Raw genomic sequence first — 57,671 nt, 5'->3', positions numbered from 1 at the left:
CTAAATGAAATAATTTGTCCGAGTCTTGATTTCCATGATTGCCCTGACCAAGGAACTGTAGAAATTGAATAGTCACGTTCGTAATAATTTTGATCAATGATTAAGGCTTTGACAAAACTTATTATAAAAAGAAGCATAATAATAGCAAAGGGTAAGGCTGTTATTAAGGTCATGGATTGCAATGCTTCTAACCCACCGGCACGTAACAACATGAGTGCAAGAGATGCGAGTAAAACTCCCCACGTTACAATTTGCCACTTTGGAGATTTAGGTGCATTTCTTGTTGCGATCCCATTCATTACAAATATTCCAGAATCGGCAGAAGTCACAAAGAAAATAATGATAATGGCTAAAGTTAAAAAGCTCGTGATTTCTGTAAATGGTAAATATTCTAAAAAACTAAACATCAACGCATCTGGATTATCCGCGAGCAAACTCAATGCTCCATCTGCTATGTTTTGGTCAAACCAAACCGCACTATTCCCAAAAACAGACATCCAAATAAAATTGAACAAAGTAGGGATTATCAGTACTGCTGAAACAAATTCTCTAATCGTACGTCCTTTTGATATCCTTGCTATAAATATTCCTACATAAGGAGACCATGAAATCCACCATGCCCAATATAAAATTGTCCAATCAAAGAACCAAGGTTGCTTTGCTTCTTCATTTGCATACGTTGAAAACGTTAAGTCGAAAAAACTAGAAACATAGCTGCCCAGTCCTTCCGTGAAAGTTCCAATTAAATACACTGTTGGGCCCAAAAAAAGTACAAATAGCAAGAGTACAACCACACTCAATATGTTGATCCTACTTAAAACTTTAACTCCTTTATCAACTCCACTAACCGCCGAGAATACTGAAATTGACACCAAAACAATAACAATTAAAGCTTGATACAAGAAACTGGTATCTGGAACAATATTAAATTTTTCTAATCCTGAATTTAATTGTAGTACCCCAAAACCAAGTGTGGTTGTAATTCCGAAGAATGTACTACACAGTGCAAATATGTCAATTATATTTCCCCATTTCCCTTTAATTCTATCTTTTAAAAGTGGATAAAAACAACTACGTAAGGATAAAGGTAAACGGTAACGATATGCAAAATAAGAAAGTGATAAGCCCACAACTCCATATATAGCCCAAGCATGAACACCCCAATGAAAGAAAGTGAATAGCTGTGCGTCATTTGCCCTTTGAACGGGTGAATTTTCAGAAAATGCTGTATGTGTGTAATGCTGCATAGGTTCGGCAACACTAAAATACATCAAGCCAATTCCCATACCTGCCGCAAAAAGCATTGAAATCCAAGAGAAAAAAGAATATTCTGGTTTGCTATTGTTCTTTCCTAACCGAATGTTTCCATGCTTAGTGAAAAGCAAAATAATTAAAAACAGAACGAACACCGTCACTGACCAAACAAAAATGAAGTACAAGTTGGTAAAAATGTAATTCTTCACAAAGTCAAGGATTGAATTGGTTGCTTCTGGGAAAATGGCAGATAAAACACAAATCCCAATGATAAATATCATACTTGGAATAAAAATACCTTTACTTAAAGTGGATTTTAATTTCATTTTTTTACAATTGATTTAAAAAAAATTGATCAAATTTCAGTTGACTTGCTCAAGTTTTTTGCTCTTTATCTTAAAGTCCAAATGTAAAAAAGATAAATTTAATCTAGAGCAAACACTGTCAAGAGATTCTGGGGAAGTTTGATACAAAAACGAAAAGAATCCTGAAAGATAACGTAACAAAATTGGAACAGAATTGAACGAAAATAATTGAATATAAAATTTAACTTTTTATAAGCACTGCACACAACACCGTATAAAATTAATTGCTTAGTACACTCCTACTTAGTAAAACCTGCGAATTTTCCTCTGGTTCGTTTCTTTTTAATTAAAAAGCAGCAAATAAATAATAGTAATTAGCCTATAATCTTAACTAACAACTCCTTAAGCAAGTCTCCTTGAGGTACTGCATTAGCACTTACACCTTTACTTTTTACATCAGTTTCACGAAGCAAACCGATAACAGCACTTACTTTTTTCATCGGATAATGTCTGGCCGCATCAATATACTCGTTTACAAAATATGGATTTACTTTAAGTGCAGATGCTACACTACGTGGGTTTTTATCAGACATGCCATGAAGGTGCAATAAATCTGAAAAGAATTTAAACAACAAAGCAACCGAAACAACAATTGGATTATCCTTTGGGTTCTCTGCAAAATACTTTGCAATTTGGTGCGCTTTTAAAGCATTGCGTTGTCCAACCGCCTTTCGTAATTCAAAATTATTAAAATCCTTACTGATCCCTATGTTTTCTTCAATATGTTCTGGTGTAATCTGAGTCCCTTCTGGTAAAACGATTTTAAGCTTGTTAAGTTCGTTGTCTATCTTACTAAGATTGGTGCCTAAAAACTCAACTAACATCTGAGCCGCTTTAGGTGAAATATTATAATTCTGACCAGCTAAGACACGTCTAATCCAATCGGCAACTTGGTTGTCGTACATTTTCTTACTTTCAAAAACAACACCGCCATTTTTACTAATTGCTTTATAAAGTGCTTTTCGCTTGTCTAATTTTTTGTATTTATAATTAAGAACTAAAACCGTTGATGGTTGCGGATTATTAGCATATTTCACTAACTGCTCAATAGTTCTGCTTAAGTCTTGCGCTTCTTTAACAATGACTACTTGGCGTTCTGCCATCATCGGAAAACGCTTGGCATTACTCACAATATCATCTATAGTGATATCTCTTCCGTAAAGAACCATTTGGTTAAACCCTTTTTCGGTGTCGTCCAAAACATGGTCTTCAATATAGTCCGAAATCTTATCGATATAATAAGCTTCCTCACCCATTAAAAAATATATAGGTTTAAGGTCACCTTTTTTTATTGCCGCTACAAGTTGTTTTACGTCGTCCAAAATTGATATAAATTCCAAAAATGAGATTCCAAATTCCAAGACTAATATTCAACATGATATTAAATAATATGGATTTTGGTAATCGAAAATTGTGATTTGTAGTATTCTGCTTTAACTTTGAAAAAATTAACGATTCTAAGTGTTACAAGAACTCAACTTTCCAAAGTTTGAATACCGTTTCAAAAGTACAGAAAATAAAGTATCTATTTTTGATGTCATTCGGAAAAAATTCATCATTCTCCAGCCCGAAGAATGGGTAAGGCAACATTGTGTTCATTATTTAATGACAATTAAACAATACCCAAAATCATTGATTAACGTCGAAAAAGAGCTAATTATAAACGGTTTAAAAAAACGCTACGATATTGTTATTTTTAATTCTGATGGTAGTATTCATTTAATTGTTGAATGCAAATCGCACACCATACAAATTGATCAAACAACTTTCGACCAAATTGCACGGTATAATCTGGCCTTAAATGCATCGTTTTTAATGGTAACTAATGGTTTAAATCATTATTATTGTGAAATGGATATGGATGCTGAACGGTTTTCGTTTTTAAAAGACATACCTAACTATATTAAGAAGTAAATGCTACAAACCAAAGACTTAGCAATTGTTATTTTAAACTGGAATGGAAAAGACTTATTAGAACAGTTTTTGCCATCTGTTATAAAATATTCCGACGAGGCTGTAATTTATGTCGCTGATAATGCTTCAACTGACGCGTCTGTTGCTTTTGTAACGAAAAAATTTCCTTCGGTAAAGCTTATAAAAAATACAGAAAATGGTGGTTATGCAAAAGGGTATAATGATGCTTTAAAACATGTTGAAGAACCACTCCTCTGCTTATTAAATAGTGATATTGAAGTGACCAAAAATTGGCTTCAACCTATAATGTCTGAATTTAATAGTAATCCTACGACAGCTATTATTCAACCCAAAATTTTAGACTATAAAGACAAATCTCATTTTGAGTATGCAGGTGCTGCTGGTGGATTTATAGACAAATATGCATTTCCCTATTGTAGAGGTCGAATTTTTGATACTATTGAAAAAGACAACGGACAATACAACGATACTAAAACTATTTTCTGGGCTTCAGGTGCTTGCTTTTTTATTAAAAATGAGGTGTTTAAAACCTTAAATGGATTTGACGAGTCTTTTTTTGCTCATATGGAAGAAATTGATTTATGTTGGAGGGCTTTTAATTCTAATTATGTAACCAAATATATTGGAGCTTCAACCGTATATCATGTCGGTGGCGCAACGTTAACAAATACCAACCCTAAGAAAACCTATCTTAATTTTAGAAATAGTTTGTTTACACTAGTAAAACATACGGATTCCCATGTGGTATTTAGAGTGTTACTAAAAATGAGTTTAGACGGCATAGCTGGTCTAAGGTTCTTGTTTCAACTAAAACCGTCATTTTTTATGGCAATTTTAAAAGCACATATGTCATTTTATTACCACTTACCTAGACTTATAAAACAGCGTAAACAACTACCTAAACGTTCTGGATATTACGAAACACCGTCTATTGTTTGGTCTTATTTTATAAAAAATCGAACACAATTTTAATTGTTTATAAAACTGTTAAAATTTATGTTAATCCATATCGTACGCGCATTAGTTTTCCATAATTTTGTGTTGTTAAAATTAACAACTTAAACTGTATCGTTCAATTATGAAAAAATTAATGTTATTAAGTGTATGCTCAATGGTGTTTTTAGCATCATGTGTGTCTAAAAAAGATTACTTAGCCCTTGAAGCACAACAAAAAGAGACCCAAGATTTATTAAATACTGCAACCGTTAAACTAAATAGTTGTTTATCTGATGTTGCTGCAGCTAATGCTAGAGTGGAAACTATGAAAGATCAATTAGCAGATTTGCGTAAAGCTAATCAGGATTTAATTGATACAAAAGGTGATTTAACTATCTTAACTAAAAAAGGATCTGAAAATCTTGAAAAGTCTTTAGAAAGTTTAAAGGAACGTGACTTAAAAATCACAAGATTACAAGATGCTTTAACAAAAAAGGATAGTGTAACCCTTGCTGTTGTTACGAGTCTTAAAAAAGCTGTTGGAATCAATGATCCTGATATTGAAATTAATGTAGAAAAAGGTGTTGTATTTATTTCTATTGCAGATAAGTTATTATTCAAGAGTGGTAGTTATAATGTAACTAGTAGAGCTAAAGAAGTTTTAGCTAAAGTTGCTAAGGTAATTAACAGTAAGCCTGATTTTGAAGCTATGGTTGAGTCTCATACAGATAATGTACCTTATAATAAGCCACCATTAGTTGATAACTGGGATTTAAGTGTAAAACGTGCTACTTCAGTAGTTAGAGTTTTAGAAAACTTAGAAGTTAACCCACAACAGTTAATTGCTGCTGGTCGTAGTCACTACGTGCCTTTAGTAGAAAATGATACTGCTCAAAACAAAGCAAAAAACAGACGTACTCGTATTGTTGTAATGCCTAAAATTGATCAGTTCTACGAAATGGTAGAAAATGAAATGAAAAATTTGTCTGAAGGAACTGAAGACTAATTTTATAATATTTTGATATAAAAAAACCCAATGCGTTTGCATTGGGTTTTTTGGTTTTTATAACCTCTCTACTTCAGAGTATCGTAAGATTGCACCAATCTAATGAACTCCGCTCTATAACCATCTTTGTCCACTCCTCTTCCACTTTCTGCCAACTCAATGACTTTTGATGTTGATGCATTATTAAAGTATTTAGAAGTTCTCAGTTGCATACCGAATAATACCACAGCTGATGCAAAATTCATATCATCAGAAGCTTCCACGATTTTAGTATCTTGCACATGCACCATTTCAATACTCTTGTCTTCATTTGGCTTTTTATACCTAAATTTTACCGTAAATAATTCATCTTCGTAATTAGAAGTAACTTCAGACTTTGTGTATTTTAATTTTGCCACTTTTTTTAAGTAATCACTTTTAATACCGACAGGAATTATCTCATACAAGGCTGTAACTGTATGACCACTTCCTAATTCTCCAGCATCTTTGGTATCATCTACAAAGTCTTCATCGGCTAATAATCTATTTTCGTAGCCTATTAACCTATAAGCTTGAACTTTCTTAGGATTAAACTCTACTTGAATTTTTACATCCTTTGCAATCGTAAAAAGTGTTCCTCCAAATTCTTTACCAAACACCTTTTGTGCTTCTTGCATATTATCTATATAAGCATGATTACCATTGCCTTTGTCTGCTAAAACTTCTAACTTTGAATCTTTATAATTGCCGTAACCAAATCCTAAAACGGATAAGAATACTCCAGATTTTCGTTTTTCTTCAATTAGGGTTTTCATATCATTATCACTTGAAGCTCCCACATTAAAATCTCCATCTGTAGCTAAGATGACACGATTATTTCCATTCTTTTTGAAATTCTTTTCGGCTAATTTATAAGCTAATTCAATACCTGCACCACCAGCCGTTGAACCTCCTGAACTCAAATTATTTAACGCCGTTAAAATGGCTTCTTTGTTATTGCCAGACGTAGGTTCTAAGACCACACCTGCAGCACCTGCATAAACCACAATAGATACCTTATCTTTTTCACGAAGTTGATTAACCAACAATTTAAATGCACTTTTTAATAATGGTAATTTGTTCTGTGAACGCATTGAACCAGACACATCTATTAAGAAGGTTAAGTTAGATGCTGGTAGTTCGGCATTGTCATAAGTTTTACCTTGTAACCCAATTCTAACCAATTGTGTGTCTTTGTGCCAAGGTGTTGTTACAACTTCAGTATTAATGGAAAAAGGATGTTCATCGGTTGGTTGTGGATAATTATAATTGAAGTAATTCACCATCTCTTCGAGCTTTACAGCATTTGCAGGAATGGTTTCTCCATTGTTTATCATACGTCTTACATTACTATAACCAGCTTTATCTACGTCTATTGAAAACGTTGAAAGTGCAGAAAGGTTAGTACGCTTAAAAGCATTCTCTTCAATTTGAGTGTATGATTCATTCAAAAAATTATCTATGTCTTCAAAATTAACCTTGTTTTTATGGCCTTTGGTTCTTAAGATGATTACACCTTTGGTTCCTTTATAACCGAAAACAACTTTGCCTTGACTCGCATTAATGATTTCGATATGCTTAATTTTATCTGCATTAATATTTCTAAACTCACTTTCGGAAATTGGTGCTCCGTTTAAAATATAAAGCGGTTCTTTTGAATTGATTGAAGTCACACCTCTGATAACTACATTTGGTGAAGACCTTTGTGTTCCGTTTGAATGTGTGACTGCAACTCCTGTTGCCTTTCCAGAAAGTTTAGAGGCTATTGTTGGTCTTGGTTTTACAGCGTGTGTATAATTATGTCTGTTAGACGTTCCGTAACCCATGATAACAACTTCTTCTAATCTGTTATCTGACTTGAGTGCGATATCATAAACTAAAGCAGAACCAATAGTGACGCTTTGAGACTTTAAACCAATATATGATGCCACGATTACATCACCAACGTTAACTTTAAGTTTATAATTACCATCAAAATCAGTTTGAGCACCAACAGTGCTTCCTTTAACAATGACACTTGCTCCAGGTAATGGCAAACCATCAGCTGCAGTTGTTATAGTTCCTGAAATTGTTTTTTCTTGAGCTATTATGTATCCTGAGGATAACATAAAGCATAACATAAGTACTAGATTTTTCATAATAGTTGATTTATAAGTTTATGTAAACCTATAAACAAACACTACTATGTAAAACCAATAATGAGTAAACGACCTATTTGAATGAGTTAAGCCCCTAAAATAGCTTTTATCGTTTTTTTACGTTGAATTTTACCATTAACGGTTTCCGAAAACTTATCTACAGTATAAATAGTTTTAGGTATTTCAAATTTCTCAACAGTTTTAAGCTCTTTAATAACCTTTAAAATAGCGTCTTTAGATTCTGTTGGATTTTCAACAATTAGTATTAGCTTTTCACCGAGAGTAACATCATCTTCTCCTGCGATTATGAAACGCTGTTTAATAACAGGCTGTAGTTTGTCTTCAATTTGCTCTGGAAATAATTTTACTCCACCAGAATTTATAACATTATCATAACGACCAAGCAATTTAAAGCTAGTTTCTGAATTTAATTCAACAATATCGTTAGTAATTAAAGCCTCTTCTACTAGTTTTGGTGCATGAATAATTAAACAATTTCTATCGTCTTGTTCAAATTTCACATTCTGTAAAGCGTTAAAATACTGCTCCTTTTCTGCAGATTTAGATTGTAATCTCCTAACAGCAACATGGGTTACAGTTTCTGTCATACCATAGGTTTCAAAAAACTTAGGTTCGCAATGCGCAATGCGTTCTAAAAGTGGCTTAGTCACTTTAGAGCCACCAACAATAATTGTTTTTATGTTGTAAATATAATTAAGTGTATGTTTTAACTGTAACGGAACCATAGCACAGAAATCATACGATTTTTCATAGTCAAAAATGGGTTGTGCAGATGGCTCAACAAAATCAATTTCTAAACCCAAAACTAAAGCACGTACAAACATCATTTTACCTGCTATAAAATGACTTGGTAAGCAATGTAAAGCTTTATCGCCTGGCTCTAAACCGAAAAAATTACCTGTAGCAATGGCCGAATTAACCATAGCTTGTTTCATGAGTTTAATTTCCTTAGGAACACCTGTAGAACCCGAAGTGGTTACATATAAAAAATCTTTGTTGTTTAACCAATCGATTAAAAAATTTCCAGTGACTTTTTCATAAGGTTCTCCTTCTTTTATAAGACTATAAGCAACTTCCTTTAATTCTTCATGACTAAAGTGAAGTCCATTAAACTTAAAACGGTTGTGTACTTTGTTGTATTCTGGTGTCATAATTAATCAATTATTTTATAATTCTCTTTTGGTGGCTCTTCAACGTTTCCGAATAATTTATCCTTCCAATTAGTCCAGCCGTATTTTTTTGAAAGAATTAATAACATTATAGGATATACAATTAAAACTGGTAATATAATTTCAGAAATTGACCCTAATTCTGGGCTAGATGTGTCTTTAAAAAGCGCATCTGTTTGAAGTGCTGTCCAATCTGCCGTTACTAATAATGAAGCAATTAAATTGTTCCCTAAGTGAAACCCTAAAGCCAACTCTAAACCTTCATCCATCAAGGTCATTATTCCTAAAAGCAATCCTGTTCCAATATAAAAAATCATCATTTTCCAAAATCCAATTGCTCCTACCTCTGGATTTGCACTATGCGCAACTCCAAACAAAATAGATGTAAAAATTAAAGGAAACCACTTATTTTTAACTAGAACACCAATATGCTGCATTAAATAACCTCTAAAAAGATATTCCTCTAAACCTATTTGAAATGGAAATAATAATATACTGATGATAAACAGCACTGCAAATTTTCCTGGATTAAATTGAAATACTATTTCAGACGAATCTATATAGTACATTAGAAAAAACGTTCCAACCGTATAAATAGTAATCATTAAAAACGAAAACAATATGCGTTTAAAATCAACTTTTAATCGTGTTGTTGTTAATGATAAAAGACTTCGTTGATGTACAAATTTCACTAACACAAATAAGAGTCCTAGCAAAAATGTAAACGGTAACAAGTTGATAGCTAAAACTACATTTGCTGGCAAATTCCAGTGATCCATAGCTTTCATTGCAGCATCTAAATCTGCTGGATCAGCAAACACGTAAAACACAAAATTACTGATAAAAATACCTGCTACTAAAACCGTTGTTAAGATAAACATCCAAAGTTCACGCTGACCTTTATAAGCTTGTTGAATATAATTCATATACTAAAATTCCAATTCTCTTTTAAATCGTAATACAAAGTTCCGTTATTTACACGTAATGGAGAAGAAAAATTGTTAGTAAATAAACTGCCAGTTCCTAAACCTTGAGGCATTGTATTTTTTAATGTATAGGTCCATTGCGAAATAGCATTTAAACCAATATTACTTTCTAAAGCACTGGTTATCCACCAATTAATATTTAAACTTTCTGCAATGTTAATCCATTGTTGACTTCCTGTAAAACCACCAACTAAACTTGGTTTCAAAATAATGTACTGCGGTTTTATAGTTTGAAGTAATTCTTGTTTATTCTCTTCTAAAAAAACACCAATTAATTCTTCATCTAAAGCAATAGGCAACGGAGTGTCTTCACAAAGTTTTGCCATTGCATCAAATTGTTTTGGTTTAATGGGTTGCTCTATGGAATGTAATTGGTATTCCGACAGTTGATGTAATTTTTCTAGAGCATCCTTAGGTGAAAATGCACCATTGGCATCTACTCTAAGTTCAATGTCAGACACTGAAAACTCATTTCGGATAGATTTTAAAATATCTAACTCCGTTTGAAAATCAATAGCTCCAATTTTTAATTTAATACAATCAAATCCGGTTTCAATTTTTTCTTTGATTTGAGTGCGCATAAAATCGTCATCTCCCATCCAAACTAAACCATTTATAGGAATGCCTTGGGTCCCTTTTGTAAAATCTGAAGGAAACAATTCAAATTGATTTTTACTTTCTAATGACTTAAAAGCCGTTTCCAATCCAAATTGAATACTAGGAAATTCAATTAATTCAGTTAAAAGGTTTTCTAAACCAAAATGAATGTTATGACATGTCCATTTCAATTTATCTTCAAAATCGGGTCTATCATCAATAGATAAGCCTCGTAAAATACCACATTCCCCTACTCCAGTTTTACCGTCGTTTTCTAACACAATAAACCATGTTTCTTTTGTGGTCATTACGCCTCTCGAGGTGCCACTTGGACGTTTAAAGTTTAGAATATATTTATGGTAGCTTGCTTTCATCATAGAAATCAAAAATACTTAAATATTTTCGTAAATTAGAGCTCAAATAACAACTCTAATGCCCGATTTTCCTAATATCATTCTTTATGCCATTCCATTTTTTATATTGGCTATGATATTAGAATTATATGTCACTACAAAACAACACATTAACACCTACGAAACTAAAGATGCCTTCTCATCTATAGCCATGGGATTAGGTAATGTGGTAGTGGGTTTTGCCAGTAAAGCTGTAGTAATATTAGTATTCTTTTGGGTCTATGACAACTTTAGGTTGTTTACAATTCCTGTAGCTTGGTGGTCGTTTTTACTGATATTTTTCGCAGACGACTTTGCCTATTATTGGTTTCATCGTGTGTCGCACGAATGTCGTTTATTTTGGGCATCACATGTGGTTCATCACTCTTCAGAACATTATAATTTAAGTACAGCGTTGCGACAAACCTGGTCTGGTGGCTTTTATACGTTTATATTTTGGCTTTGGTTACCGTTGTTAGGATTTCATCCTGCTATGATATTGCTACAGATGTCTATTAGTTTACTGTATCAATTCTGGATTCATACCGAAGCGATAAACAAAATGCCAAAATGGTTTGAAGCGGTTTTTAATACACCTTCACACCATAGAGTGCATCATGGTAGTAATCCAATTTATTTAGATCGCAATCATGCCGGAATATTGATTATTTGGGATCGATTATTTGGAACATTTCAACCAGAACTAGCTGACGAAAAAGTAACCTATGGTTTAGTTACAAATATTAAAAGCTACAACCCTATTAAAATTGCCTTTATGGAATGGTGGCAACTCTTAAAAGATGCCTTTACTGGAAAAATGTCTTTAAAAGACCGCCTACTCTACCTTTTTAAACCACCAGGTTGGAAACATGATGGAAGTGGTAAAGTTAGCGATGATTTGCGCGATGAATGGTTACGCTCAATGAAAAAGTAAGACCTAGAAAAACAGTAGTTATATGACATTTGAAAATAAAGTTATTTGGATTACAGGTGCTTCAAGCGGCATTGGTAAAGCCTTAGCGCTACAATTAGCAGAACAGAATTGTAAGTTAATTTTATCTGCAAGACGTGAAGCCGTATTGTTAGAGGTTAAAGCCAAATGTTCGAATGCTAAATCTATTGAAATTCTTCCTTTTGATTTGGCGGACTATTTAAATATGACAGAAATCGCGGAAAAAGCACTATCATTTTTTGGTCAGGTAGATATCCTTATAAACAATGGTGGTATAAGTCAACGATCATTAATCATTGATACAGACATTTTAGTAGATAAGAAGCTTATGGAGATTGATTACCTCGGTACGATTGCCTTATCTAAAGCCCTATTACCTCATTTTATAGAAAAGCAATCTGGTCATTTTGTTACCGTTACAAGCCTTATGGGTAAATTTAGTTCCCCTTATCGTTCAGCATATTGTGGTGCTAAACATGCCTTGCATGGATTTTTTGATGCTTTGCGATTAGAACATGATAAAAACGCTATAAAAGTCACGATGATTTGCCCGGGTTTTGTAAACACCAATGTGGCTAAAAATGCTTTAACTGGTGATGGTTCTACCCAAAGCACACAAGATAAAGCCACGGAAAACGGATTAGAAGTTTCAGAATTTGCGAAACGAATGCTTAAGGCAATTAAAAAAGAAAAGTTTGAAGCTTATATTGGAAAAAGTGAAACGATGGGAGTTTATCTAAAACGTTTTTTTCCACGATTACTTCACAAGGTTATATTGAAGAGCAACGTGACTTAATTTTACATAGAATTAAATTTCCAATACTTGTTATTTGGTAAAGGTGCTTCAAAAGTGTTTATTTTATTCGTATTTGAATCTTTGTATGAAATTTTCCACGCATGAAGACAAACAGCTAAAGGAAAATAGCATTCACCAGATCCATATTTATCATCACCAATAATAGGCAATCCAATATGTGCCAATTGTGCTCTTATCTGATGAAATCGTCCTGTTTTCGGCCTTACTTCTAAAAGATAACCATGTTCATTTTGATCAATTACTTTATAAGACAACATACAGTCTAAAGTGTCTTTTGATTTTGATGACACTATATCTGCTCGTTTTTCCTTATTATTTTTCACAAGGAAGTTAACTAAGTTGCCCTTGTTCTTTTCAGGTTTATTCTTAACAATGGCTAAGTACGTTTTTCTTACTTTTCTACTACTAAACAACGTATTGAAGGTAACCAGAATACTCTTCTTCTTAGCAAATATAAGCACACCACTTGTGACTCGATCTAAGCGATGAATAACACCAACATAGGGCTTTCGTTTGGTTTTTAAGACGTGGTCGAACACCTGATTTTCAACAGTATGCTTTTCGTACGGACTTTTTTCAGTAATGAGTCCTGCTGATTTATTAACTACGATATAATCGTTAGTTTCCTCAATAACGTCAAGGTTTGGCATTAATATAGACTTTATTAACGTCGTTTACGTTTCGATTTATATTTCTTTTTTCGACGAGAACCTTTGGAAGCATTAGATTCATAAGACGGAATGGCATCATCAAAAGTGTTTTTCACCGCTTTAAGATTTACACTCTTCCATCCTTTTTCTTTCGTTTCAGGTAACAAAACGTTCAATAAATCTTGTCTACCCACTTTATTCAAGGTCTTTCTAATCCAATCTTTGTTTTCTTTTTTATACCAAAAGAAGAAGCGATGTTGTTCCTCTTTTTCCTTTCTCGATTTTGGTGTTTTCGTCGGTTTCAACGTATAAGGATGATAACCACTATAATAAATAACAGTTGCAACTGTCATTGGTGTTGGTGTAAATCCCTGAACTTGTTCTAACTGAAACCCCATATCTTTTGTTTCGGCAGCCAAATTTGCCATATCTTCCACTTCACAAGCTGGATGATTTGAAATAAAATAAGGTATTAATTGAAGCTTTAGGTTCTTCTTAATATTAATCTTATCAAAACGCTCTTTAAACTTATGGAAATATTTAAACGACGGTTTACGCATTAACTTTAAAACAGGGTCAGACGTATGTTCTGGTGCTACTTTTAAGCGACCAGAAATGTGTTTCGTCATTACCTCTTCTGTATAGTCATCTAATTCTTTAGGATCAGCATTTTTATTGAATTCTGGCACTAACATATCATGACGAATTCCACTACCAATAAAGGATTTTTTAATCTTAGGATGACTATCAACAGCCTGATATAATTCCGTTAATGGCTTATGAGAGGTGTCTAAGTTGCTACAAATTACAGGTGAAATACACGAAGGTGCCACGCACTTATCGCAAATGGACTGTACTTTTCCTTGCATCTTATACATATTAGCAGAAGGACCACCAATATCTGATAAATAGCCTTTAAAATCTGGCATATTAGCCACTTTATCTACTTCTCTTAAAACAGACTCTTTACTTCTACTCGCAATAAATTTTCCTTGATGGGCAGAAATGGTACAAAAACTACAGCCTCCAAAACAACCACGATGAATATTAATGGAAAATTTAATCATTTCAAACGCAGGAATAGGCCCACGTTTATTATACTTTGGATGTGGTAAACGTGTGTAAGGTAACTCGAAAGACGCATCAATCTCTTCTTCTAACATTGTTGGAAATGGTGGATTTATGACCAGTTTCCGTGTGTTAACATCTTGAAAAATTCGTTTTGCTCTTAATTTATTAGATTCTTGTTCAATCGTTTTAAAGTTCGAAGCGAATTTTTTCTTGTCTTTTAAACAAACTTCATGCGACTGAATTTCGATATCTTCCCAGTTTTTATTCTTAGGAATAGCTTCACCTTTATTTAAAAGAAAGGCCGTTTGCTTTACCGTGGTTAAGCTAGAAAATGGTACTCCCTTTTGTAACAATTCTACAATTTCACGTAAAGGTTGTTCGCCCATTCCGTAAACCAACATATCTGCTTTAGACGTTTCTAAAATGGTTGGCATGAGTGTATCGCTCCAATAATCGTAATGCGTAACACGACGTAAAGACGCTTCAATACCACCAATTAAAACAGGAACATCTGGGAATTTTTCTTTTAAAATTTTTGAATACACAGAAGTTGCATAATCAGGTCTAAACCCTTTATCTCCATTTGGTGTGTAAGCATCCTTATCGCGTCGCCTTTTGCTTGCCGTATAATTACTTACCATAGGATCCATACAACCACCAGTAACCGCAAAAAATAATCTTGGGATGCCTAATTTTGTAAAATCTTGTAAGTTATCATTAACACTTGGTTGCGGAACAATGGCAACTTTTAAGCCATAGCTTTCTAAAATTCGGCCAATTACTGCTGGCCCAAATGAAGGATGATCTACATATGCATCTCCACTAAACAGTATAACATCTAGTTCTTTCCAACCACGGATTTTCACTTCCTTGTTTGTTGTTGGTAACCAATCTGTAAGTTTATTCATTTTCATAGTGCTGCAAAGATACAGTTAAATTTGGTTCGTTACTCCACTGTAAAATATTACGACGGTAGATCAAATAAGAGCACGGTAATTTTGAAATTTTATAACGTCTTTATTGAGTAACTCAGTGGTTTGAAGTCTTGCACGTCAGTTTATAAACGTCGAGTAGTTTATCAACCATCATGTTTTCAGAAAAATTAAGATTAGCATGTTGGTATGCTTTTTCACCCATAACCTTCAATACGTCTGGGTTTAATGTTATTCTTTCAATAATTTTAGCTAATTGAATAGGATTCTCAGGTTCAAATAAGTATCCATTTTCACCTTCAATAATTTGATCGTAAGCCCCTTGAATATTTGACCGAATAACAGGTTTTCTCATCATCATGGCTTCTAATGGTACTAAAGGAAAACCTTCTACTCTAGAAGGCAGAATTAGCACATCAATCATATTATAAATATCATTTGGATCTCTAAAAGGAATTAAGGTAACCAGCTCATTCACCTCAGAATCATTAATTAAATTAGTTAACCGGTCTACATTTCCATCTCCAAGAATGATTAGATGAATTTTTAAGTGTTTACAACGTTCAATGCCTTTGATTAAAATATCAATGCCTTTTCGGTAACTTATACTACCAACAAATCCCAAAATTAGCCGGTCTTTTGGTATTTTGTTGATTTCCTTTAATCCTCTAACAGCTTGCTCATCTACTACGTTATCCTGCTCTTTTACACCATTAAAAATAAGTTTTACTTCATCTTTTTTATAGTTATAATTAGACACTAAGTCCCTTTCTAATTCCCTACTGATAGCTATTACATAATCTGCTTTTCTATTAAATATATGTTGAGGAATTTTCATGTTATGATACGTAACAATAAATTTCTTGCCAGTTAAAAACCTATAAATCGCAGCCAAATATGTAGTTACAGGATAATGTGCATGTATAACATCGGGTTTAATTTTATGTAGTTGATATAATGCGAACGGAATGGCATATAGATATGTAGCTAATTGTCGAAACCGCGTCAGTAATCTAATCTTGCCGTGAAGTGGAAAAGGCAGCTTTACAAATTTAATTCCTTTTAATTTCGCTTTTTCAAATAACCTAATTGCACTATCGTCTTCACCTGGTCCTTTTGATAAGATATAGACCGTATGACCTCTAGCAATAAGATTTTCAGCAACCGCATACATATGCGTTGTAGAACCTTCAGCTGGTAAATATCTTGCAAAGAAAACAATTTTCATAACGTCTAATTGTTTTTACCATTTTCAGTTTTTGACATGGAGCCGAAAAATAACCAATGCGCAGACCACTCAATGATTAGGTCCTCCTATATTTGTCATAATAGCGTTACAACTATAACTCTATATGCTCTCCAATCTCTAACAACATTAAATCCTTATCTTTTTCGAAAAATTTTCGTTTAGCGTCTTCATGATTAATTTCAATATAACCAAAAGTGTCGTAGTGGTAACCCAGAATTTTATCACATTCAATAAAATCACTTGCCAGGATAGCATCTTCAACTCCCATTGTAAAATTATCACCAATTGGCAAAATGGCTAAATCGAGTTTAATTTGCAACGGAATTAACTTCATATCCATAGTTAAGGCAGTATCACCAGCGATATAAATGGTTTTGTGTTCTCCTTCAATAATAAATCCGCCAGGTTGACCGCCATAAGATCCATCAGGAAAAGAAGATGAGTGAATGGCATTGACATATTTAAGATTTCCAAATTCAAATTCCCAAGATCCACCATGATTCATTGGGTGACCTTCTAAATCTTTGTTTTGGTAATACGTTGCAATTTCAAAATTAGATACGATTACAGCGCCTGTTCGTTTCGCTATGGCTTCAACATCTAAAATATGATCTTGATGTGCATGCGTAACTAGAATATAATCTGCTTTTAATGAATCTATATCTATCTTAGAAGCTTTTTCATTTCCTGTAATAAAAGGATCGACTAAAATGTGAATATCCTTTATTTGTATGCCTAATGCGGCATGACCATAGAATGTAATTTTCATATCATTATAATTTTAAGGCTAAAATCTCCTTAAAATTAATATAAAATATAACCAACTCCTAAAAGTATTGCCATTAGAAATGTAGATAATGCCAATACCTTTAATTGACTATCAAAATCTTGTGGCAATTTTGCTCGTTTTATTCTTATAACATGAATTAATAAAGGGATAAAAGCAATTAAATATAAAAAATTATAAGGTTCTACATAATACAATAATGAAAACAAAACAGTAACGAACATAGCGCCAATGATAAGCGCAAAATGATACCGTTTAGCACGTTTTTTTCCTAACTTGATTGCTAATGTAATTTTCCCTGCATTCGTATCCGACTCAATGTCTCGCATATTGTTTAAATTCAATACACCAACACTTAATAAACCTACTGAAATCGCTGGTAATATAACGACATGATCTATACTGTGCACAAACAGTAAATAACTACCTAAGGTGCTAACGAGTCCAAAAAAAACAAATACAAAAACATCTCCTAAAGCACGATACCCATAAGGTGAATTACCCATGGTATAATTTAACGCAGCGTAAATTGAAAGTCCAGCAAGCATTATAAACAACAGAATATAAAGAATATTTCCAGGATTAAAAGCATTCCATATAAGCGCCACTGTACATATAATAACCACTATGATATTAAGCTTAATGCCGTCCATCATTTTACCAGGCGAAATAATTCCACTTTGAATTGCACGCATTGGACCTACACGTTCATCATTATCTGTACCTCGCACTCCATCACCATAGTCGTTTGCTAGGTTTGACAGTATTTGTAAACTAATAGTCGTTAAAATAGCAAAGGAGAAAACCCATATGTTAAAACGACCGTTATAATAGGCAAAACATCCACCTAGAATAATTCCTGAAACAGAAAGCGGTAGTGTTCTTAATCGCATAGCACTAAGCCATGGTTTAATTTTATTCATGTAATTAGGTTTAGATTAAGGAATCCATTTTTTAGGAAAGTTCGGCTTCCTCTTTTCTAAAAAGGCATCTCTACCTTCTTTTGCTTCATCTGTCATGTATGCTAATCGTGTAGCTTCACCAGCAAATACTTGTTGGCCTACCATACCATCATCTGTAAGATTCATAGCAAATTTCAACATTTTTATAGATGTTGGCGATTTCGCTAATATTTCTTGTGCCCATTCGTAGGCTGTATCTTCTAATGCTTCGTGAGGAATTACAGCATTTACCATTCCCATGTCATAAGCTTCTTGTGCGGAATAATTTCTACCTAAGAAAAAGATTTCTCTAGCTTTTTTCTGACCTACCATTTTTGCTAAATAAGCAGAACCATAACCTCCATCAAAACTTGTTACGTCGGCATCCGTTTGTTTAAAAATAGCATGTTCTTTACTCGCTAGAGTTAAATCGCAAACCACATGTAAACTATGTCCTCCTCCAACAGCCCAACCTGGTACAACCGCTATTACCGCCTTTGGCATAAAACGAATTAAACGTTGAACTTCTAATATATTTAATCGATGGTAACCATCGTCACCGACATACCCTTGGTGTCCTCTCGCCTTTTGGTCTCCACCAGAACAAAAACTCCAAATACCATCTTTAGAAGATGGTCCTTCAGCACTTAAAAGAACAACCCCAATATTTACATCTTCTCCTGCATCATAAAATGCATCATAAAGTTCTGATGTTGTTTTTGGTCTAAAAGCATTTCTTATATCTGGTCTATTAAAGGCAATTCTGGCAACACCATTACATTTATGATACGTTATATCTTCATAAGACTTTGCAACTTTCCAATCAATATGGCTCATATCTATCATTGTTTAGAGCGTAAAAATAAGAAATTAATAATAATAAAATGAAGCCTATTTTTTACTTGATTTTACTATGTAACTACAGTATTTTTGCAGCCATAACTTTAATTTATAATGAATTACGACCCTACAATTTATAATAAAGACTATAAATTATATCATATAAACTTAGGAAGAATATTTTTATATAAAGATTATGTTGTGACCGAATTTAAAGAAGGTCTTGATATTAATTTTGAAAACTTTGATGAACTTTCACAGATTATTCTACATAATTTTAAAGATCAGCCTTTTGGTTTTATTGCTAATAGAACCAATTCGTATTCAATAAATCTTAATGATGCTGAGTTATTTAATAAAACATTCACTAATGCAAAAGCCTATGCTATAGTCGCTTACAGCAAGCGTACAGAACGTATTATTGAAATAGAAGATCACTTCTTTAAATTTAATAAAAAAGTATTCAATAATTTTGAAAATGCACTAAATTGGGTTGAGGAAACCTTATCAAAAACAGCATAGAATTTTATCGTAAATGAATACCGTCTTCTTTTATGTCTATCTGGCGTTCCTTATATAATGAACCTATCGCCTTTTTAAAACTTTTTTTACTCATTTGAAGTTGATTCTTAATATCTTCAGGATTGGATTTATCATGAAGTGGTATAAAACCACCATTATCATGTAGTTCATTAAGGATAAACTCTGCATTAGGTTCAATATTTCTATAACCAATTTGATTTAATGAAATATCTAATTTATTATCTGGTCTCACTTTTTTGATAATTCCTTTAAGCCTATCACCAACACTTAAGTCTTTGTAGATATCATCATTAAATACGAGACCTAAATGCGTTTTATTTACAATAACATTCATGCCTAATTCTGAAGGGTGAGAAACAATAAGATCTACCTCGTCAAATTGCTGAACCGTTAATTCTTTATTATCTAAAAAGCTGTTAGTTTTACTAGATGCTACCAAACGTTCAGATTCTTCATCTAAATAACAGTACACTAAATACCAACCACCAGATTTCATTTTAAAAGCTTGTTCTCTAAAAGGACAAAACAATTCCTTTACCAAACCCCAATCTAAAAAGGCTCCATAATCCGTAATTTGATTACAGCGTAACAAAGCAAAATCTCCTTTTTTAATAAAAGGCTGATCTGTAGTGGCTACTGGTCGTTCTTCGTTGTCTAAATAAACAAAAACCTCAATTTTATCACCAATTTCAAAAACTTTTGGCACATATCTATTAGGTAAAAGTACTTCACCGTCTTCACCATCACCTAAAAACAATCCAGGTTCAGTGTCTCTTAATATTTCTAATGTATTGTATTCGCCTAAGTTTATCATAATGCAAAGGTAAATATATTTTTACAAGATATTCTAGGAAATTGAATGGATAGTGAAATATAAAAGCATAAAAAAAGCGCTACAACTTTAAAATTATAACGCTTTACAATATATATAATTCTATTTAAGAATAAATAGCTTCTTTTTTAAAGTGTTTAGTCAATAAGTAGTAAACCACTGCTCTATATTTAGATCTGTTAGAACGGCCATAAGTTTCCATTACAGAATCAATAGCTTTATCTAATTCAGCACCTTCTGTTAAACCTAATTTCTTAATTAAAAAGTTATTCTTTACAGTTGCTAATTCTTTTTCATCTGAACCAGAAACTGTTGATGAGTCTGCATTATAAATTGAAGGACCTAAACCTACAGTTACTTTAGTTAATAAATCCATATCTGGATTCACACCACATTTGTCTTTTAAATCTGCCGCATACTTTACGATTAAATCATCTCTTTTACTCATTTTATATTTGTTTTAAGTTAATAAATTATCCCCTTAAAGGTACTAATTTTTAGACACAATTAAAATGGAAAAGTCACATCTTTACTATTTTTTATCTTTTTATTTGATAAACTTAAAAAAATCTATAAGAATCTTATCATTACTGCGAGATGGTGTAAAAATCTCTAATAGTTTTGGATTTTTATTTCCTTTATAAAACGATTCTAACTGTAAGTCTAAATCTTGTTCGTTATTAGCTGAAACATATTCAAAACCATACATATCACATAATTGCTTGGCAGATAAGTGATGTTTGGTCTCAAAAAAGCGATCAAAATTTTCTGTGTTTTTATCACCTGGTAAAATCCTGAAGATGCCACCTCCTTCATTATTTATTACAATAATTCGAAACGTTTTTGGGATGTAATTATTCCAAAGTGCATTACTATCGTAAAAGAAACTTAAATCTCCTGTAATTAACGTCGTTCGTTTTTCGGCTACAATAGACGAGCCAATTGCTGTGCTCGTACTCCCATCAATACCACTTGTACCTCTATTACAAAACACATCGATACTTTTTGGTAATTGAAACAACTGCGTATAGCGAATGGCAGAACTATTGCCTACTTGAAGCTGACTCTGTTTTGGAATACTTTTTATAATTGTATTAAATACCTTAAAATCTGAAAACGGAAGCTTTTGTATATATTCCTCCTGTAGTTTTCGTCGTTTTTGGCGTACTGTAAGCCACGAGCTTTTATATGTACTTTTTGTATGATGTGTTACTTGAGGTAAAAAGGTGCTTAAAAAGGTGTTTGGTCGCAATTTTATATGCTTTTCTAAACAGAAAAAAGTATCATTTGCGCGTGTTAATCCAACGTGACAATGAAACTCGGGTTTATAAGTTCTTAAAAATGCTTTTATCTTTTTTGATACAATTAAACCACCAAACGTTATTAATAGATCTGGTTGAAGTGCTTTAAAATCATCATCATTTAAAGATGCAATTAATTTATCTATTCCTGGAAAAAAGTCGGGATGATGTAGATTAGACGTTGTTTCTGTTAAAACGATAATACTATCATCGTCCGCAATTTCTTGAATCCATTGTGCTTCAATAGAATTAGGTTGTAAAACACCAACTAATATCATTTTTCGTTTCGCACTATGCCAGACATCTAATAAACTTTTAATTTCAAAACGATCTATCTTTTCTTCTCTATTTTGAAGTTTAAAAGGTTTAGGATTTATAAATAATTCCGTTGTTGTATCGTACAAAGGTTCATCAAACGGACAATTAATATGAACTGGTCCTGAGTTTAATTTTGAAATTGTAAGCGCATCATGAATTTCAGATTCATTATGTGTTTGTATATCTTTTTGTAGCCCTAAAAAACGTTCTAATTTATTCTCAATACTTTTAAGGATTGGCCTTTCGTTTTCTAAAATAGCATTTTCATCTTCTTTTAAGTCTAGTTTTAGGTGGGCATTATACAATACATGTTCTCCATAAACATTTTTTTGTTTTATGGTTTGTCCATCTCCAATATCTAAAAGGTGTTTAGGCCTATCTGCAGATATTACTACCAATGGAATATTGCTGTAATAAGCCTCTGATAGTGCTGGGTAATAATTTAACAGCGCACTACCCGAAGTACACACTACAGCCACCGGTTCTTGTAGTTGTTGAGCAATTCCTAGAGCAAAAAATGCAGCACAACGTTCATCAACTATACTGTAGCACTTAAAAAAATCGTCGTGTGTAAAACCAATAGTTAAAGGTGCGTTTCTACTACCAGGTGAAATAATAATATGCTTTACGTTATGTGTTTTACACAACGTCACTATGGTTTGTGACAAGGGTATTTTTGAATATATCATAGGCTCAACATCCAACTAGTAATGGACGGTGTTCATTTTTTCGAAAATTAATATTTTTTTATTCTAAAACCGTACTTATTGTTTTTGTTTTATTCACCGTTTCCTCCCATTCGTGTTCTGGATTAGACCCTTTAGTAATACCACCTCCAACATAGATTTTAGCAGAAGATTCTTTGAGTTGCATACAACGTAGATTCACATAAAAGTTAGATTGTGTTTTTATCACAGCGTATGCATTGTTTTCAACATTACGCCTATTTGTATTTCTAGTTGTGGCTTGTTTTAAGTTTAATTCACCTAAGAAGCCAGTATAGTAATCTCTGTTATAGTTTTCATGTTGAAGAATAAAATCTTTTGCTTTTGCCTTTGGAAATCCACAAACAGCTGGTGTTGGATGCAAAGCGTCTATAATTGATTTTAAATCCGATGCGTCTTTAATTAAACTCGTTATTTTGGTTTTAAGGTGTAGTAAACTTCCTGCTTTAACTGTATCAACCTCAGATACATTAATTTGCTCTGTGTACGGTTGTATTTGTTCTGTAATATAATCAGTTACAATTTGCTGTTCTTCAAATTCTTTAGGTGTCCATTTTACGGTTTCATTTGCGTTAAAAGGCTGCGTACCAGCTAAAGCTATGGTGGTGAGTCGTTTGCCTTCCACTTTAAATAACAATTCTGGTGTGGCACCAATCCAGAGTCCTACTTTAGGATGAAACCAACAATAGACCATTGCATTTTTATACGCATTAAAAAGACGTTTAAATATGCTTATTGGATTAGTATCTTGAAGTGCTTTTTTTTCACATCGTGACAAAACCACTTTTTGTAAATCGGTATGCTCAATACTATTAATACCTTTTGAAACTAATTCAATATGTTGAAGTCTTTCTGTTGCATTCGGCTGAATCTCAGATGTTGTAAAAGATTCTGTTTCTAAATCACGACATTCAATTTCTGAATATGAACAATTATCTTTAGGAAAAAGAATACTGTTTTCTTCGAGATTAAAAGGCGCAAATACAAAACCACTTTCTGAAAAATCTTTGGTATGATGAAGCTTTTCATCGTGTTGCAACCAACATTTAATTACAGCATTTATAGGTCTACTGTAAACTACAAATGGTAATTGATTTGCATACTGAATTTCTATAGCTTCAAAAAATGAAAACTCATCCATTCTTTACTTCTTTTTTGGAAGAGAAATAGTAGACAATCTACATATGGAAATTAAATTATCAGCTTCGTCCGTAACTCTAATATCTAAAAGTTGTGTGGTTCTTCCTTTATGTAAAAATGTAGCTTTGGCATAAACAAATCCTTCACTGATACTTTTAAGGTGATTTGCTGTGATCTCAATGCCTCTAACAAAATAATTTTCTATATCGGTAAAAATATGTGATGCAAAACTACCTACACTTTCTGCCAAAGCTGCCGTTGCACCTCCATGTAAAACACCATCTGGCTGATGAACTTTTGGTGTCACTGGCATCCTAGCAACTAAAAAATCATCTCCATAATCAACAATTTCAATACTTAGGGTTTCCAATAAGGTATTTTTACTAGCTTCGTTTAGCTTAGCCATATATTCTTTCTTAGATAATTGCATAGAATACTGTAATTTTAGACCGTTATAAATTTTGTAATCGTAAACAAAGATACAGAAACCACTTAGAAAAAATGATTCCAGACGAGAAAGAAATATCATATAAAACCAGTAACTCCTACTCTACTTTAAATACCCTCACAGAACATACAAAAACGGTTTGGTTGGTCTGTCATGGCATGGGGTATTTAAGTCGTTATTTTTTAAGATACTTTAAAGCGTTAAATGCCGAAGAGAATTATCTTATTGCTCCTCAGGCTCCGAGTAAGTATTACATTCAACCTAAAATGCATGTTGGTGCCAATTGGCTCACAAGAGTAGACACTGAAGCTGGAATTGAAAATATTATAAACTATTTAGACGCCGTTTTAGAGGCAGAACAAATTCCTAAGGCTATTAACTTTATCGTTTTTGGATATTCTCAAGGTGTGAGTGTTGCTATGCGCTATTTGGCACGACGTCAGCTTCACTGTTCGCAAGTTGTACTGCATTCGGGAGCAATTCCTATTGAATTAACTGGTAAAGATTTTGAGTATTTGTCTCATAAAACAAAAGTGAAAATGATTTACGGAACTGAAGATGAATATTTAGATGAGAATAGAATTCAATTAGAAACAGATAGAGCACGTTCGATTTTTGGCAACAAATTGACTATACTTCCTTTTGAAGGGAAGCATGTGGTTAATGTAGATTATGTCAATGATTTAGTCAGCTAAGAAAGTTAGATGTAATCATCCTACAAAATGAAAAATTGTAGCAAAACACCCAATTTACTTAAGTATTTTGATACAATTTCCTCTAATTTTAATTTTTTAATATTGACTTAAGACTTCTGTAAAGTCTTATTTTTATCCTTTAATATGGCTAATTGCTTTTCTAAAAATGTAATGGCTTGTTCTGTTTTGTAACTCGACTTTGAAGCAAAATCTTCTAAATATTGTTTAAACTTGTCTTTACCAGAAGATGCCGCTTTAGATAAGTCTTCCTTTACCTCACTAAAATCGCTAGTCAATTGATCTTTAATCACCTTACCTTCTTTTTTTAACTTGTCTCTTGTTACACTTCCTTTATCTGGTGCTAACAAAACGCCAGCTGCTGCTCCAATTAATGCTCCTAATACAAATGTTCCTTTATTAATCATAACTTTTTTCTTTTTAATTAAACGTGTTTATTTATAGGTCGTGAAACATACAGTTTTGTTACAAACAACTTCAATACCATACTGTTATGTAGATTTTATAAATTTCGAATTTGTTTATAATCGTTAGATATAATTATGCTTTCAACGAAGAATTCAAATCAGTAACACGATAAATTGAACGTGGATAATCAGACATTCTAATACCTTCTTTCTGCAATTCTGTTAAGGCATTTTTTGCAATCCATTTAGCAGATTTACTTTCAAATTCTAGAATTTCATTAGCGACTTCTATGGCTTTTCTATTGAGGTCTTTATTTCGTTTTCCTATGTTTCTTAAAGCCCAATTCACAGCTTTTTTAACGTACAGTCTATCGTCAATTGCCGCTTGTTTAATAATTGTAAAGAATTGTTGAAACACCTCATTATCTGAAGTTTTATCTGCCATGCAATACGATGCTAATGTGGCGAAAGCTGCTCGTTTTTCAAATTCAGATGATCTTTTACTCCATTCATGTATTTTGGGAATTGCAAATTCACTTTTTGAAAATAAACCCATACAAAAACTGTCGCAAATCTCCCAGTTTTCAAACGTTATAACCCATTTTTCCATTTGTTCTTCAGAGACATCTTTGGGTTTAAAAAGTTTGCTACATAGTAAGCGCGCTTCGTAAATACCACTATCAAAAAGTTGTAAAGCCAATTTGTTATTAGAGCCTATCTCTTTTGCTATTACTTTTAAATCCTTGTGATAAATTCCTAAAGCATTATTTGAGATGACACCGAACTTTTTCACCTTAAATTTAACCTTCTGTTTATCTTCAAGATCGTATAGACGTTGTATAATTTCGGTGTAGGTCATTTCTAATATAAGATTTCTGTAAGATAAACAATTCCAAAAATCCAACCAACATAAAGTGATGTATAGGTTATAGCGTAAACCGCCGAGATTCCAATGTCACCTTTTGTGTCCTTCGATTTATTAAAAACAAACTTTAATGCTCTGAAAAACACCCAATATAACATCGCTAAAATTATAAAAAGTGAAAACCAAAAAACGGCCTCCAAAACGACTAGAAATACAATTATTAAAATTGTCATTCCAAGCCAAAGTAGAATAGATACTACCAATCCACCAATGCCATCTCCAACCGAAATACTTGGTGTATCAAAAGATGGTGACGCCGTTCCTAGAAAATCTCCTTTTTTAAAACTTCTGAATTTTGGAAAATCATCAACAAGTCCAATGCCTTTATAAAGTCCATAAGTCATGAATAAAAACAGTGTTGTTGCAATAATTCCTAAAGACAAATATAGATTAGACGTTAGGCTTCGGTTGTAGTTAATTCCTGTAAAATAAACGGTCAGAATCGTAATTCCTATGACGACTAATGACACTATAAATACAGATTTGCCTTTTAAATAATCCTGTTTAATTTTCAATACGATGTGATTTGTTAAGATTTAAAAAACTTAAATCTGGCAATATGCTAAGTTAGAATTTTATCTGCAAAAACTCAAAACTTTAGATTACACCAATTATAAATACGCAACACATTTATCAAAGCAAAGGTATTTGCAATAGCTTTAATATTTTTACCAGAAAGAAAAAACTTAAAAAAGAATTGGCATTTAAGACGTTAAGCCTCTAATAATAGCTTTAACCGGAAGAATTTCTGTAGTATGCTCTATACTAGGACCAGCAACCCAAACGGTTTTATAAGTGGCTTTTTTAGCTGCGTTTTCTGTTGCTTTCATCCCTATTGAAAAACGTATCATTTTTACCCATTTTTTAAGACTTTTATTCTTGTTTAAAAGGTTTTCAATCCATGTGGCTTTTGTTCCTATTTTCTGAACATAAGGTGTATTAATAACGGTACATGGTGTTCCAGAAATACGTTCGGTCATTATAATATCTTTGGCTCCGTAATCGACACAAGCTTGTTTATAGTCCTCTGTAACACCTGCTTCTACTGACGCAATAAACGGACTACCAACAGACACACCAGCAGCTCCATAGCTAATCATTTTATCAATATCTGCTTTGCAACCTACTCCACCTGCAGAAATTACTGGTATGGATAATTCTTTATTTAAAAGACTTGTTAATTCTTCTGGTGATAGATTTCCTCTGTGTCCACCTGCTTCATTATTTACTGCAATGGCAGCATCTGCACCTAATTGTTCAACCTTCTTCGCAAACCTTAAATCGGTTACATCACAAAACACTTTAATACCAGCAGCATGAGCTTGCCTTATGGTTTCCTCCGGACTTCCTAAAGATGTAATTATAAAATCGCAACCTTCTTCGCACAACACTTCTAATTGCCCTTTGTATTTGACGTTAGATTTATTTACAATTAAATTAAACCCAAAAGAACCACCTTCAACTTTATGAGCTTTTAAGTCTCTAATTGCAGCTCTTAGCTCTTCTAAAGTTCTGTAATTTAATGCTGGAATACAGCCTGCAATACCACCTTTCATAGCTTCTGTTACCATAGCAACGTTAGAAACTAAGAACATTGGTGCTTGTATAATAGGATGTTTTATTTTGAGAAGTTGTGTTAGCTGGGTTTCCATAATTCGTTAAATATTAATAATGCGAATATACTAAATTTTATTATGCGCGCATAACACTTTCAACTCGACCGTCATATAGAAAACTAGCTCATTCTAACAAACTATTCCAGAAATCTGTAATAACCGCATTTTAAGTACGCTCCTTCAGGAAAAGAAATTGGATGATCAATATCGTGTTTGGTTTTAAGTTCAGTTTCAAAAAGTCGAGATTGCGTGTTTAAAACATGTTCATTTAAATCGAAAAAAGATTGTGCCAGCACTCTAGAAGAACATGACGCTAATACTAAAAGTCCATTTTTAGCTGTTAACTTCTCACCTAATTCGGCTAATTGCGCATATTTCTTTTTTGCTAAGTCTATTTCAGATTGTTGTTTTGCAAAACTCGGCGGATCTATAATCACAACATCATAGGTTTTTCCTTTCGAAATTAACGCTCTCATCTCATCAAACGCATCACCAGAAATGGTTTTATGTTTTCCAGAATACGGATTCAGTTTTCCATTTTCGCGTGCCATATCTAGAGCTTGTTTGCTAATATCTAGACTTGTAACTTCGGTTGCGTCATTAGCTAAAGCGTGAACAGAAAATCCTCCAGCATAAGAAAATACATCTAAAACGGTTTTTCCTTTGCTCAGCTGTCCAACGCGTTTTCGGTTGGCTCTATGGTCTAAAAAATAACCTGTTTTGTGACCTTTAATAACATTTGCACTAAACTTAACATCGTGCTCTACAAACTCAACGACATCATTTTCTAATTTACCATAAATTACCTCTCCATCTGTTAAGTTATGCTTATCACTATTTTGAAGAGACCGACTTAATCGCATGACCACAGTTTGAGCTTGTGAAATTTGTTGTAAACTTTCTAAAATAGAGGCTAAATAAGGCAACCATATTTCAGAATATAGTTTTACAACTAAAACAGAATCATAAACATCTGCAATCAAACCTGGAAAACCATCATTTTCGCCAAATAAAAGTCGGTAGCTATTGGTATTCGTTTGAAGTAATTCTGATCGTTTATCAAAAGCCAATGCTATGTTATGATGAAAGAAGTCAGCATTAATTTGAACTTTAGTTTCCGCATTATGAATTATTTTTATTCGAATTGGCGACTCTTCATCATAAAGGCCAATTCCAACCACCTTATTCTTATTCTTACTAAAAATTATAGCTAAATCACCTGTTTTTGCATCGTCATTTATTTTTACAATACTGTTTGAAAACACCCAAGGGTGGCCTTTGACCACAAATTGTTCGCCTTTGGCATTAAGTTTAACGGCTAAATTTTTAACCTTTATTTTAGGTAAAGCAATATTAAATGTCATAATTAAAATCAAATATTAATTTGAAGACCACAAAAATAACTTTAATAAAATGAAACCAGACATAAGAACACCACCAAGTTAACAGCTACGAAATGAGTAAGTTCGTAGCTAAATTCTTATATTAGCATTTCATCTTTAAAAATTATTATCGGGCTTTTCAACTTAAACCTTCATGAATTCTTATGAAAAACATTCTAATTTACGGTGCTTCTGGTCATGCTAAAATGATTATTGACAGTATTGAAAAACAAAATAATTACAACATAAAAGGTTTTATTGATTCCTATAAACCCATACATGAGGTTATAAGTAATTATGAGATTATTGGAAATTTAGACACGCTACCAGAGCTCATAAACACCTTTCATATTGAAGGTATCGTTATTGCTGTTGGCGATAATTATGACAGGCAAAAAGCCTACAAAAACATTAAAAATATTGCGCCAGAGCTGCAATTTATAACCGTTATTCATCCCAATGCTGTTATAGCAAAAGATGTAATAATTGAAGAAGGCACTGTAATAATGGCCAATGCTGTCGTTAATTCTAGGGCTAAAGTGGGTAAAAATTGCATACTTAATACGGCTTCTACACTTGGCCACGATAGTACGATGGCTGACTTTTCAAGTTTAGCTTCAGGTGTTAATATTGGTGGAAACACGCAGATTGGAATGTGTTCGGCTATTAGCCTTGGTGCGACTGTAATTCAAAATATAAACATTGGTGATTACACCATTGTTGGTGCAGCTTCTTTAGTATTAAAATCTATTGAAAACCTCAAAGTAGTCTACGGAAACCCGATTCATACCATTAAAGATAGAACTAAAGACTCAAGATATTTAGGCTAATCTAAGTATAATATTCATTCACAACTTCGCGGCGTTTTCCTGATGCCAATAATGGTATCTCATTGACATAATTAATTTTTATAACAGCATCGTCTCCAAAATGTGCTTTAAAATCTGAGATTAAATTTTCTTCGTCTACCAACTCCTCCGTATTTAAGTTAAAATGGTATTCTTTTTTACTTTTCTGTACCAATTGGTATTGTTTAAAAGATCCATAATCTAATACTCTTAAAGACAAATGTGATGAAATTAACATTCCTTTTGTATTGTAAAGCTGATCTATTTTTCGTCCTGAAATTTCGGTAAAATATGGGACGCCATTTTCATCTCGTTCCATACTTCCTATATCTCCGGTGTCATATCTTATTAATAGGGTAGCCATATTATATAAATCAGTGATAACAATACGACCACGTTGACCATAGGGCAAAACCCGATCTTCTTGCAAGTCTAGAATTTCTATGACATAGCTAGAATCGTTAATTCGATATTTAGAGGTATTATCCTGAATTTGCTGTGCCATAATCCCGGTTTCATTATTAGAGTAACGCGATAAAGGGGTAACACCAAAATATTTTTTCACCTCTGCTTTAGTCGAAGCTTTTAAAGCTTCTGAAATAGTAATAATAGATTGGGACTTAAATCGGATGGGATTTTCCTCTAAAGTAGCGATGTAGTTGCACATTTTTTCTAGAGCTGTCGGGTAACACAAAAAACTAATTGTTTTGTCGTTCTGGTTTAGTTCCGTAATTAGTTTCGCAATAGCTGCATCTGATAAATTTAGAATATTCCATGGTTTAAAATTCTTAATTAAAAAATTCAACTTTGCTTTAACAGAAAATAACTCTGGCCATATTCTTATAAACACTAAATATTGCCCTAATTCATAATTTGATTTTGAAGAAAAATAGAGATTATCGGCCTGAATTTTTCGGACCTTTTCCTTATTTTGATACAGACGAAACGGCGAACCTGTAGACCCACTTGTAGCTACTAACTTGCAATCCTTTTTATCAAACTTATCAGAAAAGAAGTCATCAAAACTATCTCGGATTATATTTTTATTCACCACCGGAAAATCTTCTAAAGTTTTAAATGCTTTGTTCCTATAAAAAGGCGTGGTTTTAGTAGCATGCGTTAAAAGTTCATCTAGTCGTTTGGAATTTTGACCTGCAACCCAACTCCTATCTTTAGCTTCTAAAATAGTTATGGTGTATTGATATATCTTTTTTAGTGGACTACCTTTAAAAACATCTAGCAGCCAAAATATCTGTCGTCTCAAATTCAATTTAATGCGTTTCTGTAAAATTAATTAAATTTTGATTTATAGCCGATTAAATCCAAATACTCTAAATTAAAAACGCAACCTGAATTAATTGAGGTTGCGTTTTCTTATTATATCGTTTTATGTGCTTTAATTTAGGTCTAATCGCAGTCCAAAAGAAATTGTATTAATATCATCAGGATTATTTTTAAAAATTGGATTTACGTCATATTTTGCATAAAAGCTCACATCTCGATAACCAATATAAGCACTTGGTCCAAAATTAATATTGTTCAAATTAAAATTATCTTGCTGTGTTACTTGTGTGTTTAAACCATTTTCATCGTCAAATCTTATAAATTGCGAGGTATAAATTCTAACGGCAAAATAACCTCCTAAACCCATTCTAAAACCTCGTTGCGAACGCAAATAAGTTTGCTCAGTTTTACTGTGGTATTGTGGTTTTGATAGGTCTATTTCTATATGTATTGGAAGCGCAATTGCCATGTTATCTAACCGAGAACGTTTAAGCTCATAACCACTATCTTGAAGCGTGGTTTCATCATCATTTTTAACCAATATTGAATTTTCTTCTTTCGGCTTGTAAGAATCAACCATCATAGAAAGTCCAAATTTTAAGTTCCAGAAGATTGACTCTTCTTTAAGTTTATATTTAAAAGTAAAACCCAATTCGCTATTTCCAAGAAGATTCGATTTAAAGCCATCACCATAATAACCACTATCATCGTTTAGAATTGTATTCATACCAAAAGCGACTACAAATTGTGTGGTTAATCGTTTTTCTACTTTTAACCCACTAATAGAATCATTGTAAAAATTCTCATCTTCAAAAACCGATATAAATGGTCTATTCTGTTCGTTTTCTTCGGCATACAAATCAAATTTACCGCTGACTTTATTTCTAATTAAAGCTAGTAATTTTTGCTCTTCATTAGACACAGCATCATTAATTCGTTTTGCGTGGTAGCTTGCGAGTTTCTTTTTTTCAACCTCAGCAGCTTCAAAAGTCATTTCCTTTTTTTCAACCTGTTCATCAAGCTTCTGAAGTGCTTTTTTTAAGGTGCTCTTTTCAACCGTAGTAATAGAGTCAATTCTGGAAGCGATAAGTGCTGCCTGAGCTTCAAAAGTGTTAGTCTGTCCCATTGTATATGTTGTGCAGCATAGCAGGACGACAATTAAAATGTAATGTTTCATAATAAACTAATGATTAATAATTAGTGATTAGGTTTGTAATTTCTATTCGCAACAGCCTCCTTAAATCCTTTTAGCTGTTTGGATGCTCGCTTAAAAATACTCTTGTTTTTTTCATCAAATAATTCCTTTTCCATTTCTACTAAAAGTGCATCGGATTCTAAATAGGGTTTTGATTGCGCTTTTTTATTTTTTTGCTGTTCTATTGAACGCTCTGTTACCGTCTGATTTAAAAGCTCTTCTGCGGTGATATATGGCATCGGATTTAACGTATTAGCATTTGCTAATTGTTCTTTATTGTCTGTTGTCTTCAGCTCATCCGTAGCGCTTTTATCATTAAGTTCTTCAACAGAAAGTGATTCTTTTTTTGCTTTAATACCATTTGATGCTTCGGCCAGTTGCTGATTAGAAGGTTTAACTTTAGAATTTAATATGGGCTGTTGCTCCTCTTTCTTCGATTGAACAGTATTCCGCGAGTCTTCTTCTGTTTCAGAAACTAAAACCTCCTTAGTTATTTTAGGTTTGGGTGTTACATTTTGGTTCACCTCATCTGGTTCTACTGAAGTCTCATTATCATAACCTATTTGTAAAGGTTGCTCGTTGCTGTCCGTTTTTAATACAAACTGGCTACCTACAACAAAGAATCCTAATAATAATGACGCTGCTACTGCATAACGCAACCACAATTTTCGTTTCTTTTTAGGTTTCGTATTCAAAGCCACAATTAAGCGCTCTCTAGCTTCCGAAGAAGGTGAAATCTCCCGTTCTTTAAAGGTATTCTTTATTATTTTTTCTACATTATCTGGTTCCATTGTCTTTTAAATTTAATTGGGAAAGTGTATTTTTTAATAACTTTTTAGCATGTGCTAATTGCGACTTTGAAGTCCCTACGCTCACCGATAGTAAATCTGCTATTTCACGATGCTTATAACCTTCAATCACATAAAGATTAAATATGGTTTTACATCCCACCGGAAGTTGATCTATGGCATTTTGTATAAGCTCTGAGGTAGAATAATCAGAAGTGGTCGCTGCCTGTGAGAAATAGTAATCGCCTATTTCTACCACATTAAATTTGTTTTTCTGAATACGTAAATACGAAATACATTCACGGACCATAATACGCCGTAACCAACCTTCAAAACTACCATAAGGTTCGTATTTATGAATATTCTGAAGAGCTTTATGAAATGCTGTGATCATTACATCTTCAGCAAATTGTAAATCTTTAATATATTGCCTACACACACCAAGCATCTTTGCCGAAAACATATCATAAAGTGCCAGCTGTGCTTTTTGGTTGGATGCTTGTGCTAATCCAACCAAATCACTCACGTTTTGGTTTATAGATACTAGTTTTGACATGGTTTTATACTTGTAATTTAGTAAAGTTGGTTACAAACGACTACTTTAAAAGTGATTTTATATTCTGTACGTAAAATTGATGCCCGCATTTAAAATTCCACCTGGCGAAAAACTGCTGTACGTAGACACTATTCGTAATCCATAATTAAGTCGTCCACTTAAATTAAAGGTGGTTTGAATTCCTAAATCTACCCCTAACCCATTATTATCGTCTTCAAGTATCTTTTTTTCAAAATTTATAAATGAAAATCCAGCTATAGATTCGAGTTTGGTATTTTCAGATTTTAAAAAATCATAGGCCACTTGAATTGCATATTTATCTAATTTATAATTGGTATCTAACGCATCACTCCTCATGGTAGCATTCGCGGCTGATAAATATAAGCTCATATTAGAATTTATAGCATACCCTAAAGTTCCTTCGATGTTTTCTCCTGAGTCTTTACCGACCAACTGTTCGCTTAATGTAAATCCAATCGAAAACTTTGACCTATTGGTTTCTTCGTCTTGTGCTGCAACTAAATTGACACTTAAAATTAAGACTAAAATTAAAATGTAGTTTACTTTTTTCATGATTCTTGTTTTTAAAAGGTTATTTTTTCTAATTGAAACTTTCCTAGGTTTTCGCTTCTATTAGTAAAAACGCTTTTAAAACAAAAAGGGTTGGATGAGAATTAAAAAAAAGTTTAAAATATTTGTAAAACACAAAAAACGCAACCAAATTAATGATTGCGTTTTTTTATTTGTCATTCTGAACATCGTGAAGAATCTCTTAAGGAGATTCCGAATTAAGTTCGGAATAAAGTATTTAATTTGAGATACCAACTTTCATTGGCATAAGCGATTCACACAACTTTAGCAAAAAGCTAAAGTTGGTTCTCTGCTTACTTCACTTCTTCAAAATCTACATCTTCAACATCACTGCCTTCATCTGCAGCTTGTCCTTTTGCACCTGCTCCTGCGTCAGTTGGACCACCTTCTGGTGCACCACCTTGAGCTTCTGCTTGTGCTTTGTACATTTCTTCGCTTGCTACTTTCCATGCTTCATTGATTTTCTCTAAAGCTGGTGTAATAACTGCGATATCTTTTGTTTCGTATGCTTTTTTCAATTCTTCAAGTGCTGACTCAATTGGTGCTTTTTTATCATCAGATAATTTATCACCAAATTCTTTCAACTGACTCTCCGTTTGGAAAATCATAGCATCAGCTTCATTTAATTTATCAGCTGTTTCTTTTGCTTTTGCATCAGATTCTGCATTAGCTTCTGCTTCTGCTTTCATCTTTTGGATTTCTTCTTCTGTTAATCCAGATGATGCTTCAATACGGATATCTTGAGACTTGTTAGTCGCTTTATCTGTAGCAGATACTTTAATGATACCATTGGCATCAATATCAAAGGTAACTTCAATTTGAGGTGTTCCTCGTTTTGCTGGTGGAATTCCATCTAAATGGAAACGACCAATTGTTTTGTTATCTGCTGCCATTGGACGTTCACCTTGTAATACGTGAATCTCTACTGATGGCTGATTGTCTGCTGCTGTTGAGAATACTTGCGATTTCTTAGTTGGAATCGTTGTATTAGCCTCAATTAACTTGGTCATTACATTACCCATCGTTTCAATACCAAGAGATAATGGTGTTACGTCTAATAAAAGAACGTCTTTTACATCACCTGTTAATACACCACCTTGAATACCTGCTCCTAAAGACACAACCTCATCAGGGTTTACACCTTTACTTGGTGCTTTTCCGAAGAATTTCTCTACAGCTTCTTGTACTGCAGGAATACGTGTTGATCCACCTACTAAAATAACTTGATCAATATCACTCTTAGTTATACCTGCTGCTTTTAATGCAGTTTGGCAAGGCTCAATAGTACGTTTTACTAAATCGTCTATTAATTGTTCAAATTTAGAACGCGATAATGTACGTACTAAGTGCTTAGGTCCACTAGCTGTTGCTGTAACGTAAGGTAAGTTAACTTCTGTTTGCGCAGAAGATGATAACTCTATCTTCGCTTTTTCAGCTGCTTCTCTTAAACGTTGTAAAGCCATTGGGTCTTTACGTAAGTCCATATCTTCATCAGCGATAAATTCTTCAGCTAACCAATCGATAATACGTTGATCAACATCATCACCACCTAAGTGTGTATCTCCTTCTGTAGATAATACTTCAAAAACACCATCACCTAATTCTAATACAGAGACATCATGTGTACCACCACCAAAATCAAATACTACGATTTTTTGGTCTGTACCTTTTTTATCCATACCATAAGCTAATGCTGCAGCCGTTGGTTCGTTAATAATTCTACGAACTTTAAGTCCTGCAATCTCACCAGCTTCTTTTGTAGCCTGACGTTGTGCATCATTAAAATATGCTGGTACTGTAATTACCGCCTCAGATACATCTTGACCTAAATAGTCTTCAGCAGTTTTCTTCATTTTTTGAAGAATCATTGCAGATAATTCTTGTGGTGTATATAAACGACCATCAATATCTACACGTGGTGTATCATTATCACCTTTAACCACTTTATATGGTACACGTTCTGCTTCGTTTTTAGACTCAGAATACTTATTCCCCATAAAACGCTTAATAGAATAAACCGTTTTTTCTGGGTTAGTTACTGCTTGTCTTTTTGCTGGATCTCCAACTTTAATTTCACCACCTTCTACGAAAGCGATAACCGAAGGTGTTGTTCTTTTACCTTCAGCGTTTGGGATTACAACGGGCTCATTACCTTCCATTACGGAAACACAAGAGTTGGTTGTACCTAAATCAATTCCAATAATCTTACTCATAATTTTTATTTGTTAATCGTTTTCCGTCTACACGGAAATTATACTATTATTATTTTTATACTCGGTTTGTATAAGTCAATGATTATGCCATGACAAAAAATATGACATGATGTCACTTTAACAAATTGTTAAGTCATAATATATCCCACAACATTAAGAAAACTTCAGCTTAACGTTTTTAAAAATTTCTTCACGCTTTCATAATACTCAGTATATAATAAAGGAACACAGCCGTGATAGTTTTACATCAACTAAAAACAACCAAATATTATGAAACACATTTTACAATTATTATTTATCTTTTTCACATGTACAATCAGTGCTCAATTGAATACTGGAGACATGGCATTTACAGCTTTCCATGCCAATGATGATGACGATTTTGCTATGGTAACATTTGTTGATATTCCTGCAAATAGCAGCATTTATTTTTCTGATAAAGAATGGGATGAAACCGAATTTAATTCTGGTGAAGCTAATTATGAATGGCAAACAGGTTCTGATGTAATAACTGCCGGAACAATAATTACATTTTACACTATTAGTGACATACCAAGTGTATCCCATGGAACTATAGTTGGAGAACCTGGTGGAATTTCCGCTTCATCTGAAGCCATATTTGTTTATCAAGGTACTGATGTAGATTCACCAACTACTTTTATTACTGCCGTTGCAAATTCATCGTCTGCTTATGATGATGGTGCTGGCACTGGACTTGCAGGTACTGGATTAACTGAAGGCTCTACAGCTATAACCTATTCTAACGGAACATCTTTAGCCACATATAATGGTCCAAGAACTGGTTTTACTGCTAATGGCTATATCGTAGCATTAAACACTATGAGCAACTACATTTTTGAGAATGATGCTAGTTTACCTTTTGATACGACTCCATTTGTAATCTCAACTACAGATACTAATCCTCCAAGTGTTGCTAATATTAATTCAATAGATCAAACGACTTTAGAAGTTATCTTTACTGAAGCGGTAACACCTGCTACTGCAGAAGCTACTGCTAATTATGTGTTCTCTCCTGCTTTAGCCATCAATTCAGTGACATATGATAATGCGACTTTAACAGCAACTGTTACGCATTCTGGTTTAACTGAAGGAGTAGCTTACAACGTAAGTATTAATAATATTGAAGATGCATTCTCTAATATACAAACAACCCCTTACATAAGTGAAGATTTATTTTACAATGCCTTAACTTCTGGATTAATCATCACAGAAATAATGTATAATGCACCTTCTGATGATTCTAATGCTCTTGAATTTTTAGAAATTTATAATAGCAGTTCAGCTTCTATTAATTTAGGAGGAGTTACGGTTAACGACGAAGGGAGTTTTATCTTCACATTTCCTGAAATGACACTTGCTACAGGTGAAATTGTATTATTAGCAACTGACAAAACCGCTGCTGAAGCTTTTTATGGTGAAACATTTTTAGATATGCCACAGGCGATCTCTAATGCTTTAGGAAATGGTGGAGAATTATTAGAAATTAAAAATTCTAATGGAGGTGTTATTTCACAAGTTGAATACAGTGATGATGTACCTTGGCCAACGTCGGCAGATGGTGATGGCCCATCTTTAGAGTTATTAAATCCTGATGCTAATTTTGATGACGGCACAAATTGGACACCAGCAACCAATTTAGTTGGGCAATCTTTAGGTGACGATGTATTTGCATCTCCAGGAAGTTTTACACCAGTTACGAACGTTATACCACAAATAAGTTTTTCAGAAAGCACTTATGCTGTTAATGAAGATGGAACATCAATAGACGTTACTGTTGAGTTATCTGCTGTACCCAATGCTGCTGTTTCAATTGATGTGGGCTTAGTAACTGATTTATTAACTGCGACTGAGACTGATGATTTCACGTTTACAAATCAAACCTTAAATTTCCCTGCAAATGCTACTGATGCAATTACAATAACTATTCCTGTTGTAAATGATGCTTTAGCAGAAATGGATGAACTTTTTATTTTAGAACTTTCTAATCCGGTTAATGCTGTACTTGGTGCTTATGAAACTACTGGAATTTACATTTTAGATGACGACAATATAATTCCTGTACCAACAGATGTATTAGATATTGAATACCTCTCTAGTTATTTAGTGGATGGTGCTGGTTCTGCAGAAATAGTTGCTCACGATCCGGTTTCAGAACGTTTATTTGTATTGAATTCAACAGGTCAAAAATTAGAGATTATAGATTTCTCTGATATCAATGCGATTTCAACAATTAGCTCTATTGATTTATCTACATATGGTGATCCAACAAGTGTAGCTTATATGAATAATATAGTTGCTCTAGGGATTTCAAAAGGACCATTAGAAGATGGTGTTGTTGTATTTTGCGATATTGATGGTGCAAACCTATCTACGGTTACTGCAGGAAACCTTCCTGATATGGTTGGTTTTACACCAGATGGCACCAAACTTTTAGTGGCTAACGAAGGACAACCAAATGACGATTATTCTGTTGATCCAGAAGGAAGTATTTCTGTTATTGACGTTACTGGCGGATTAGGACATATTTCTCAAGCAGATGTTTTAAGTATTAACTTTAATAGTTTTGATAGTCAACTAGCGACTTTACAAGCAGAAGGCATTAGAGTCTTTGGCCCTAACGCAACCGTTTCTCAAGATATGGAACCAGAATACATTACGTTTTCTAACGATTCTCAAACGGCATACGTAACGCTTCAAGAAAACAATGCCATTGGAATTATTGATTTAACAACAAATACGATTACCGATATTTTACCTTTAGGCTTAAAAGATCATGCTTTAGCAGGAAACACTTTAGATGCTTCTGATAAGACAGATTTCATTTTTCTAGCTAATTGGCCAATCAAAGGGATGTATATGCCAGATGCCATGGCGTCTTATGAAGTTGGTGGAGTCACCTATTTAGTAACTGCTAACGAAGGTGACGCTAGAGAATACGACACGTTTGAAGAAGAAGAACGTGTTAGTGATTTAAACTTAGATTCTACCGTTTTTACTAATGCTGAATTCTTACAGTTAGATAGCAATTTAGGTCGATTAACAGCTACAACTGCCACAGGTGATTTAGACAATGATGGAGATATTGATGAAATTCACGTATTTGGATCTCGTTCTTTCAGTATATGGAATACAGTGACTGGAGCTTTGGTATTTGATAGTGGTGATGATTTTGAACGTCTTACTGCAAATGACCCAACTTATGGGGATTTATTTAACGTGAGTAATAGTAATAACAAATTTAAAAACAGAAGTGATAATAAAGGTCCTGAGCCAGAAGGTGTAACTATCGCAGAAATTAACGGTGAATTTTATGCCTTTATAACTTTAGAGCGTGTTGGTGGTTTCATGACCTATAACATTACAGATCCTAATAATGCTGTTTTTGAAAAATACATCAATAATAGAGATTTAGGAGAAGATGAAGGTGGAGATTTAGGTCCTGAAGGCATTATTTATGTAACTCCAGAAAATAGTCCTAATGACACTGGTTTAGTGATTATGGCTAATGAAGTGAGTTCTACCTTAAGTTTCTATGCACTTAATAACAACACTTTAAGTACGGACGAATTCAATACAGTAACTGAATTTAAGATGTACCCAAATCCAACAACATCTAATCAGACGGTACACTTTAATCAAGCGGTTTCGGTTACTTTGTATGATCTTCAAGGTCGTGAAATAGCCTCAAAAATAGATGCTCTGGATTTTCAATTGCCAACTTTAACTGCTGGCACTTATATCTTGAAAACAAAAAATGGAGGAAGCTTTAAGCTTTTAATCAAATAAATCTGCTAATTTATTTTCCTGAAAAGCACCTTTAACTAAAGGTGCTTTTTTTAATTTTATAAAGATTAATCTTTATCATTTTGAAAGTTAAATTATAAAAAGGCATACTGTTTGATAATAAATAGCAATACATTAGTAATTAATTAAAATTTATATCATCATGAGAAAAATAGCCTCTTTAGTATTTGCACTTACATTTTTAATAACTTCTTGCGAAGGCGAACAAGGCCCTCCTGGATTTGACGGACAAGATGGAGTCAATTTTGTCGGACAGTCGTTTGAAACTTTACCGCTTGATTTTACCGCTAACAATAGCTTTGAACAATTAGTTCTTTTTCCTGAAAACATAGAAATAGATGACGATGACATGGTGTTAGTATATTTGCTTTGGGATGAAAACCCTGATACATGGAGACTATTACCTCAAACAATTTACACGGATAGTGGTGAGTTTCAATACAACTTCCAAGATAATTTCACTGATGTAACAATTTTTCTTGATGCGCCTTCAGATTTTGATTTTAACACGCTATTATCTGGTGACACTTTAAACCAGGTGTTTCGAGTTGTTGTGCTACCTATCGAATATATTAGTAATAATAATTTAGATATTACAAATTATGATGATGTCATGGAATACGTTCAATAAAACCTTGAAATTAACATGAAATATATTAAAAAGCTTGAAACCAATTTCAAGCTTTTTTTATTGTCGAAATTTTCAGCTTTGAATGAACATCTGCCTATATTTGCAACCAACAAAAACGATTTCGTAAATGGAGTGTATTTCAGTTTTCGACATGCTAAAAATTGGTGTAGGACCATCGAGTTCTCATACTTTAGGCCCTTGGCGAGCAGCAGAACGTTGGATTAAAGAGTTAAAGGATAAAAAACGATTCGATAAAGTCGAAAAAATAACCGTAGACCTTTATGGCTCTTTATCTTTAACAGGAAAAGGGCATGCTACTGATTTAGCTGTAATCTTAGGCTTAACTGGTGCTGACCCAGAACGCATGCCTATTGAAGACATTGATACTATAATTAATGATGTTAAAACAAACAACGTTTTAATGTTCAATAATGAAAGAACGATTCCTTTCGATTTTAAATCAAATATTGTCTTTAATCGTAAATCGCTTCCTTTTCATTCTAACGGCATGGTTTTTACAGCGTTAATCAATGGTAGAAATTATAAATACACCTACTACTCTATTGGTGGAGGATTTGTAGTGCAAGAAGAACGAAAAAAGTCTAAGGCCAATAAGATTATATTCTATTGCACATTTCCTTATCCTGTAGCTTACGGTGAAGAGCTATTGAAATTTTGTGAGCAACTACAACTCCCAATTTCTGGTGTGGTTTTAGAAAATGAAAAATCTATAAGAGATGAAACTGAAATAGATTTTGAATTAAAACGCATCTGGAACACCATGTTAGAATGTATGTACACGGGTTGCCATACGGAAGGTAATTTACCTGGCGGACTTAATGTAAGACGACGTGCTTACGACATGCACAAAAATATAATTGACGTCAATAGTTCGTATGACAGTCCTGAAGAATGGTTAGAAACCATAAGACAGACTGAAGTTAAATTCCGACAGATTTTAAAATGGGTGAGTTGTTTTGCTTTGGCTGTAAACGAAGTAAACGCCTCTTTAGGTCGTGTGGTCACTGCACCTACCAACGGAAGTGCTGGTGTTATTCCTTCGGTATTAATGTATTATTTGGTGATAGAAAACCATGATGCCGATTTTGAGCATATTAAAAAATTCCTTTTAGTCGCAAGCGAAATTGGTAGTATCTTTAAAAAGAATGCGACTATTAGTGCTGCAATGGGAGGTTGCCAAGCCGAAATCGGAGTCTCTTCAGCTATGGCTGCAGGTGCTTTATGTGAATTACTTGGCGGCACACCAGAACAAGTTTTAGTAGCCGCTGAAATCGCGATGGAACATCACTTAGGTTTAACCTGTGACCCCATTGGTGGCTTAGTACAGATTCCATGTATTGAACGAAATTCTATGGGAGCGATTAAAGCCATTAACGCTGCAGAATTAGCATTAGATACGGATCCGAAGAATGTAAAAGTACCTCTAGATAAAGTAGTACAGACCATGTGGGAAACCGCAAAAGATATGAGCTCTAAGTACAAAGAAACTTCAGAAGGAGGCTTGGCTGTTGGAGTGCATTTGACGGACTGTTAACGTCACACCATTTACCTATATTTAAAATGTCATTTTTGAAGGTGTAATACAATTCTCTTGTTTTTAGAATTCAATAAAATTTATGAAGATAAAATACTGATTCTAGAATTTTATGGTGTAAATCAATTAGAAACTTAACAAATCTCATTATTTTTACATTCAACTAATAAAAACACAATGTCAGTAGCAAAAAAAGAATACAAAAGAATTACGGTTAAGACTTTAGTAGATATGAAGTCTAAAGGCGAAAAAATATCCATGCTTACCGCCTATGATTATACCATGGCAAAAATCGTTGATGGTGCCGGAATTGATGTTATATTAGTTGGTGATTCTGCGAGTAATGTAATGGCTGGTCATGAAACAACGTTACCCATCACCTTAGATCAAATGATTTATCATGCCTCTTCTGTAGTTAGAGGTATTGATCGCTCTTTAGTTGTGGTTGATTTACCTTTTGGAAGTTACCAAAGTGATCCTAAAGAAGCCTTACGTTCTGCCATAAGAATTATGAAAGAATCTGGAGGCCATGCTGTTAAAATGGAAGGTGGTAAAGAAGTCAAAGATTCCATAAAACGTATATTGAACGCTGGAATTCCTGTTATGGGACACTTAGGATTAACACCTCAGTCTATATATAAATTCGGTACTTATACGGTAAGAGCAAAAGAGGAAGTTGAGGCACAACAATTAAAACAAGATGCCCAAATGCTTGAAAAAGCAGGTTGCTTTGGGATTGTTTTAGAAAAAATTCCTGCAGCATTAGCTAAAGAAGTGGCAGAAAGCGTTTCTATTCCTGTTATCGGAATTGGCGCTGGTGCAGATGTTGATGGTCAGGTTTTAGTATTACATGATATGCTAGGAATGACACATGAGTTTAATCCACGTTTTTTACGTCGCTATATGAATCTTTATGAGGAAATGACAACTGCTATTGGTCAGTATGTTGAAGATGTGAAGTCTGAAGATTTTCCTAATGATGAGGAACAGTATTAATTTAGATTGTTAGATAACTGAACCTGGAATATGGCTCATAAATTTAAAGAATTGCTGATTTGGAAAAGAAGTAGGTTATTCTGCTCTGAAATTTATGCTATTACTTCAAAGTTTCCAGATTCAGAAAAATTTGGTCTAACCAATCAATTGAGAAGAGCATCGGTTTCAATTCCTTCAAATATAGCTGAAGGATCTTCCAGAAATTCTAATAAAAATTTCGCTCGGTTTTTACAAATATCAATAGGTTCAGCTTACGAAATAGAAACTCAGCTTCTTATTTCCGCTGATTTAAATTTTATTTTAGATAAAGAACTCCAATCATGCCTTTCTGAATTAGATGAAATTATCAAAATGATTTCAAAATTTAAATCTAAATTAATCTAATATTTTCTAAAGATCTAAAATGTCTAATAAAATCCTTTCAAATAAAAACAACCTTCAAGTCATTCATGAAGACAATCACATCATCGTCGTTAATAAACGTGCAGGTGATATTGTACAAGGTGACAAAACAGGTGACAAACCCTTGAGTGAGGTTGTTAAATCGTATTTAAAAGTCAAATACAACAAAGAAGGTAATGTTTATTTGGGTGTTGTTCATCGTTTAGACCGACCAACCACAGGGATTGTTATGTTTTCTAAAACAAGTAAAGCATTACCGCGACTAAACAAATTATTTGCTGAAAAATCTGCTAAAAAAACGTACTGGGCTTTAGTTAAAAAACAACCACCTAAAACTGAAGACACATTAATTCATTGGCTAAAAAAGAATCCAAAAAACAATAAATCTACAGCGTTTAGAAAGGAAGTTGGAGGTAGCAAAAAAGCGATTCTACATTATAAAATCATTCAAAAACTAGATAATTTTTATCTATTGGAAGTTGATTTAGAAACCGGAAGACATCACCAAATTCGCGTACAATTGGCCTCCATAGGTTGTCCTATAAAAGGGGATTTAAAATACGGTTTTGATCGTAGTAACAAAGACGCAAGTATTAGTTTGCATGCCCGAACCTTACGTTTTATACATCCTGTAAAAAAAGAAGACGTTTTTATTACCGCGCCTTTACCTGAAGACCCACTTTGGAATGCCTGCAACCCTTAGCTAAAACTATTCTTATACGGATATTGTAATGTTAAGACTGTACCATTTTCCGACTGTGAGGTTAATTGAAATGTTGCGTTCAGTAATTCAGCTCTTTTTTCCATATTAAGTAATCCAGATCCTTTTTCTACTTTATCAACATCAAAGCCTTTTCCATTATCTTCTACATTAATATTTAAGAATTGTTCTTCGTAATCTAAAGACACTACTAATTGTTCAGCTTCGGCATATTTTAAGGTGTTTGAGAAAAACTCTTGAAGAATTCGGAATAGAATAATTTCATCTTTTTTATTTTCAAAATTCACCTTTTCACCTTGTATTAATAATTTAGATTCAATTAATCCTGATTTATTTAACCGTGCAACCTCATTTTTAACCGTACTATCGAAACCTAGATTAAAAATAACGTCACTATTCAATGATTTTGAAAGCGCTCTAACTTCTTCTAATGAATCCTTTAAGGCACTAGCTGCATTTTCTACCTTAGCTTTTGCGTCGTCCTTAACCACACTTGCAGCTGCATTCATTTGCATAGTTGACAAAATCAACATTTGCCCCACATTATCATGCAACTCTCTACCAACATGCTTTAAAGTTTCTTCTTGAATTTCTTGTTGGGTTTTAACAAGCTCTTCATCAAACTTTCGTTGTTGATTAACTTTATCTATGAGTAGTTGATTTTTTCGTTTCTGAAAAACCACAAAGAAAATAATAACTAGCGCAACTACAACTAATAAGACACTAATCATATAAACTAACAGATAACGTTCTGCATCTGAAGTAACTAAATGGTCTCTGGTTCGCAACATATTATGGCTATAGTAAGGGTTAAATAAAAAAGAACATTAACTCCTAAATAAATTTGATATTTTAAAATAATATAACTCCAATCTGCTGTTGAAAAATATATTTCATAAAAGACCATTGGTCCTAAGAGTAAAATCCAAAATAAAAATGCGGCATTTATATAGAAGTAAATAGATTTATAAAAATAAATAATTTTAGTGCTTTGCAGTATTTCTACTAAATAAACGCAGACACAGACAAAAATGGCCCAAAGGCTCAATGTCATTAAAAAAGGGTCTAACATTAAAAATACCTTTTCAAAATTTACAATACAGTAAATGAGAAATAAACTCGTGTAGATATAAAACACATATTTCACCGTTTTTTTATAAATAGTCTTTTTTAAGATGTTGTAGTTAATAAATGAGATAAACGTTACAATACCAAAAAACCAAAATATCGTAAACCACCAATAATTGATTTCAATTAGTGTACCTTCAATTAAATAATACAAATCCAGATTATATAAATACTCTGGATAACTACCAATTAAATCGACAAAAAAGGCATAAATCAAAAAAAAGATTAAATATTTGGCTACTGTAAATTTGAACTTTTTATAATACAAAACCCCTGTTAAAGCAGCCAAAAATTCTATAGAATGTGAAATTACGGAATAATATTCTTTAAAAAACTCATGCATTTAATTATGTTTATTGAGGATAATTAGCTCCAGGTGGCATTCCACTTTTAGCCATATCCAATCCATCAGAATCACCTAAATCATTACCTCCATCTTGCAACGAAAACAGACCACCTTCGGATGTGTTTTTATAACCTGTAGGCACAAAAAACAAAGTGGTTAATCCTTTTTCTTTGTTCGTATCTGGATTTGCACCTAAATACAGGCGTAATCCGTCTAAGGTGTTGCCATTGTCATTTGCTTGTTTTTTTGCGTGAGCTATATAGTTTTCAATATCTTCTAAACTATACCAAGACGATCTATTATCTCCAGTCTTAGAACCTTTAAATAAAGAATCATTTATAATGTTATAACGCTCATTATAAGCTTGGTCTAAAGTTTTAATTTGTTCTGGTGAAATTAAACCTTTAGGAGGCTTAATATTTGGTGGTTTTGTTGACATATCTTGATGATTGTTGTTATTGAAAAAATACATTGCTAATGCTCCTAACAGTATTCCCAAGACAAGTAAAACGAGTTTTTTCATGATTAAAGGTTGGTTAGTTAATACTGTGTGTAAATTATTAATTTTATTTAATATATTAAATGTTTTCTCACTTTAAAACACACTTTGTCTTAATTTGAAGCTACTTCTAGCGGTTTTCTGACTCAACATATTAATTGATTTTTCTGGTAACTGTAATATTCTGGGATAGCCGCCTGTGGTTTGACAATCGCGCATTAACACAATGAGTTGTCCAGACGGAGTAAGTTGCACTGTTCCTGGTAAAACTGGTGATGTTATAATAGACGCTAACTTATTTTGAACTAAAGCATCTAGCTGGTAAGCCATTCTATTGTTGTTTTTAGAAACTTGAAACGTTTTACTAAAAAGTAAAGTTTGTTGGGATTTAGTTAATCTATCGAACTCAGGTCCCTTTGTGACATCCAAAATATCCGCATTCAAATGAGAAGGATTAAATTTTAATTTTGCATTTTTAGAGCGGACGACATTTGAAGTTGTATTGATTTCTAAAAAATCCCCTTTGTGAATTCGGGAGTTGTCTGTAATTCCTTTTAACATGCTCCTACTTCCCAAAACTGATTCAGATAAAAAACCTCCTTTGACGGCAATATACGCTCTAAAGCCATTAATTAACCGTCCAAAAGACAATGTATCATCTGGTTTCACAGTAATTGATTTATACATATCAATAGCGTTACCATTTAAAACAGGGTTCATATCAGCACCTGTAATTGCAATAGTTGTGGATTTTAAAAATAGTAGTTCTGCACCTGTCATGGTCATTTCTATAACTGCGGCTTCAATAGGGTTATCAATGAGCTCATTAGCAAATTGACTCGAATAAGAATCCATTGCACCAGAAACAGGCACACCATATGCTAAGTGTCCAAAGCGTCCTTCATCTTGGATTGTAGAAAAGAATCCTGATTTTAAAACTTTAATCATCAATTAAAAGGGTTTTTAAATCGAAGTTTGAATGTTTAATCTGCTCTTGAAACATTGCGTATTCAGATTTTGAAATAGGATGAAATTTCACCTTATCACCTGCTTTTAAAAAACATGGTGGATTCTGTTTTGGGTTGAATAATTCCAACGGTGAATTTCCAATTATATGCCATCCTCCTGGACTGTCTTGCGGATAGATTCCGGTTTGTTTTCCACCGATGCCAACTGAGCCTTTTTTTACGTTGAGATTAGGTGTTGTTTTTCGGTCTAAATGCAAGTCTGAATTCAGTCCTCCTAAGTATAAAAAGCCAGGTAAAAAACCAATAAAAAATACGGTGTAAATTGGTTCTGAATGTAATCTTATAATATGGTCTTTAGGTCGTTTTATTTTTTTAGAATATGAGGCTAAATCTATGGCAAATTCATCCTCATAACAAACAGGTATTTTAAAAATATTAGAATCTGTTTCATAGGTCTCCTTTAGACTTACATATAGACTTTTTAACGCTTCAAATTCACCATTGACATTATCAATAGTTGAACCATATATTATTAATAATGAATTGTATGCAGATATTATGTAAACTTTTTGTTTAACATATTTCTTTTCAATAATTCCTTTAAAATACAACACGTCTTTAAGGATACTTTCATCAATACTTGCCGGCCATTCTATTAAAATAGAACGTTCATTATATTGCGAATATCGAAGTTTAAAACTCATACTTTTTTTATTGAATTTGAATATTATATTTCTTCAAATTACCGGATAAATACCTCACTATTTCAATAGCATTATCGGTATCACCATGCACACATATTGTCGATGCTTTTATAGGCACTTCTACTCCACTCACGGACTTCACTTTTTGGTATTTTATCATATTTAAAATATGATTTAAAACAGCCTCTTTTTCATGCAAAATAGCGTCTTTATTTTTACGAGAAACCAATGACAAATCTTCATTGTAATTTCTGTCCGCAAAGGCTTCAAACAAGACTTCAACTTCTGCCTGTTTGGCAACTTTAGCTAAAACAGAATTAAAAGACGCATACAGCTTAATTGGTGACGCAATACTGTTAATCACTTCAATAATTACACGTGCTGTTTTTTCATCTTTAGCTGCCAAATTATAAAGTGCACCATGTGGTTTTATATGATTCAAACACGCACCTTCATTTTGCAATACTGCTTGTAAAGACCTTATTTGGTGCTTTAGACTTGCGTATAAATCTGTAGCAGATAGCTCCATAATTTCTCTTCCAAAATTCAGTTTATCAGGAAACGAAGGATGCGCACCAATCTTTACCTTATCACGAATAGCAAGTTTCACTATAGCCCTCATACTCGCAAGATCACCTGCATGTCCACCACAAGCTATATTACAAGACGATAAATACGGCATAAGATCGGCTTCGTTACCTATTCCTTCGCCGACATCTGCATTGATGTCTATTTGAATTACATTTTTCATTTTATAAAACGTTAAAAACACTCAGAATCCCTTTCAATCCTAAAAAGATGGTAATTACTAGAATTATAAGACCTAAAACATTCTGAAGTTTAGAATTCACATAAGCACCTAAAACAGTAGACTTATTCATTACCCATAACAGAAAACCAGCAATAACAGGTAACAACAAACCATTAGCTACTTGGGCAAATTTTATGATTTCGATTGATTTAAATCCAATACTCGAAAACACAACTCCCAAAACCACAATAATCATCCAAACCGATTTGAACTTTTTAGATTTTAAATCCGCTTCCCAACCCAAACAACCACTAGCCACAAATGCTGCAGCCAAAGGTGCTGTAATCGCACTTGTAACACCAGCCGCAAACAGACCTATAGCCAAGAAGTATTTCGCAAAACTTCCAAATAACGGTTCTAAACCTAAGGCTAAGTCAGCTGTATTTGTAATCGTTTGCTTCTGAATAGCTGAAGCCGCAATGATAATACACATAGACACTGTTCCTCCTAAAATTACAGCAACTAAGGTATCTTTCTTTGCTATTGGTAAATCTTCCTTAGACTTCCATTTCGTTTTTGCTAATGACGCATGCAGAAAGAGGTTATATGGCACAACGGTTGTACCAATCAAAGCGATTACGGTTAATATACCATCTTCAGGCGCAACAGGAATAACTATACCTTTAAGAATATCTAAAATATTAGGTTTTGTTAGAATTGCAGTCGTTATAAAGGCAACACTCATTAGAATCACCAGAAACACAAAAGCTTTTTCTAATACTTTATAATTTCCAATATACAACAACACAAAAGCAATAACTCCAATTATTAAACTTATAATATTGAGATTTAACTGCCCTATTTTCCATATTACGTCACCAACTATCGCTTCTAACCCTAAAGCACCTCCACTAATGTTTCCGGCTTCATAAGCCGCATTACCGATAACAATGGCACTGACAATTAGAAGCAAAGCAATTCCTTTTACAATTGGATGTTTTATTTCTTCTCTAATAATTTCAGACAAACCTTTTTGAGAAACAATGCCTAACCGCGCTGCCATTTCTTGCAATACAATGGTTGCAAATATCGACAATACCATTGCCCACAATAATGCGAAACCAAAATTCACACCTGCTAAGGTGCAAACCGTTACTGTCCCTGGACCAATAAAAGCCGCTGCAACTAATGATCCTGGTCCAATATTCTTGAAGAATTTTATCATTCTTTATCTATTGAATTTAGCGCGTAAATAGCAAAACTCCCTAACCAATGTCCACCTTCGTAACTATCTTCAACAATTCCTGGCAGTGAATGATTAATGTGCTTGTTTGCCAAATTCTGAAGATGCTGATATTCTGGCAAACCTTTAGCCACATAGTTTAAACTCCATGCTCTCGAAAAATTAACACCATCTAAATGCACTAATTTTCCATCCGTTCTATCAGACACTTCTCCAACCGACCAATCGAAATCTTTAGCCTTTAATTCTGGTAGAAAATCATTTAGCCAGTCTTTAAAATCCTCTTTTTCTAAAACACGCTTCATTAATGCCGCTTCTTCTAAACAAGGGGATAAAAAATCGAATCCACTTGGCTCCCAAGCTATAGGGCAATCCTGATCGTTATAATAAAAGTCTTTTGCTCTATTTTCAATTACAGTTTTTAATTCTGTTTGTTCCACTGCAACCGCATAATCGTAGGCAAAACTCAAACCAAACGCCGTATTTGTATGCTCACCAACACGTATTGGATACTTTAGTTTTGGCAAAAATTCAATGTAATTTGCTATTATTAAATTTGTTAAAGGCATAAGATTTCCTTCTAATTCTCGAGCAATATCACTATCCCAAGTATGCAATTCTTCCGCCAATTTTAATAACCACGCCCAACCGTAAGTCCGCTCATAAGACGCATTGTGTTCGCCTTTAAAATACAGTATTTCTTGTTCGATGTTTCCTTTTGAAATATTTTGAAGCAACTGTTGTTCAATAGCTTCTCTTTGCTCCAACTCTGGAAACTGTTTTAGTAAACTCACCAAACTCCAATGACCATGCACTGCCGAATGCCAATCGAAACAACCATAAAACGCAGGATGCAATTCTTTTGGTGATTTTAAATCTGCAGCACTACCAATAGTTTGACCAAGCTTATTTGGGTATTCTACGTTAATACAGTTTATTGGCAACTGCGCTAAATGATTCGCTTGAGCCAAATTTAAAGTCGGAGTTTCTACGATTTCAACCTCTTGAATAGTTGATTCTTCTGTAGTTTGCTTTTCTTTTGGATTATTACAACTGAATGCCAAAAGAACAAAGGCTAATGTGTATAATTTTTTCATGTGTTATTTATGTATTAAAAATAAAGCTATTTTGAAGACAAATGCTTCTCAGGCTAAAATAAAAAAATGTTTTGCTTTAGCTATTGCCTAAAATGATTTACTGGCTTATTAAATTAGAGATTCCTGTGTTTACAGGAATTGGTCAACCTAACCAACCCTCACGATCTAAACTACGATACTGAATCGCCTCACTAATATGAGCACCAGAAAGGTCATCCGCACCCTCTAAATCAGCTATAGTTCTCGCTACTTTCAGAATTCTATCATAAGCTCTCGCTGACAAGTTTAAGCGCTCCATTGCTGATTTTAAAAGCAACATTGACGCTTCATCTAGCTTACAATAGTTTCGAATTTGCTTTGTACTCATCTGCGCATTGTAATGGATATTATCTAAATCTATAAATCGTTCGGTTTGTCGCTCCCTTGCTTTGGTCACGCGTTTTCTAATCTCTACAGACGACTCACCATTACGCTCATCAGCTAATTTTTCAAAAGGCACAGGTGTGACTTCAATATGAATATCAATACGGTCTAAAAGTGGTCCAGAGATTTTGCCCATATAACGTTGCATTTCGGCAGGAGACGAAGTTATTGGCGCATCAGGATCATTAAAAAAGCCACTTGGACTTGGATTCATACTAGCTACCAACATAAAAGACGATGGATAGGTCACCGTGAATTTTGCTCTAGAAATGGTTACTTCACGATCTTCAAGAGGTTGACGCATGACTTCTAAAACCTCACGTTTAAATTCTGGCAATTCATCTAAAAACAACACACCGTTATGTGATAGGGAAATTTCACCTGGCTGTGGGTAACTTCCGCCGCCAACTAAGGCTACATTTGATATGGTGTGATGCGGACTTCTAAACGGTCGCTGCGCCATTAAACCCGTATGTGCTTTTACTCTTCCAACCACGGAATGTATTTTTGTGGTTTCTAAAGCTTCGTGTAAGGTCATTGGTGGTAAAATACTCGGTAAGCGTTTTGCTAACATGGTTTTTCCTGAACCAGGTGGACCAATTAAAATAATATTATGACCACCAGCTGCTGCGATTTCCATACAGCGTTTTATAGATTCTTGACCTTTAACATCGGCGAAATCGAACTCAGGAAAATCTAAACTTTTATAAAATTCCTCTCGTGTATTTATGATGGTTTGCTCAAGCGGCTCACCCTTATCAAAATGATTGATGACTTGCATTATATTATCAACACCAAAAACTTTAATATCATCGACAATGGCCGCTTCTTTACTATTTTGACTGGGTAGAATAATATTTTTAAACCCTTCTTCTCGCGCTTTTACAGCGATTGGCAGTGCACCTTTAAACGACTGTAAACTTCCATCTAAGGACAATTCCCCCATAATAAGATAATCCTCTAAGTTTTCCGCTTTAATTTGATTAGATGCTGCTAAAATCCCGATGGCTAAAGTTAAATCGTAAGCCGAGCCTTCTTTTCGTAAATCGGCAGGTGCCATATTAATGGTAATCTTTTTTCCTGGAATACGGTAACCGTTATTTTGAAGTGCCGCTGCTATTCTATAATTACTTTCCTTTATGGCATTATCAGGAAGTCCTACTAAATGGTAACCAACACCTTTATCTACATTTACCTCAACAGTTATAGTTGAGGCCTCTACACCGAAGACAGCACTTGCGAATACTTTTTTTAGCATGAACGATTAGTTTTCTTAAAAGTAAGAAAATCAGCGTAATAAAAAAACCTTTCAAATTTTATCTTGAAAGGTTTTGTATTCTATAAAAACATATAAACTTAATTTTTAATAAACTTTTTAGTCATTTTTGTATCACCAGATTGAATCTCTAAGAAATAAACTCCTTTTATTAAACTTGAAACATCTAAACTGTATTCTAGGTTAGATAATTCAATTTCATTTAACGTTCTACCATTAATATCAATAACAGCTAATCTATCAATAATTTTATTTGATGCGATTACTAATTTGTTGTTTGTCGGATTTGGATATAGTTGAATAGTTTGTATATTAAACTCACCAATACTCAAAGTTTCAACAACTTCAGTATTTACTGTATTTGTTATAATTGGTAAGTTAAAATCAAAATAAATGCTAGCTTCACCACTAATGATATCTCCGATAACAACATTAGATTTTGGTTTAATTCTAAAGGCTATAAAACCTTGAGAAAGTGCTTCACTATCAGCTTGTGAAGGCAGATTAATATTATCGTAGATAAAAGCAACTTGATTATCATTTGTAATTTGCACATTATAACTATGACTAGAACTTAATGGCTGAAGCGTAGTCCAGTCTAATTTTTGATCTAAAACATCTTCAATTCTCACATTGATTGCGCTTGCTGTTCCTGTATTTTGAAAACGTACAATATAATCTAAATAATTCCCTTTTTCTTCTTCAAAAATTTCTGAACCTTGCAATACACGTTTATCGTTTGGATCGTAAGAATTTACCACAATCTGTTCTAAGGTATAACTATTATCTTCTGGCGTGATATCTGAATTTATAGGAAGAATTTCTGATGTAAACACCAACACATCATCACTATTTACAGTAGGCGGCGTAAATACATTAAACTCTAACTTAATTGTTCTTGACTCAAAAGGCGTTAAATCCGTAAAGTCAAACATTAGACTACTTGCTGTTTGAGACGTAATAGTTTCATTAGCCGATAAAAAATTAAGCATAGTATCATCAAAAGTTACAACTACCGAACCATCTAATTGTGTTGTTCCAATATTACTAAAGATTAATTCATAAGTAGTATTAAAGCCTGGTCTTGCAGGATCAACAGGCAATAGCATCACATTTAGATCGTCTACAATTTCATTGGCCTGAATGCAAAAATCTATCAACTCTGTATTATTAAAATCCGAAAAAACCGTAGTTTGCGACTGAGGCATAACAGTAAAATAATCGGGCAGACTAGACTCTAAAGATGTGACATACGTATGAGATGAAACATAGTTAACATACCCACCTTCAACACTTGTAAACGTTGCCGTAGTATCTACAACACTCTCAGACTGTATCATTAGGTTTTTAATTTTAAAATCTGCTGCATCACAACCATCGTTGCCATTGTCGTATTGCACCACTCCTGTAACTTGATTTAAACAATCTTCTGTAATATTTATGTCTTGATCCGTAAGTGCCTGAATTCTCAATGCTAATAAATTACCGACATCATCAACACATATAGTTTCTAAACTAGGAAGTCCTGGAAAGGTTGTTGAATATATCTGGTCAATATTATCATTTCCTCCACTCTTAAAATTCACGTAAGTTAAATTCGGGTTATTACCGATATAAAATATATTCATATTGGTACTATTACTTAAATCTAAATATTCTATTAATGTATTAGTACAGTTCAACGTTCTAATATTAATATTTCTTAAATCTAATATTGCAAGAGGATTACCATAAACCGTTAACGCAGATAATGCTAAATTATTAGTAACATCTAAAGCTGTTAAATCATTATTACCAACCCCTAAACCTGTTAATGCTGGCAAACCAGAAACATCTAATGAAACCAAATTATTACTTGTTAAACTCACTGATGTTAGATTTGGATTATCACCCAAAACAACGTTTTCAGCACCAGCATAATTTGCACTTAAACGCTTTAAAGTCAAGACATCTGAAACATCAATAAGATCAATATTATTGTAAGCACAACTTAAGATTTCTAAAGCCTCAAAATCGGCAATACCTGTTAAGTCCGTAATATTAGAGCTTTCAATATCTAATTCCGTAATGGTGTTTATTTTTGATGTTGGAATCTCTCCATTTGAAGGACTTGTATCGTAACCTTGGCTTATTAATTCTTGTTCAAACTTAATGTCTGGAATTAATGTTACCTCTGATGCAGCAGCACATTCTGCTTCCGTTTCCACTAAAGTCACCGCTCCACCCCTGTACCAATTGCCATAGTTTATATTAGCATCATCCACAAAAACACAGTACAAATCCGGGTTGTATTGAAGTCTTAAGGTTGCAAGAAGGTTATTATTTCCATTTCTTAAATAAGCGGTCTGCAATTGATTAGCTTCAACTTTCAATGTGTTTAATTGCAGATTACTTTCAATATCTACAGTTGTTAGTTGATTATCATCTAGTTCTAGAGTTTCTAAATTTGAATTTTGAGAAACATCAATTGCCGTAAATTGACTGTCATTAAGTATTAAATCTGTTAAGCCAGAAAGCAATGACGTATCAATCGTCGATATAGGTGATTGCTGACACTCCAAATATGTTAACATAGTATTATTTGGACCAAAGACAAGGTTCGATACCGAACCATATGAACATCGTAATTCCGTTAACGATGTATTATAAGAAACATCTAAGGTAGAAAAACCACCACCACCGCAATCTATAGTTTCTAGCAACACATTATTAGAGAGGTCTAAATTAGTAAGCTGAGAAAGTGAATGTGCAAACAATGTTTTTAAAGCTGTATTAGAACTTAAATCTAAAGTTGTAAATTGATTGATAGCACAGTTTAATTCTTCAAGTTGGGTGCAGTTGCTAACATTCAAAGCAGTCATCTGCATATTTATACAACTCAATACCCTAAGATTTACATTACTCGATACATCTAAGCTAACTAGATCGTTATTACTTACATCAATAACCTCTAAAGCTGTATTATTAGAAAAATCAACTGAAATTAAATTATTACTATTTAAATCAATATCCACTAAAGCAACGTTGCTACTTAAATCCACTGTGGTTAACTCATTATCCTCAGCCTCCAATATTGTAGCGTTTATAAAGAACTCAATCCCTGTAAGGTCAGAAATTCGCCCTGTAGTTCCTCCTGAACCGCGTACTCTTAATCGCCCCGTTACAGCAGCAGCTTCAGACACCGAAATTTCATTATCGTTATTAGTATCTATAGTTGGCTGGCTCTGACTTACCAATTTAGCCTTGAAATTAGCATCAGGAAAATCGATTGTCTGACTTAATACGGTTTGTGCAAAAAGCACACATAATAGAATTGTAGATAGTTGTTTCATAATAGGCGGTTTGGGGCGAAAATAGTTAAATATTAATAAATTAAGTTTGGCTGACAAATTCCAAAGCACGCTGCTCATTATAATACACCTTCCCTTTTTGAATAAACCCAACATGACCTCCATGTTTAGGCATTTCTAAAAATACATTAGAATTCTGTTTCGCTTCTTTTACAGGGTAGCATTCGGCTGATAAAAAGGAATCGTTTAGTGCATTAATAATTAAGGATGGTATTTTAATATTTGGCAAGAATTGCAGACAACTCGCTTTCTCGTAATAGTCTAACGCATCCTTAAAACCATGTGTTTTTGACGTATAAACATCGTCAAAATCAATTAAAGCTTTAATTGAATCAATATCCGTAACTGATATACTGTTAGGAAATTGCTCTAATTTCGGTTTTAACTTATCTTTTAAATGCGCTAAGAATCGAATCGCGTAATGTTTGTTTTTAAAACTCATTAATTCTCCACACGACCCTCTTAAATCGCAAGGTGTTGATACCGCAATTACAGACTTTAATTCCTTAGGAAGTGCTCTACCTTCTCCAACATATTTTAATACCATATTAGCTCCTAAACTAATGCCTTTGATATAGATTTCATCGTATTGACCTTTTGATAAAACATGTTGCACTACGGCATCTAAATCTTCTGTAGCTCCAGAATGATAACTTCTAAATAACAAATTAGGTTCACCGCTACAACTTCTGAAATTTACAGCGCAAGCATCGATACCGTTTTCATTAAATAGTTTTGCAGCACCTGTAATATACGGACGCTGAGCACTGCCTTCTAAACCGTGCAGCAGAATAATGACTTTATTAGATTTTTCTTTCGCGTAACTCCAATCTAGATCGAGAAAATCAGTATCCTCTAAAATGATACGTTCCCTA

The 57,671-nt window shown here is 33.4% G+C and carries 53 protein-coding genes (2 of these 53 running past the window's edge); 14 read left to right on the top strand and 39 right to left on the bottom strand.

Translation table 11 applies throughout. From position 1 onward, the window contains the following. Both K1X16_RS16395 and holA read right to left on the bottom strand, forming a co-directional pair. Positions 1 to 1,580 carry the 5' portion of a BCCT family transporter gene (locus K1X16_RS16395; protein WP_195871185.1) on the bottom strand. The gene continues 424 nt to the left of window position 1, outside the view, so 1,580 of the gene's 2,004 nt are visible here — the first part of the coding sequence; it begins with the start codon at positions 1,578 to 1,580; its stop codon lies off the left edge, out of view. A 353-nt stretch (positions 1,581 to 1,933) separates the two neighbouring features. Continuing rightward, positions 1,934 to 2,941, bottom strand: a complete 1,008-nt coding sequence (gene holA / locus K1X16_RS16390; protein WP_195871186.1) for a DNA polymerase III subunit delta — start codon at positions 2,939 to 2,941, stop codon at positions 1,934 to 1,936. Positions 2,942 to 3,080: 139 nt separating this feature from the next. Between holA and K1X16_RS16385 the strand changes: the two genes are divergently transcribed. The 3 genes from K1X16_RS16385 (at position 3,081) to K1X16_RS16375 (ending at position 5,496) form a co-directional block, all read left to right on the top strand. Further along, positions 3,081 to 3,533: a type I restriction enzyme HsdR N-terminal domain-containing protein gene (locus K1X16_RS16385; RefSeq protein WP_225037173.1), complete on the top strand. Its 453-nt coding sequence runs from the start codon at positions 3,081 to 3,083 to the stop codon at positions 3,531 to 3,533. Further along, on the top strand, positions 3,534 to 4,526 hold the full coding sequence (locus K1X16_RS16380; RefSeq protein WP_225037172.1) for a glycosyltransferase family 2 protein: 993 nt from the start codon (positions 3,534 to 3,536) through the stop codon (positions 4,524 to 4,526). Positions 4,527 to 4,632: 106 nt separating this feature from the next. Then, positions 4,633 to 5,496, top strand: coding sequence for a flagellar motor protein MotB (locus K1X16_RS16375; RefSeq protein WP_195871189.1), 864 nt, complete (start codon positions 4,633 to 4,635; stop codon positions 5,494 to 5,496). Between the two features lie 68 nt (positions 5,497 to 5,564). On the opposite strand, the gene K1X16_RS16370 is transcribed toward K1X16_RS16375, so the two are convergent. The 4 genes from K1X16_RS16370 to K1X16_RS16355 all read right to left on the bottom strand — a co-directional run bounded on the left by K1X16_RS16370 (position 5,565) and on the right by K1X16_RS16355 (position 10,799). Further along, a complete protein-coding gene (locus K1X16_RS16370) occupies positions 5,565 to 7,652 on the bottom strand; it encodes a VWA domain-containing protein (RefSeq protein ID WP_225037171.1) in 2,088 nt (695 codons plus the stop codon). 86 nt (positions 7,653 to 7,738) lie between these two features. Then, positions 7,739 to 8,824: an AMP-binding protein gene (locus K1X16_RS16365; RefSeq protein ID WP_195871191.1), complete on the bottom strand. Its 1,086-nt coding sequence runs from the start codon at positions 8,822 to 8,824 to the stop codon at positions 7,739 to 7,741. Positions 8,825 to 8,826: 2 nt separating this feature from the next. Continuing rightward, entirely contained in the window at positions 8,827 to 9,768 is a 942-nt protein-coding gene (locus K1X16_RS16360; RefSeq protein WP_225037170.1) for a CPBP family intramembrane glutamic endopeptidase, read from the bottom strand. Beyond that, positions 9,765 to 10,799, bottom strand: a complete 1,035-nt coding sequence (locus K1X16_RS16355; RefSeq protein ID WP_225037180.1) for an o-succinylbenzoate synthase — start codon at positions 10,797 to 10,799, stop codon at positions 9,765 to 9,767. Before K1X16_RS16355 ends, K1X16_RS16360 begins: the two co-directional genes overlap by 4 nt. A 58-nt stretch (positions 10,800 to 10,857) precedes the next feature. Between K1X16_RS16355 and K1X16_RS16350 the strand changes: the two genes are divergently transcribed. Next, entirely contained in the window at positions 10,858 to 11,751 is an 894-nt protein-coding gene (locus K1X16_RS16350) for a sterol desaturase family protein (RefSeq protein WP_195871193.1), read from the top strand. Between the two features lie 22 nt (positions 11,752 to 11,773). Further along, positions 11,774 to 12,565 (top strand): SDR family oxidoreductase, encoded by a 792-nt coding sequence (locus K1X16_RS16345; RefSeq protein WP_225037169.1) that lies wholly within the window; start codon positions 11,774 to 11,776, stop codon positions 12,563 to 12,565. Between the two features lie 2 nt (positions 12,566 to 12,567). On the opposite strand, the gene K1X16_RS16340 is transcribed toward K1X16_RS16345, so the two are convergent. The 6 genes from K1X16_RS16340 to K1X16_RS16315 form a co-directional block, all read right to left on the bottom strand. Continuing rightward, a complete protein-coding gene (locus K1X16_RS16340; protein ID WP_225037168.1) occupies positions 12,568 to 13,236 on the bottom strand; it encodes an RluA family pseudouridine synthase in 669 nt (222 codons plus the stop codon). Between the two features lie 14 nt (positions 13,237 to 13,250). Further along, on the bottom strand, positions 13,251 to 15,221 hold the full coding sequence (locus K1X16_RS16335; protein ID WP_225037167.1) for a YgiQ family radical SAM protein: 1,971 nt from the start codon (positions 15,219 to 15,221) through the stop codon (positions 13,251 to 13,253). Positions 15,222 to 15,336: 115 nt separating this feature from the next. Continuing rightward, positions 15,337 to 16,467, bottom strand: coding sequence for a glycosyltransferase family 4 protein (locus K1X16_RS16330; RefSeq protein ID WP_225037166.1), 1,131 nt, complete (start codon positions 16,465 to 16,467; stop codon positions 15,337 to 15,339). 112 nt (positions 16,468 to 16,579) lie between these two features. Continuing rightward, positions 16,580 to 17,257: a metal-dependent hydrolase gene (locus K1X16_RS16325; protein WP_195871197.1), complete on the bottom strand. Its 678-nt coding sequence runs from the start codon at positions 17,255 to 17,257 to the stop codon at positions 16,580 to 16,582. 35 nt (positions 17,258 to 17,292) lie between these two features. Further along, positions 17,293 to 18,198: a 1,4-dihydroxy-2-naphthoate octaprenyltransferase gene (gene menA, locus K1X16_RS16320; RefSeq protein WP_195871198.1), complete on the bottom strand. Its 906-nt coding sequence runs from the start codon at positions 18,196 to 18,198 to the stop codon at positions 17,293 to 17,295. 15 nt (positions 18,199 to 18,213) lie between these two features. Next, positions 18,214 to 19,053 carry a 1,4-dihydroxy-2-naphthoyl-CoA synthase gene (locus K1X16_RS16315; protein WP_195871199.1) on the bottom strand — a complete coding sequence of 280 codons (840 nt, stop codon included), beginning with the start codon at positions 19,051 to 19,053 and terminating at the stop codon, positions 18,214 to 18,216. 117 nt (positions 19,054 to 19,170) lie between these two features. Between K1X16_RS16315 and K1X16_RS16310 the strand changes: the two genes are divergently transcribed. Further along, a complete protein-coding gene (locus K1X16_RS16310; RefSeq protein WP_195871200.1) occupies positions 19,171 to 19,578 on the top strand; it encodes a hypothetical protein in 408 nt (135 codons plus the stop codon). 4 nt (positions 19,579 to 19,582) lie between these two features. Here the strand turns inward: K1X16_RS16310 and K1X16_RS16305 are convergent, their stop codons facing one another. The 5 genes from K1X16_RS16305 to K1X16_RS16285 all read right to left on the bottom strand — a co-directional run bounded on the left by K1X16_RS16305 (position 19,583) and on the right by K1X16_RS16285 (position 24,345). Beyond that, positions 19,583 to 20,413, bottom strand: coding sequence for a S1 RNA-binding domain-containing protein (locus K1X16_RS16305; RefSeq protein ID WP_195871201.1), 831 nt, complete (start codon positions 20,411 to 20,413; stop codon positions 19,583 to 19,585). Positions 20,414 to 20,537: 124 nt separating this feature from the next. Continuing rightward, a complete protein-coding gene (locus K1X16_RS16300) occupies positions 20,538 to 20,879 on the bottom strand; it encodes a DUF2853 family protein (protein ID WP_195871202.1) in 342 nt (113 codons plus the stop codon). Positions 20,880 to 20,978: 99 nt separating this feature from the next. After that, entirely contained in the window at positions 20,979 to 22,739 is a 1,761-nt protein-coding gene (gene menD / locus K1X16_RS16295; protein ID WP_225037165.1) for a 2-succinyl-5-enolpyruvyl-6-hydroxy-3-cyclohexene-1-carboxylic-acid synthase, read from the bottom strand. Positions 22,740 to 22,797: 58 nt separating this feature from the next. After that, positions 22,798 to 23,916, bottom strand: coding sequence for a chorismate-binding protein (locus K1X16_RS16290; protein WP_225037164.1), 1,119 nt, complete (start codon positions 23,914 to 23,916; stop codon positions 22,798 to 22,800). Positions 23,917 to 23,919: 3 nt separating this feature from the next. Continuing rightward, complete coding sequence (locus K1X16_RS16285) at positions 23,920 to 24,345, bottom strand: PaaI family thioesterase (RefSeq protein ID WP_225037163.1); 426 nt, start codon at positions 24,343 to 24,345, stop codon at positions 23,920 to 23,922. A gap of 71 nt (positions 24,346 to 24,416) precedes the next feature. On the opposite strand from K1X16_RS16285, the gene K1X16_RS16280 reads away from it, so the two are divergent. Then, positions 24,417 to 25,058 carry an alpha/beta hydrolase gene (locus K1X16_RS16280; RefSeq protein WP_225037162.1) on the top strand — a complete coding sequence of 214 codons (642 nt, stop codon included), beginning with the start codon at positions 24,417 to 24,419 and terminating at the stop codon, positions 25,056 to 25,058. A gap of 107 nt (positions 25,059 to 25,165) precedes the next feature. On the opposite strand, the gene K1X16_RS16275 is transcribed toward K1X16_RS16280, so the two are convergent. The 5 genes from K1X16_RS16275 to K1X16_RS16255 all read right to left on the bottom strand — a co-directional run bounded on the left by K1X16_RS16275 (position 25,166) and on the right by K1X16_RS16255 (position 29,388). Beyond that, positions 25,166 to 25,483, bottom strand: coding sequence for a YtxH domain-containing protein (locus K1X16_RS16275; protein WP_225037161.1), 318 nt, complete (start codon positions 25,481 to 25,483; stop codon positions 25,166 to 25,168). A gap of 133 nt (positions 25,484 to 25,616) precedes the next feature. Continuing rightward, complete coding sequence (locus tag K1X16_RS16270; protein ID WP_225037160.1) at positions 25,617 to 26,342, bottom strand: DNA alkylation repair protein; 726 nt, start codon at positions 26,340 to 26,342, stop codon at positions 25,617 to 25,619. Between the two features lie 2 nt (positions 26,343 to 26,344). After that, on the bottom strand, positions 26,345 to 26,923 hold the full coding sequence (locus K1X16_RS16265; protein ID WP_225037159.1) for a hypothetical protein: 579 nt from the start codon (positions 26,921 to 26,923) through the stop codon (positions 26,345 to 26,347). 189 nt (positions 26,924 to 27,112) lie between these two features. After that, positions 27,113 to 28,060, bottom strand: coding sequence for an NAD(P)H-dependent flavin oxidoreductase (locus K1X16_RS16260; RefSeq protein ID WP_225037158.1), 948 nt, complete (start codon positions 28,058 to 28,060; stop codon positions 27,113 to 27,115). A gap of 101 nt (positions 28,061 to 28,161) precedes the next feature. Then, on the bottom strand, positions 28,162 to 29,388 hold the full coding sequence (locus K1X16_RS16255; protein WP_225037157.1) for a class I SAM-dependent rRNA methyltransferase: 1,227 nt from the start codon (positions 29,386 to 29,388) through the stop codon (positions 28,162 to 28,164). A gap of 182 nt (positions 29,389 to 29,570) precedes the next feature. Here K1X16_RS16255 and K1X16_RS16250 point away from each other — a divergent pair, with 182 nt between their 5' ends. Beyond that, the gene (locus K1X16_RS16250; RefSeq protein WP_225037156.1) at positions 29,571 to 30,236 is read left to right on the top strand and encodes an acetyltransferase; all 666 of its coding nucleotides are present in this window, start codon (positions 29,571 to 29,573) and stop codon (positions 30,234 to 30,236) included. A 1-nt stretch (position 30,237) separates the two neighbouring features. Here K1X16_RS16250 and K1X16_RS16245 read toward each other — a convergent pair whose 3' ends face one another. The 6 genes from K1X16_RS16245 to dnaK form a co-directional block, all read right to left on the bottom strand. After that, the gene (locus K1X16_RS16245; protein WP_225037155.1) at positions 30,238 to 31,518 is read right to left on the bottom strand and encodes a CoF synthetase; all 1,281 of its coding nucleotides are present in this window, start codon (positions 31,516 to 31,518) and stop codon (positions 30,238 to 30,240) included. A 132-nt stretch (positions 31,519 to 31,650) separates the two neighbouring features. Beyond that, positions 31,651 to 32,715, bottom strand: coding sequence for a hypothetical protein (locus K1X16_RS16240; protein ID WP_225037154.1), 1,065 nt, complete (start codon positions 32,713 to 32,715; stop codon positions 31,651 to 31,653). A gap of 20 nt (positions 32,716 to 32,735) precedes the next feature. Continuing rightward, positions 32,736 to 33,524: a hypothetical protein gene (locus K1X16_RS16235; RefSeq protein ID WP_225037153.1), complete on the bottom strand. Its 789-nt coding sequence runs from the start codon at positions 33,522 to 33,524 to the stop codon at positions 32,736 to 32,738. Next, positions 33,511 to 34,077, bottom strand: a complete 567-nt coding sequence (locus K1X16_RS16230) for an RNA polymerase sigma factor (RefSeq protein ID WP_225037152.1) — start codon at positions 34,075 to 34,077, stop codon at positions 33,511 to 33,513. Before K1X16_RS16230 ends, K1X16_RS16235 begins: the two co-directional genes overlap by 14 nt. 57 nt (positions 34,078 to 34,134) lie before the next feature. Further along, on the bottom strand, positions 34,135 to 34,650 hold the full coding sequence (locus K1X16_RS16225; protein ID WP_225037151.1) for an outer membrane beta-barrel protein: 516 nt from the start codon (positions 34,648 to 34,650) through the stop codon (positions 34,135 to 34,137). A 311-nt stretch (positions 34,651 to 34,961) separates the two neighbouring features. Continuing rightward, the gene (dnaK, locus tag K1X16_RS16220; protein WP_195871218.1) at positions 34,962 to 36,881 is read right to left on the bottom strand and encodes a molecular chaperone DnaK; all 1,920 of its coding nucleotides are present in this window, start codon (positions 36,879 to 36,881) and stop codon (positions 34,962 to 34,964) included. Positions 36,882 to 37,151: 270 nt separating this feature from the next. Here dnaK and K1X16_RS16215 point away from each other — a divergent pair, with 270 nt between their 5' ends. The 6 genes from K1X16_RS16215 to K1X16_RS16190 all read left to right on the top strand — a co-directional run bounded on the left by K1X16_RS16215 (position 37,152) and on the right by K1X16_RS16190 (position 44,993). Beyond that, a complete protein-coding gene (locus K1X16_RS16215) occupies positions 37,152 to 40,688 on the top strand; it encodes a choice-of-anchor I family protein (RefSeq protein ID WP_225037150.1) in 3,537 nt (1,178 codons plus the stop codon). A gap of 160 nt (positions 40,689 to 40,848) precedes the next feature. Further along, the gene (locus K1X16_RS16210) at positions 40,849 to 41,337 is read left to right on the top strand and encodes a dihydrolipoamide dehydrogenase (protein WP_225037149.1); all 489 of its coding nucleotides are present in this window, start codon (positions 40,849 to 40,851) and stop codon (positions 41,335 to 41,337) included. A gap of 127 nt (positions 41,338 to 41,464) precedes the next feature. Beyond that, the gene (locus K1X16_RS16205; protein WP_225037148.1) at positions 41,465 to 42,892 is read left to right on the top strand and encodes an L-serine ammonia-lyase; all 1,428 of its coding nucleotides are present in this window, start codon (positions 41,465 to 41,467) and stop codon (positions 42,890 to 42,892) included. A gap of 177 nt (positions 42,893 to 43,069) precedes the next feature. Further along, a complete protein-coding gene (gene panB, locus K1X16_RS16200) occupies positions 43,070 to 43,888 on the top strand; it encodes a 3-methyl-2-oxobutanoate hydroxymethyltransferase (protein ID WP_225037147.1) in 819 nt (272 codons plus the stop codon). 30 nt (positions 43,889 to 43,918) lie between these two features. Further along, positions 43,919 to 44,272 carry a four helix bundle protein gene (locus tag K1X16_RS16195; protein ID WP_225037146.1) on the top strand — a complete coding sequence of 118 codons (354 nt, stop codon included), beginning with the start codon at positions 43,919 to 43,921 and terminating at the stop codon, positions 44,270 to 44,272. A gap of 19 nt (positions 44,273 to 44,291) precedes the next feature. Then, on the top strand, positions 44,292 to 44,993 hold the full coding sequence (locus tag K1X16_RS16190) for an RluA family pseudouridine synthase (protein ID WP_225037145.1): 702 nt from the start codon (positions 44,292 to 44,294) through the stop codon (positions 44,991 to 44,993). On the opposite strand, the gene K1X16_RS16185 is transcribed toward K1X16_RS16190, so the two are convergent. The 11 genes from K1X16_RS16185 to K1X16_RS16135 all read right to left on the bottom strand — a co-directional run. Then, a complete protein-coding gene (locus K1X16_RS16185; RefSeq protein ID WP_225037144.1) occupies positions 44,990 to 45,802 on the bottom strand; it encodes a sensor histidine kinase in 813 nt (270 codons plus the stop codon). The genes K1X16_RS16190 and K1X16_RS16185 overlap by 4 nt on opposite strands. Beyond that, positions 45,778 to 46,482 (bottom strand): hypothetical protein, encoded by a 705-nt coding sequence (locus tag K1X16_RS16180; RefSeq protein WP_225037143.1) that lies wholly within the window; start codon positions 46,480 to 46,482, stop codon positions 45,778 to 45,780. Before K1X16_RS16180 ends, K1X16_RS16185 begins: the two co-directional genes overlap by 25 nt. Before the next feature lie 10 nt (positions 46,483 to 46,492). Further along, the gene (locus tag K1X16_RS16175; protein ID WP_195871226.1) at positions 46,493 to 47,008 is read right to left on the bottom strand and encodes a hypothetical protein; all 516 of its coding nucleotides are present in this window, start codon (positions 47,006 to 47,008) and stop codon (positions 46,493 to 46,495) included. A gap of 72 nt (positions 47,009 to 47,080) precedes the next feature. Continuing rightward, positions 47,081 to 47,932, bottom strand: coding sequence for a biotin-dependent carboxyltransferase family protein (locus K1X16_RS16170; RefSeq protein WP_225037142.1), 852 nt, complete (start codon positions 47,930 to 47,932; stop codon positions 47,081 to 47,083). Next, the gene (gene pxpB / locus K1X16_RS16165) at positions 47,925 to 48,656 is read right to left on the bottom strand and encodes a 5-oxoprolinase subunit PxpB (protein WP_225037141.1); all 732 of its coding nucleotides are present in this window, start codon (positions 48,654 to 48,656) and stop codon (positions 47,925 to 47,927) included. Before pxpB ends, K1X16_RS16170 begins: the two co-directional genes overlap by 8 nt. A 7-nt stretch (positions 48,657 to 48,663) precedes the next feature. Further along, positions 48,664 to 49,407, bottom strand: a complete 744-nt coding sequence (pxpA, locus tag K1X16_RS16160; RefSeq protein ID WP_225037140.1) for a 5-oxoprolinase subunit PxpA — start codon at positions 49,405 to 49,407, stop codon at positions 48,664 to 48,666. A 1-nt stretch (position 49,408) separates the two neighbouring features. Further along, positions 49,409 to 50,632 (bottom strand): Nramp family divalent metal transporter, encoded by a 1,224-nt coding sequence (locus tag K1X16_RS16155; RefSeq protein WP_225037139.1) that lies wholly within the window; start codon positions 50,630 to 50,632, stop codon positions 49,409 to 49,411. Further along, positions 50,629 to 51,747 (bottom strand): DUF2891 domain-containing protein, encoded by a 1,119-nt coding sequence (locus K1X16_RS16150; RefSeq protein ID WP_225037138.1) that lies wholly within the window; start codon positions 51,745 to 51,747, stop codon positions 50,629 to 50,631. The genes K1X16_RS16155 and K1X16_RS16150 overlap by 4 nt, the downstream gene beginning before the upstream one ends. 142 nt (positions 51,748 to 51,889) lie before the next feature. After that, positions 51,890 to 53,428, bottom strand: a complete 1,539-nt coding sequence (locus tag K1X16_RS16145) for a YifB family Mg chelatase-like AAA ATPase (RefSeq protein ID WP_225037137.1) — start codon at positions 53,426 to 53,428, stop codon at positions 51,890 to 51,892. Positions 53,429 to 53,526: 98 nt separating this feature from the next. Then, positions 53,527 to 56,778, bottom strand: coding sequence for a T9SS type A sorting domain-containing protein (locus K1X16_RS16140; protein WP_225037136.1), 3,252 nt, complete (start codon positions 56,776 to 56,778; stop codon positions 53,527 to 53,529). Positions 56,779 to 56,818: 40 nt separating this feature from the next. Beyond that, a protein-coding gene (locus K1X16_RS16135; protein ID WP_225037135.1) for a YheT family hydrolase crosses the window boundary here: on the bottom strand, positions 56,819 to 57,671 show its 3' portion. 107 nt of this gene lie beyond the right edge of the window; only the last 853 of its 960 coding nucleotides appear in the window; the start codon falls outside the window, past its right edge; it ends in the stop codon at positions 56,819 to 56,821.

This window comes from Winogradskyella sp. SM1960 (genome assembly GCF_020179375.1).
Classification (GTDB): domain Bacteria; phylum Bacteroidota; class Bacteroidia; order Flavobacteriales; family Flavobacteriaceae; genus Winogradskyella; species Winogradskyella marina.
Note: the sequence above shows the minus strand (reverse complement) of the source record. Positions and strands in the feature narration are given on the sequence as shown.

What these genes read in the sequence shown, in the direction of transcription:
- K1X16_RS16180 (WP_225037143.1), bottom strand. Translation starts at nt 46,482, where the DNA reads ATGCATGAGTTTTTTAAAGAATATTATTCCGTAATTTCACATTCTATA.
- K1X16_RS16250 (WP_225037156.1), top strand. Translation starts at nt 29,571, where the DNA reads ATGAAAAACATTCTAATTTACGGTGCTTCTGGTCATGCTAAAATGATT.
- K1X16_RS16185 (WP_225037144.1), bottom strand. Translation starts at nt 45,802, where the DNA reads ATGTTGCGAACCAGAGACCATTTAGTTACTTCAGATGCAGAACGTTAT.
- K1X16_RS16325 (WP_195871197.1), bottom strand. Translation starts at nt 17,257, where the DNA reads ATGAAAATTACATTCTATGGTCATGCCGCATTAGGCATACAAATAAAG.
- K1X16_RS16195 (WP_225037146.1), top strand. Translation starts at nt 43,919, where the DNA reads ATGGCTCATAAATTTAAAGAATTGCTGATTTGGAAAAGAAGTAGGTTA.
- K1X16_RS16370 (WP_225037171.1), bottom strand. Translation starts at nt 7,652, where the DNA reads ATGAAAAATCTAGTACTTATGTTATGCTTTATGTTATCCTCAGGATAC.
- K1X16_RS16145 (WP_225037137.1), bottom strand. Translation starts at nt 53,428, where the DNA reads ATGCTAAAAAAAGTATTCGCAAGTGCTGTCTTCGGTGTAGAGGCCTCA.
- K1X16_RS16240 (WP_225037154.1), bottom strand. Translation starts at nt 32,715, where the DNA reads ATGAAACATTACATTTTAATTGTCGTCCTGCTATGCTGCACAACATAT.
- K1X16_RS16340 (WP_225037168.1), bottom strand. Translation starts at nt 13,236, where the DNA reads ATGCCAAACCTTGACGTTATTGAGGAAACTAACGATTATATCGTAGTT.
- K1X16_RS16170 (WP_225037142.1), bottom strand. Translation starts at nt 47,932, where the DNA reads ATGATTAAAGTTTTAAAATCAGGATTCTTTTCTACAATCCAAGATGAA.
- K1X16_RS16255 (WP_225037157.1), bottom strand. Translation starts at nt 29,388, where the DNA reads ATGACATTTAATATTGCTTTACCTAAAATAAAGGTTAAAAATTTAGCC.
- K1X16_RS16300 (WP_195871202.1), bottom strand. Translation starts at nt 20,879, where the DNA reads ATGAGTAAAAGAGATGATTTAATCGTAAAGTATGCGGCAGATTTAAAA.
- K1X16_RS16355 (WP_225037180.1), bottom strand. Translation starts at nt 10,799, where the DNA reads ATGAAAGCAAGCTACCATAAATATATTCTAAACTTTAAACGTCCAAGT.
- K1X16_RS16210 (WP_225037149.1), top strand. Translation starts at nt 40,849, where the DNA reads ATGAGAAAAATAGCCTCTTTAGTATTTGCACTTACATTTTTAATAACT.
- K1X16_RS16280 (WP_225037162.1), top strand. Translation starts at nt 24,417, where the DNA reads ATGATTCCAGACGAGAAAGAAATATCATATAAAACCAGTAACTCCTAC.
- K1X16_RS16290 (WP_225037164.1), bottom strand. Translation starts at nt 23,916, where the DNA reads ATGGATGAGTTTTCATTTTTTGAAGCTATAGAAATTCAGTATGCAAAT.
- dnaK (WP_195871218.1), bottom strand. Translation starts at nt 36,881, where the DNA reads ATGAGTAAGATTATTGGAATTGATTTAGGTACAACCAACTCTTGTGTT.
- K1X16_RS16205 (WP_225037148.1), top strand. Translation starts at nt 41,465, where the DNA reads ATGGAGTGTATTTCAGTTTTCGACATGCTAAAAATTGGTGTAGGACCA.
- K1X16_RS16215 (WP_225037150.1), top strand. Translation starts at nt 37,152, where the DNA reads ATGAAACACATTTTACAATTATTATTTATCTTTTTCACATGTACAATC.
- K1X16_RS16310 (WP_195871200.1), top strand. Translation starts at nt 19,171, where the DNA reads ATGAATTACGACCCTACAATTTATAATAAAGACTATAAATTATATCAT.
- menA (WP_195871198.1), bottom strand. Translation starts at nt 18,198, where the DNA reads ATGAATAAAATTAAACCATGGCTTAGTGCTATGCGATTAAGAACACTA.
- K1X16_RS16150 (WP_225037138.1), bottom strand. Translation starts at nt 51,747, where the DNA reads ATGAAAAAATTATACACATTAGCCTTTGTTCTTTTGGCATTCAGTTGT.
- K1X16_RS16365 (WP_195871191.1), bottom strand. Translation starts at nt 8,824, where the DNA reads ATGACACCAGAATACAACAAAGTACACAACCGTTTTAAGTTTAATGGA.
- K1X16_RS16235 (WP_225037153.1), bottom strand. Translation starts at nt 33,524, where the DNA reads ATGGAACCAGATAATGTAGAAAAAATAATAAAGAATACCTTTAAAGAA.
- K1X16_RS16260 (WP_225037158.1), bottom strand. Translation starts at nt 28,060, where the DNA reads ATGGAAACCCAGCTAACACAACTTCTCAAAATAAAACATCCTATTATA.
- panB (WP_225037147.1), top strand. Translation starts at nt 43,070, where the DNA reads ATGTCAGTAGCAAAAAAAGAATACAAAAGAATTACGGTTAAGACTTTA.
- K1X16_RS16380 (WP_225037172.1), top strand. Translation starts at nt 3,534, where the DNA reads ATGCTACAAACCAAAGACTTAGCAATTGTTATTTTAAACTGGAATGGA.
- K1X16_RS16275 (WP_225037161.1), bottom strand. Translation starts at nt 25,483, where the DNA reads ATGATTAATAAAGGAACATTTGTATTAGGAGCATTAATTGGAGCAGCA.
- K1X16_RS16360 (WP_225037170.1), bottom strand. Translation starts at nt 9,768, where the DNA reads ATGAATTATATTCAACAAGCTTATAAAGGTCAGCGTGAACTTTGGATG.
- K1X16_RS16140 (WP_225037136.1), bottom strand. Translation starts at nt 56,778, where the DNA reads ATGAAACAACTATCTACAATTCTATTATGTGTGCTTTTTGCACAAACC.
- K1X16_RS16175 (WP_195871226.1), bottom strand. Translation starts at nt 47,008, where the DNA reads ATGAAAAAACTCGTTTTACTTGTCTTGGGAATACTGTTAGGAGCATTA.
- K1X16_RS16225 (WP_225037151.1), bottom strand. Translation starts at nt 34,650, where the DNA reads ATGAAAAAAGTAAACTACATTTTAATTTTAGTCTTAATTTTAAGTGTC.
- K1X16_RS16190 (WP_225037145.1), top strand. Translation starts at nt 44,292, where the DNA reads ATGTCTAATAAAATCCTTTCAAATAAAAACAACCTTCAAGTCATTCAT.
- pxpB (WP_225037141.1), bottom strand. Translation starts at nt 48,656, where the DNA reads ATGAGTTTTAAACTTCGATATTCGCAATATAATGAACGTTCTATTTTA.
- K1X16_RS16350 (WP_195871193.1), top strand. Translation starts at nt 10,858, where the DNA reads ATGCCCGATTTTCCTAATATCATTCTTTATGCCATTCCATTTTTTATA.
- K1X16_RS16335 (WP_225037167.1), bottom strand. Translation starts at nt 15,221, where the DNA reads ATGAAAATGAATAAACTTACAGATTGGTTACCAACAACAAACAAGGAA.
- K1X16_RS16375 (WP_195871189.1), top strand. Translation starts at nt 4,633, where the DNA reads ATGAAAAAATTAATGTTATTAAGTGTATGCTCAATGGTGTTTTTAGCA.
- K1X16_RS16315 (WP_195871199.1), bottom strand. Translation starts at nt 19,053, where the DNA reads ATGAGCCATATTGATTGGAAAGTTGCAAAGTCTTATGAAGATATAACG.
- K1X16_RS16270 (WP_225037160.1), bottom strand. Translation starts at nt 26,342, where the DNA reads ATGACCTACACCGAAATTATACAACGTCTATACGATCTTGAAGATAAA.
- K1X16_RS16285 (WP_225037163.1), bottom strand. Translation starts at nt 24,345, where the DNA reads ATGCAATTATCTAAGAAAGAATATATGGCTAAGCTAAACGAAGCTAGT.
- pxpA (WP_225037140.1), bottom strand. Translation starts at nt 49,407, where the DNA reads ATGAAAAATGTAATTCAAATAGACATCAATGCAGATGTCGGCGAAGGA.
- K1X16_RS16155 (WP_225037139.1), bottom strand. Translation starts at nt 50,632, where the DNA reads ATGATAAAATTCTTCAAGAATATTGGACCAGGATCATTAGTTGCAGCG.
- K1X16_RS16345 (WP_225037169.1), top strand. Translation starts at nt 11,774, where the DNA reads ATGACATTTGAAAATAAAGTTATTTGGATTACAGGTGCTTCAAGCGGC.
- K1X16_RS16305 (WP_195871201.1), bottom strand. Translation starts at nt 20,413, where the DNA reads ATGATAAACTTAGGCGAATACAATACATTAGAAATATTAAGAGACACT.
- K1X16_RS16330 (WP_225037166.1), bottom strand. Translation starts at nt 16,467, where the DNA reads ATGAAAATTGTTTTCTTTGCAAGATATTTACCAGCTGAAGGTTCTACA.
- menD (WP_225037165.1), bottom strand. Translation starts at nt 22,739, where the DNA reads ATGATATATTCAAAAATACCCTTGTCACAAACCATAGTGACGTTGTGT.
- K1X16_RS16230 (WP_225037152.1), bottom strand. Translation starts at nt 34,077, where the DNA reads ATGTCAAAACTAGTATCTATAAACCAAAACGTGAGTGATTTGGTTGGA.